A 57,671-nucleotide genomic window follows, 5' to 3' on the forward strand; every position below is an offset into this window, starting at 1 on the left:
ACGAGCCAGCGGATATGTGGTGCTCAAATCCGGGGTCGAGGTTGACGACGAGGTACTGAAGAAGGAAATTGTGGCGCTGGTGCGAAAGCATATTGGTGCCGTGGCGGACTTCCGCGAGGTCACCGTGGTGGCGGCGTTGCCAAAAACGCGTTCGGGCAAAATTCTGCGTAAGACCATGCGCCAGATCGCCGATGGCAAGGACTATACGGTGCCCTCCACCATTGAAGACCCCGCGGTACTCGATGAGCTAATGCCGTTGCTGCGTCCGGGGCACTAGGGGCTGATCCAGATTAGTTAGTGATGCCAGAGGCCGCACGGTATTCATATTCCGGGCGGCCTCTGGTGCCATGTCGAGGCTGTTTGATGACGGCTTTGGAATCGAAGAGGTGCTCCAAATAGCGTCGTGCGGTCACCCGGGAGATCCCCAACTCTTCGCCTAGCTCGGTGGCAGAAAGACAACGCTCAGGCTGTCGAGCAAGGTGATCGGTAATTTGCGCCAGAGTTTCGGGGATCAACCCTTTAGGTAGGGAAACTGAGGCCGTGGAGGTGCGCAGCGCCGAAAAAGCGTTATCTAGGGCGGCCTGGCTGGTATCCGGTCCGGTGGAGCGAATGGTGGCGATAAAACACCGATGGTTTTCTAACTTCTCGGTGAAGGCTGCAAAGGTGAAGGGCTTAATCAGATACTGGGTGATTCCGGTGGCTACCGCGGAACGGACCACCACAAGGTCGCGTACCGCGGTGATGGCAATGATGTCGGTGGTGAGCCCGCGCCCACGCATTCTTTTGGCGACGTCGATGCCGTGCAGATCGGGCAGGGTCATATCCAAAAGGACTAAGTCGAAGGGGGTACCTGAGCGTTGTGCACGGGTGAGTAGTGCCAGTGCTTCTTGGCCGTTGCCGGCGATAGCGCCGGTGGTGAAGCCGGGAACACGATTAACAAACTTTGCGTGTGAGGCGGCGGTTTCGGGTTCATCGTCCACCACGAGGACCACAATGTCTTGGCTGCCCACCGAGGTGCGAGGTGCAATGATGCGCGGATCTGGCATAAAAAACTCCTGAGCTAGTTGCTGTGGGCCAGCGGTAGGGTCACGGTGAAGATCGCCCCGGCATCATTATCAACATTCATTGTGCCACCTAGTCGCAGTACCGCTTGCTGGACGAGGGCTAGACCCAATCCGCGTGGCTGCGATCCTATTTTGGTGCTGACACCAAAACGAAGTAGCTGATCCAAGAATTCTGGTTCAATACCCGGCCCGGAGTCGGCCACGGAAATGATCAGCTCATCGTCGTCCGCAGTAACTTCCACCCACACGGTGGCTTCGGCGGTGCCCACCGAAACATCCAGAGCGTTATCTAGCAGGTTGCCCACGATCGTGACCATGTCACTGGCCGCAAACGCGTCGGGCGGGATGACCCCCTGGGCAGTGATATCCAATTTGAGACCACGTTCGTGCGCTTGGGCGGCCTTGGCTACCAGCAAGCTGGAGAGGTACGCATCGTCGATGGAGTTCACGATCGCGTCGGTCAGTTTTTGTGAGTGCTGTCGATCATCCACCGCAAAAGCCAGTGCTCGGTCGCTTTGACCGTTTTCGATCAGCGTCGCGATAGTATGCAGGCGGTTGGCGTGTTCATGGGTTTGCGCTCGCAGGGCGGTAGAGAAGGTTTTCAGCGACTGCACTTCGCCGGCGAGTTCCTGCACCTCGGTTAAGTCGCGCAAGGTCAGCACTTGTCCGGTCAGTGGCTGCATGCCAAACCAGCGCAGCGGTGCGCGTCCCCGGCCAGGAAGGCGCGTATTGGCCAGGCGTGCTGGTCCTTGAGATATGGACAGGACCGTCCGGGTGCCCATATGGATTTCGTCTTTACAACTACGTCCGGTGGACATTAAGGTGCGCAGAGTTTCGGGCATGCGCACCTGGCTTGGATCCAGTCCTGAGCTAGGGACTTGTTCGGGAAGGTCAAGTAGTCGCGCTGCCTCCTCGTTGTACAAGACGATTCGGTGGCGTCGGTCAAGTAGCACAAGTCCTTCTCGCACGGAGTGCAGTGCGGAGAAGTAGAAGGCGTAGAGTCGGCGCAGCCCGTTGGGGCCGAAGCCTAGGGTCGCTTGGTTGACATAGCGTGAGAAGGACCAGGAAGTGAAACCGGCGAGCAGTAAGGCCAGTGCGGAAACCATCAGGATTTGTGGCAGCTCGCCGCGGTAGATGCTCTGCAGGTTCTCAAGGGTGATGCCGGTAGCTACGAGACCAACAAGTTTCCCATCGTGGTACACCGGAGCGATGGTTCGCACCGACTGTCCCAGAGTACCCAGCGCAATCTCGTTATAGGTCTCACCATCCAGCGCCTGTTGGGTGGAGCCAGCGTATTTTTGGCCGATGCGGTTTGGGTCTGGGTGGGTGACACGTACGGTGTCTGGGGTCATGATCGAAATGAAGTCCACACCCTGGCCACGATCCAAAATTTTGTTGGTGTAGGGCTGTAGTTCTTCTGCCGGGTTTTTACCGGCCAGCGCGTTAATGACAAAGGGGTCGTTGGCTAGGGTGATGGATATTGTGGCCACGGTCGCCTGTTTGTCATCGAGGATGACCCGGGCCTGTTGCTGGTAGGTGGAGATGGCCATACCAATAACAACGAGGAAGACCACAAGCATTTGGGCAGCAAAAATAAGGATCGCAAAAGACCACCCACTGCGCCGTAGCGGAGCGGGGACGGCATCGTTATGCGCCTGTTGGGGCAACGACAGGTCGGTGAAATGATCTGTCATGTCGCTCTCCTTATTCTTGCGGTGAACTGCTTTAGAGTGCTAGTGCGTGACCAATATGAACGCAATAGAGATGCAGATCACCTAGTCGCGCAACATGGAACAGAACGATTCTACGTAATACCGGCTTGGCAACGACGCCAGGGGCCGTTACATGCGCATATTGAGGGTAGGACGAACCACATGACTGTCACTGATGACATGACGCCGGGTAGCAATGGCGCCCAGGCCGGACCGAAGAAAAAAGACAAAACTCACTGGCTCTACATTATGGTCATTGTCGCCGTTGTGCTCGGCGCAGCAGTAGGCCTGATCGCCCCTGAACTTGGCAAGTCGTTGAAGCCAATTGGCACCGCGTTTGTTGCCTTGATCAAGATGATCATCGCACCGGTGATTTTCTGCACCATTGTTTTGGGAATTGGCTCGGTAGCTAAGGCCGCTACTGTCGGCAAGGTTGGTGGCCTCGCGCTACTTTACTTCGTAGTGATGTCCACCTTCGCGCTGGCGGTTGGCCTGTTTGTTGGTAACCTCGTTCACCCGGGTGAAGGCCTGAAGCTTAGGCCATATGAGGAAGCTGCTGCGACCCAGTCGAATTCCACCGTTGACTTCCTGATGTCGCTGATTCCAGGGGACCTTCCGGTTCTGCCTACCTTGGTTGTTGCTTTGCTGGTTGGCTTTGCCCTGCAGGGTCTGGGCAAGAGCGGCGAGCCAGTACTGGTCGCTATCCAGCACATCCAGAAGGTCGTCTTCCGCATCATGATGATGATCATGTGGGTCGCTCCGATTGGTGCATTCGGCGCCATCGCCGCCGTGGTTGGTGCTACCGGCTGGGCCGCGATCGGTTCCATGGCAATCCTCATGGGTGCTTTCTACGTCACCTGTGCACTGTTCATCATCGTCATTCTTGGTGGCATTCTGCGTGCCTTCACCGGTTTGAACATCTTCCAGCTGCTGAAGTACCTGGCTCGTGAATACCTGCTGATCTTCTCCACCTCGTCGTCCGAGTCGGCATTGCCACGACTGATCGCCAAGATGGAGCACGCCGGTGTTTCGAAGCCTGTTGTTGGTATCACCGTTCCAACCGGTTACTCCTTCAACCTCGACGGCACCGCCATCTACCTGACCATGTCGGCATTGTTTGTTTCCACCGCGATGGGCATGCCAATGAACATTGGTGAGCAGATCGGCCTGTTGGTCTTCATGATCATTGCTTCTAAGGGTGCCGCCGGTGTGACCGGTGCAGGTCTGGCCACCTTGGCTGCAGGTCTGCAGGCACACCGCCCTGAGTTGCTTGATGGCATGGGCGTGATCGTGGGTATTGATAAGTTCATGTCCGAGGCTCGTGCACTGACCAACTTCACCGGCAACGCTGTTGCTACCTTGTTGATCGGTAAGTGGACCAAAGAGCTGGACCTGGAGCAGGCTAAGGCCGTGCTAGCCGGTTCACGTCCATTCGACGAAAACAGCGTCGAAGGTCACTAAGGCAAGTGCGCTAGTAAAACTAACCGCCACCGCTAAGGATTTTTCTTAGCGGTGGCGGTTTTTTTATCGCCCCCAGATTGGCATAGAGCTACCGTGGCTGCAATATCGAATAGCCTGAGAGCATGAGCGCAGATCAGCACATTGCGGGGCAACCCCTGAGCATTATCTAGCAAGAACTAGTAGCGTTCGCCGCCCATATCATCAATGCGGCCACCGATGCCCACGTTGGTGGCGACGGTGTGCACACCATGGGAGCGGCGGTGCTGGACGCTAGCGGTGCCATGTACCCGGGTGTGAACTTCTATCACTTCACCGGTGGTCCCTGTGCTGAGCTAGTGGCTCTTGGCTCAGCGCGTGCCAACGGAGCATACGATCCGCAAGTGATCGTCGCGGTGGGTAACGAGGGCCGGGGGATCAAAAACCCCTGTGGTCGCTGCCGACAGATTATGGCCGATAACTATCCATGGATCCGAGTGATCGTTGTACAGCCTGAGGGACGGCGCACTGTAAGCATTAACGCGTTACTGCCACTAAATTTTGACTGGAACGCTGAGCAGGCCTAGTGCGCCGTATTCGACCGGAGCCGGCGTACAGCTGGCTTACAACATTTGAGTTAAGGTTCAAGGTAAAGGCTCGCCGTAAAGGAACCCAAAACGCCAAGTTCTTTTGCTTAGACCGATAACCTTGAATTGAGCTTACAGCTCGAAGAATTAGGTAGATCGAACGGGAAGTGTGGTTAACCCATCGTGAGCGAGGAACAGGGAAGCAAGCACCGTGGCGCAGGGATGCTCAAGGAGCCCCGCCCGGTGGGCCCAACCGGTAAGCCGTTGACAGATTTCCCGGTGCCAGCACCGTTGCCATCGCACGGGCCAGCCCGTGTTATTGCCATGGTCAACCAGAAGGGTGGCGTGGGTAAAACCACCTCCACTATCAACTTGGCTGCGGCGCTCGCCGAATACGGCCGTAAGGTACTTTTGGTGGACTTTGATCCACAGGGCGCCTTGTCTGCTGGCTTTGGTACCAACCCGCACGAAATGGACATCACCGTCTACAACGTGCTGATGGACCGTAAGGTGAAGATCACCGATGCCATCTTGAAGACCGATGTGGAAAACATCGACCTGTTGCCAGCGAACATTGACCTGTCCGCTGCAGAAGTGCAGTTGGTCAACGAGGTCGCCCGTGAGCAGGTGCTTGAACGCGCTCTGCGCAACGTCATCGACGACTACGACGTAGTGCTAATTGACTGCCAGCCGTCCTTGGGTCTGCTCACCGTCAACGCACTGACCGCTGCCCACGGTGTGATCATCCCATTGACCGCAGAGTTCTTCGCACTGCGTGCCGTGGCCCTGCTGATGGAAACCATCGACAAGGTCAAGGATCGTCTGAACCAGGTCTTGGAGCTGGACGGCGTTGTTGCAACTATGTACGACGCGCGAACCCTGCACAGCCGTGAGGTCATCACCCGCTTGGATGAAGCCTTTGGCGACAAACTCTTCGAAACGGTCATCAAGCGAACCATCAAGTTTGCCGATGCCAACGTGGCCGCTGAACCAATCACTAGTTACGCTGCGAACCACCCCGGCGCCGAGGCCTACCGTAACCTGGCTCGCGAGCTGATTTGGCGTGGTGGCGCCCCGTAATGAGCAGCACGCTCACCGAGCAAACCGCCAACGATTCCACCGAGCCAGCACAGACTGAGCTGGAATCGTCTGGCGGTTTTCGCCTTGCCCTGCAAAATTTTAACGGTCCCTTTGACGTCCTACTTCACCTGATAACCCAGCGCGAGCTGGATATCACCGAGGTGGCTCTGGCGCAGGTGACCGACGAATTTATCGCCTACCTTCGAGAACTGCAAGCCAGTGTCACCGAGGGTAGTGACGGGATGAAGGTGCTCGATGAGACTACCGAATTTTTGGTAGTAGCCTCCACGCTTCTATATTTGAAAGCCGCCCGGCTGCTGCCGCGTGGCGAGATGGCTGACGAAGAAGACTTTGAACTGCTTGAAGCCAGAGACCTCTTGTTTGCCCGACTTTTGCAGTACAAGGCCTTTAAGCAAGCAGCCGAGTTTTTGGGGGAGCAATACCAGAGTGAAGGCTCACGGTATCCACGCGAAGTTTCTTTGGAACCAGAATTTGCTTCCCTGCTTCCTGAATTAATTTTCACCATTGGCCCCGACGCCCTAGCTGCGCTGGCCGCCTCAGCACTAGCCCCTAAGCCTGCGCCAACCACCGAAGTTGGCATCGGACACTTGCATGGGGCCAACGTGACAATCGCTGAGGAAGCTGAGTCGATGACCGCGCTGCTTGAAGCACGCGGCCCACTGGATTTCCGCGAATTGGTGGCTGATGCCTCAGCGCATCTGGTGGTGGTAGTACGTTTTCTGGCATTGTTGGAGATGTTTAGGCAACGCGCGATCAGCTTTGAACAAGTTGATCCGCTGGGACCACTGCGCATTAGCTTGCTTTTAGAGTCCAGCTTTGATGCCCAGTCGGTTCAAGATGAGTATGAGGGGAGCGCGGGTGAGGTGAATCATGAGTGAGATTGCACCCATTGACCAGCTGCCAGGAGGCCTAGAATCGGGCCTCGAAGCGGTACTAATGGTCGCCGATATCCCCGTAAGTTCGGCACATTTGGCACAAATCTTCCAGGTACCAATTGAGCGGATCGCCCAGACTTTGGAGAAGTTGGCTACCGAGTATGATGGAAAGGATCGCCCGCGCGGATTTGAACTGCGTCGTGTCGCCTCCGGGTGGCGTTTCTATACGCGTAGCGATTACGCCGATTTCGTCTCCAGCTTTGTGCTCGATGGGCAGAGCGCGCGCTTGTCGCAGGCCGCCTTGGAAACACTGGCTGTCATCGCATACCGACAGCCGGTCTCGCGTGGACGTATTTCGGCGATTCGAGGTGTGAACGTCGATTCTGTAGTGCGCACATTGCTCACTCGCGGATTGATCACGGAGTATGAGGAAACTGGAGATGGTGGAGCAACGCTCTACCAGACCACCGAATACTTCCTGGAACGACTGGGATTGGGCTCGCTAGATGAGTTGCCTGCGCTATCCCCGTATCTTCCTGGGGTGGCCGATCTTGAATCGCTCGATTCGGCAACCTACGACGATTAAGAAACTGCCAGCAGGCAGCTACACCGGACCAACCACGCGTGATGCCCCTAATCGACGGGACCGCGCAGCGAAACGTAACAGCAAGGGACACAGGCAAGCATGAGCAGGGGATCTTCCTCCGGCCGCACACCACGCGGCAACAATTCAAACTTCGGCGGCAAGCCAGCAGGCGGCCGCGGCAAACAGGGCGGCAAGTCCTTCGGCGACAAGCCGTACGACAAGTCCGCCTCCGGCAAGCCAGGTGCTCGCAGCAACTCGGCCAAGTCAGATTCGGCACGGTCGGATTCGACCAAGTCGGGCTCGGCAAAGCGCAATACTGCTGCACCACGCAAAAACTCCGAGCGCGCCTTTGGTAAGGAACGCTTCGGCAATTCCGTACCAAACACCTACGCTCGTCCGACCCAGCGCGCTCGCGCTCAGGCCCGTGCTGAAAGCCAGGCTAACCGTCAGGAGCACGGCGAGTCACAAGACGGCATCCGCTTGCAGAAGGCCATGGCCAATGCAGGTGTTGCATCACGTCGTGTCTGCGAAGAGATGATCACCGAGGGCCGCGTTGAAGTTAACGGTCAACTGATTGTTGAACTTGGCGCCCGCGTTGATCCAGCCAAGGATTCCATCCACGTTGATGGCATGCGTATCCAGGTCAACCAGACCAACCGCTACTACGTGTTTAACAAGCCAAAGCACGTAATGAGCACGATGGATGACCCAGAGGGTCGTCGCACCATCGCTGACTACTTCAAAAATGAGCACCACGCTCAGCGCTTGTTCCACGTCGGCCGCCTTGATTACAAGACCGAAGGCGTGCTGATCCTGACCAACGACGGCGAGCTAGCTAACCGCCTGCAGCACCCAAAGTACGAGGTGCCAAAGACCTACCTGGTGCAGATCCCGGGCCCACTGCCACGTGCAGTGAGCAACGTGCTGCGTGAAGGTATTAAGCTGGAAGACGGCTGGATCAAGGTTGATGACCTGAAGATCATCGCCACCACCCCTAAAAACGTGATGGTTGAAGTGACCTTGCACTCTGGTCGCAACCGTATCGTGCGACGCATGTTTGACGCTGTGGGCCACCCGGTTCAGCGTTTGGTACGCGTAGCTGTTGGTCCCGTACTACTCGGAGATCAGAAGCAGGGCACCATCCGCTCCCTGGGCAACCAGGAAATCGGTCACCTGATGGCCATGGTGGGGATGTAGCTAATGCCCTCTTCTCACCTTGCCGGCCCAGTTCTGGTCATCGGCACCGGGCTGCTGGGCACCTCGGTGGGATTAGGACTGCGCGCCAAAGGCCTGCACGTATACCTCTCGGATATTTCGCCAACCGCCGCTGGGGTAGCCCAGGATATCGGGGCTGGTGTGCTCCTTGAAGCGCGCACCATCGCTCCGGAACTTGTGGTGGTGGGCGCTCCGCCGGATGTCACCGCAGCCTTGGTTGCTCAAGCACTCTTGGATTACCCCAACGCCACGGTGGTTGATATCGCCAGCGTTAAGGGATCTATCCTTGCCGCTGTGTTGGCTGATGGGCGACTGGGAGAGCGCGAAACTTCGCGCTACGTGGGTACACATCCCATGGCAGGGCGAGAGAAGTCCGGCCCGGCAGCAGCTCGTGGTGAACTCTTCACCTCAATGCCGTGGGTTATCTGCGCGCATGAAGGTGCAGATGCCTCGCGGGTGAAGGTGGCAGAGTCTTTGGCTATCGATCTGGGTGCGACCATGCACCGGATGAGCGTGACCGAGCACGATGAGTCTGTGGCTTTGATCAGTCACTTCCCGCAGGCTGCCAGCTCGATGATTGCTTCGCGATTGCTCGACGCGCAACCACACCAATTGGCTTTAGCCGGCAACGGATTGCGTGACACGACGCGAATCGCCGCTAGCGATGAGAAGCTGTGGATTCAGATCTTTGCGCACAACGCCGCCGCATTGGTGCCCATCCTTACCGGGATGAAAGAAGATTTGGATCGACTGATCAACACGCTGCAAGAACCGAAGGCCCCTGGAGCTTTGCTGGATTTGTCGCAGTTGATGAGTGAAGGTAACGCCGGTAAGGCCCGCATACCGGGCAAGCACGGCGCACCACCTCAAGCTTTTGCACTAGTGACTGTGGTGATCGATGACCGTCCAGGTCAGATCGCTCAGTTGCTAACTGAGATTGGCCAAGCGCAGATCAACATCGAAGATTTGCGTATGGAACACTCTGCCGGACATCAGGTTGGTCTGGTGGACGTTTCGGTGATTCCAGGCCGCCGCGACGAACTAATTGACGTATTGACCACTAACGGATGGAAAGTAGCCCAGTGAGCACCTTGAACAACGACACGCTTGTCATCGCCATCGACGGCCCTAGCGGCTCTGGCAAGTCTTCGGTCTCCAAGGCCGTCGCCCGCGAACTGGGTGCCGTCTACTTGGATACCGGTGCCATGTACCGTGCGATCACTTACTCGGTGCTCGATGCTGGAACCGACCTCACCGACGCTCACGCTATCGCCCAGGCGGTGCGCGACGCGCAGTTGCAAATTTCCGTTGACCCGGATGCTGAGCTGGTAAAGATTGGCGGGGTCGACGTGACGCAAGCCATTCGTGAACCACGCATCTCCGAGCAGGTTTCCGCCGTAGCAACCAATCTGGATGCCCGCGCGGAGCTGGTTCGCCGTCAGCAGGAAATCATCAAGGCAAACACTCGCATTGTGGCTGAAGGCCGCGACATCACTACCGTTGTTGCACCGGATGCTGATGCGCGTATTTTGCTCACCGCGTCAGAAGAAGCACGACTGCGTCGCCGCGGTCTGCAGCTCGGTGGTAGCCAGAACGACTCGCAGCTAGCCAACCAAGTGCTGGCCCGCGACGCCAAGGATTCCACCGTAGTGAACTTCACCCAGGCTGCCGATGGAGTCATGACCGTTGACTCCTCGGACCTAGATTTTGAACAAACCATCGCCGCAGTGCTTGACGCAATCAACACTGCAACGAAAAACTAGCCTCAAGCTGGTGCCCATCCTCGGCGAGAGCCGATGAAGATTACGATCGCTGTGAAGGGAAAATCATGAGCGAGAACAACTCCACCCACGACGAGGAATACATCCCCGTTGGAGACGACGATATCGCCGAGCGCCTGGCCGAACTGAGCGAGGAAGAAGCCGCCATTCGTGCGCAGGCTCTGCTCAGCGGACTGGAAGATTACGATCTCGACGAAGAAGACTCTGCCTTACTGGCAGGCCTCGACGCATTTGACGACGAGGATAAAGACGTAGTTATCCCGCCGGTTCTGGCGGTTATTGGACGTCCAAACGTCGGTAAGTCCACTTTGGTCAACCGTATTTTGGGTCGCCGCGAAGCCGTGGTTGAAGACACCCCAGGTGTTACCCGTGACCGTGTGTCCTACTCTGCTGAGTGGATGGGCCGTCCCTTCACCGTTGTTGATACCGGTGGCTGGGAGCACGATGCCAAGGGCATCCACGCTTCGGTAGCCGATCAGGCCGAAATCGCTGCAGACGTAGCCGACGCAATTCTATTTGTTGTTGACTCCCACGTTGGAGCCACCGCAACTGACGAAGCTGTGGTGAAGATGCTGCGCAAGAAGGGCAAGCCTGTCTTCTTGGTCGCCAATAAGGTTGATGACTTCAACCAAGAAGCCGAAGCAGCTGTGCTGTGGGGCTTGGGCTTCGGTCAGCCATGGCCAGTTTCGGCCCTGCACGGTCGCGGTACCGCTGACCTGTTGGACGCCGTCATGGAGAAGCTACCTGAGCACTCGGCTTTTGGTGGTTTGATTCCTTCCGGCGGCCCACGCCGTATTGCCTTGATCGGACGCCCAAACGTGGGTAAGTCCTCGTTGCTGAACAAGCTTGCTGGTTCCGAGCGTGTGGTTGTTGACGAGTACGCCGGTACCACCCGCGACCCAGTGGATGAATTGATCGAACTGGGCGGGAACATCTGGCGCTTCGTGGATACCGCTGGTATTCGCCGTCGTCAGCACATGGCTGTTGGCTCCGACTACTACGCTTCATTGCGTACCCAGACCGCTCTGGAAAAGGCCGAAGTTGCCGTGATCCTGTTGGCTGCCAACGAGATCGTTTCCGAGCAGGACGTGCGCATCATCCAGCTGGCCATCGAAGCTGGCCGTGCCATGGTCATCGTTTACAACAAGTGGGACGAGGTGGATGAGGACCGTCGTTACTACCTGGATCAGGAAATCGATCGCGACCTCGCGCACATCGAATGGGCCCCACGGGTCAACATTTCTGCCAAGACCGGCTGGCACAAGGACAGGCTTGTTCCTGCACTGAACACGGCTCTGGATTCTTGGGATAAGCGCGTTCCAACGGGCAAACTGAACGCTTTCTTGGGTGAACTCGTAGCTGCGCACCCGCACCCAGTACGTGGCGGTAAGCAGCCACGCATCCTCTTTGGCACTCAGGCTTCGGCCCGTCCGCCACGTTTTGTGCTGTTCACCACCGGGTTCCTGGACCCAGGTTACCGCCGGTTCATCACCCGTCGTTTGCGTGAAACTTTCGGTTTTGAGGGCAGCCCAATCGAGGTTTCGATGCGTATCCGTGAGCGTCGCTCACGCAACCGCTAAAGTTCGAAATTAGCCCTTCACTTGGTGTAGGGTAAATATGGAGCTTTTGCAGACGGCACCCTTGGATCTCACGACTTGGGGGATAACGGCTGCGGAAGCATCGGGCTATGGCGCAGCTTGGTAGCGCGCCTCACTGGGGGTGAGGAGGCCGTGGGTTCAAATCCCGCTAGCCCGACCATCTTGTAAAACCCCGTCGAGAATTTTTCTCGGCGGGGTTTTGCTCTGCCAAAATAATTACGGGAGCAACCAGATGCAACGCAGGTTCCAACAGGTAGACGTCTTCAGTAGTACTGCTTATAAAGGCAATCCGCTGGGGGTAGTTTTAGACGCCCCGGGGCTCTCTAGCCAAGAGATGATCAACTATTCGCGGTGGTCCAATCTTTCTGAGGTCACCTTTGTATTGCCGTCTGAAAATCCAGACGCGGACTATCGCTTCCGTATCTTCGCTAGGGAACGTGAGTATCCATTTGCTGGTCATCCTGCTTTGGGCACGGCGCGTGCATGGCTTGCCGAAGGGGGAGTGCCGAAGAATTCAGGGTTGATTCTGGCTGAATGCGAAGCCGGGGTTGTGCCAATCAAAATTCAAGGCGACGTATTGTCATTCGTCTCGCCGCCAACGATACGCAGCGGGACAATTGAAGCCAGCGAACTAGCCGAGGTTCTGCACATTCTTGGTGTGGACCGGGCACAAGTGCTCGATTCTCAGTGGGTGGATAACGGGCCCGGGTGGATGGCCATCTTGCTGGATGACCATGACCTTTTGCTTGGGCTTGATCCGAAGATTCCAACCCGTCCCGGTCGATGGAAAATCGGCGTCATCGCGCCTTTGGCTCATGCGCAAGGTGAAGAAAAATTTGAGGTCCGGGCACTGACCATCGAGAACGGAACCCTGCGAGAAGATCCTGTGACAGGGAGCCTGAACGGTGCAGCAGCGCAGTGGCTCATCAACACGCAAAAGGTCCACCCTCCACTGATTAACCGGCAAGGCTCGGTAATCGGGTACGAGGGACGCGTGTACCTAGACGTCAGTGACGAACATTTGTGGGTTGGTGGGCATACCCAGGTCTTGATCCGCGGAACTATTGAGCTCTAGGGCCCGATGCCTTGTCAGGGTCTTTGAGCCGAACTAGTCTTGAGAAATGGGAACGATAATTTCTGGGATGTTCTTCCACACAACGCCATAGCGTTGATTTATCCGATGTTGAGCCTAGCTCCATTGCCCACCCACGGCATCATGTTTCGGTGCCCGACAAATAACTGTGCTGCTTGATGGACTTTAGAAGTCTTTGCGCGCAAGGCAGGAAAATCCCATGACTCAGGCCAAATCTACAGACCTTGATGGTGAGGCTAACGGTGAAGACCGTAGCAATGCACTGTGCATTTTGGAGAACGTTAGTGTCAGTTTTGCAGACCTAGACGTACTGACCGATGTCGACGTTGTTCTTTCCTTCAACGAACGACTTGCCGTATTGGGCGATAACGGTTCAGGTAAGTCAACTCTCATGCGAGTGCTATCTGGAACGCTGGAGCCAGATCAAGGGCACCGAGTGATCAACGCGCCCGGGGGAGTTGCCTACGCTGCACAGAACCCTAAATTCTCCGCAGACATGAGCGTACAAGAGGTCATAAACTCCTACCACCGACGATTCCGCGAACTGGAAACTCTGATCGCTGCCATCTCGCAACGACTGCAGAGCGCTACAGGCCAGACGGCTGAGCGCCTCATGACTCAATTGCAGCAGGTTACCGACCTTTATGAGGCAGCAGATGGTTATAGCTTGGAACAGCGAGTGGACAGCGCCCTCGAGCAGCTGAGCTTGGGGGAGATTGATCGGCAACGGCCCGTCTCCCAGCTCTCCGGCGGGCAACGTTCACGACTGGGGTTAGCCTGTGTACTGTGTTCGGGAGCCCAACTACTGTTACTGGACGAACCGACCAACGACTTAGACGATTCTGCGATGTCGTGGCTGGAGCGGAACCTTGAAAAGCACCATGGAGCGTTGGTGGTCATCAGCCACGACCGCATGTTCCTACAGCGGTTTGCGCGTTCCATCGTTGAAGTTCATGACGGTTCTTTGGCGCACTATGGGAACGGATACGAAGGTTATCTGCATGCCAAGGAGCAGGAACGAATTGCGATTCGGGCGGACTACGAACAGTGGCTGGAGGAGTTGGAGCATTCTCAGCGTTTGGTGGAAAAGAATGCGGCTCGCGTTGCAGCTGTACCCCGGAAACAAGAAAAGGCCGGGTTTGGGCACGGTAATTTCCGCATGCGCAGTCGCAGCCATGGATCGACTTCAAAGATTCGTCAGGCCAAATCTCGCATTGAGGATCTGGAATCAAACCCGGCACCGAAGCCCGCGGCCGAATTGGAATTTGCCATGCCAACCGAAAGTGGCACTGGCGATGGCAACACTTGTTTGGTCAGAGCAACTAAGGCACGACGCGAGGAAGCGCCGCTGTTGGCAACGAGTAATTTTGAAATTAACCTAGGCCAGCGTTGGTTAGTTACTGGTCCCAATGGTGCAGGCAAAACTTCGCTGTTAAAGCTGCTGGCTGGCGAATTAGATCATTCTCAAGGCCAAATCTGGCGAGCAGAAAATCTGAGCTATGCGTGGTTACGACAAGAGCTCGGACAGACCCCCGGAGAAAGCTTGCTCGAATCATTCGCTCTGGCGACGGACAGTTTTGTTGAAGAAGCTGCGCCGGTGCTGGCTAAGTTGGGGCTGTTTAGGGCCAATGATTTTCCGCGGCATCCGCTTTCGCTCTCGGTGGGCCAACGCCGCAGGTTTGAGCTTGCTGTGGCGGTCAGCACTCGGGCGCAATTACTACTATTAGACGAGCCGACAAACCATCTCTCGCCGGCGCTGGTTGAACAGCTTGAAGAAGCGTTAGAGCAATACCCTGGAACGGTTATTACCGTGACTCATGATCGCAGGTGGCAGCAGAAACTCAGGGCGCAATCGAACCTTCAGAGATTGCATGTACGAGATGGTCAGGTGCAAGTCGTGAAATAGGCGAGTGGACGCCACGAACAACATCATGCATGGATACTGCCAGTTCCTAAGGTGCAAAACTTATGACGGAAGTCTGAATCTGCGCGCAGGTTCCAATGGCTACCAACCAGCACACGTATGTGCTGGTTGGTAGCCATTTTTTCTTTGGAGAGTGCGCGGTCTTGGTGCGATCAGAAGTGAGAAATCCACGAATTCGGACAAAGGTTGTGAGGCCGCTCACGGATTGCATATGATTAATGTGCGATAAAAGAGCATCGAGTTCTATTATCGAACAAATGATATTCGAGTAAGTCATCACAGAGAAGCGGGGGATGGGACAGTGCAGTTTCATCACAACGGATATGTCTCGGCGGATCCACGAGTTCAACCGGCAGCGGGAACGGGGATCAACCGTCCCGAAGAACTACCGGAATTCATGGACGTGCTAATTGTTGGCACCGGGCCGGCCGGAACTATTACCGCGGCACAGCTCTCACAATTTCCAGATGTGCATACCCGAATCATCGACCGTCGCCCACATCGACTTGAGATTGGCCAGGCGGATGGAATTCAGTCACGCACTGTTGAGACATTCCAAGCATTCAACTTCGCAGAGCGGATCACCGCAGAAGCCTATGTCATCAAAGAGACCACATTTTGGAATCCGGATCCTGCCAAACCTGAACAGATCATTCGCACCGACAGGACGGCAGATGATCCGACGGGTGTCAGTGAATTTCCGCATCTTGTGGTGAACCAGGCGAGGGTCATCGACTACTTTGCCGAATACGCCCTCAACTCACCTGCTCGAATTACTCCAGATTATGGCTGGGAATTCAAAGAGCTCAGCGCTGAACCTGCTCACGAATATCCTGCGAAAGTCACGCTGATTAACTGCGCTGACGGTGCGGATTCATTGGAACGCGTAGTTCGTGCCAAATACGTTGTGGGAGCAGACGGTGCACGCAGTCAGGTTCGCCGTTCCATTGGAGCCAAGCTGTCAGGCGACAAAGCCAACCATGCGTGGGGCGTCATGGATACCTTGGCCCTCACCGACTTTCCGGATGTGCGAACTAAATGCGCAATCCATTCAACCGCCGGCTCAATCCTGCTCATTCCTCGTGAAGGCGGACAACTCTTCCGACTTTATGTTGACCTAGGCGAGGTTCCGGAAAACGACGAGGGTAAGGTCCGCTAAACACCGTTGGAAGAAATCATTGAACGGGCCAAAGCGATCTTGAATCCCTACTCGCTAGAAGTGAAAGATGTTGTCTGGCATAGCGTCTACGAAGTCGGCCATCGACTAGCCGATCGCTTCGACGACGTCCCTCTGGAAAAAATTGATTCGCAAAATCCTCGAGTCTTCATCGTCGGGGACGCCTGCCACACACACACTGCAAAAGCAGGGCAAGGGATGAATGTGTCCATGCAGGATGGATTCAACCTGGCATGGAAAATTGGTCATGTGCTTTCTGGGCAAGCACCAGCGCAATTGCTGCGGACTTACAGCGCCGAACGTAAGGTCATCGCCAAAGATCTGATCGACTTTGATAAGCAATGGTCCTCCATCATGGCCGCAACGCCAGAAGACTTGGCAGGCAAGGAAGGCGTTGCCGAATTTTATGTTCGTACCGCTGAATTCCCGGCAGGATTCATGACTGAGTATTCACCGTCCGAACTTACGGGCAACAAAACGTACCAGCATCGAGCAGCCGGATTCCCCATTGGTAAGCGTTTCAGATCCGCAGAAGTTATGCGTGTGGCCGACGCCAACCCAAAACACTTGGGGCATCATCACAAGGTCGATGGGCGCTATCGAATTTATGTTTTTGCCGACCAGCAGCCAGCAGGTGCCTCGGGTGAAGTTGCACAGCTGGCATCGTGGTTGACGGATTCACAAGATTCTCCGGTCCGGCGATTCACGCCAACGGGCTCGGATCTTGATGCGCTCTTTGATATCAAGGTGATCTACCAGCAAGATTACTCAACGCTGAACATCAACGACGCACCTGAGATATTCCGCCCCCATGTTGGACAGTTCGGACTCATGAACTATGAAAAGGTCTACACCGCTCTGCCCGCGGAAAATATCTTTGAACAACGACAAATTTCCCGTGAGGGAGCGATCGTAATCGTTCGGCTGGATATGTATGTGGCCAACGTTTTGCCGTTGAGTGCCACCGATCAACTATCCGAGTTTTTTGATTCAGTGTTACTCGATCAGAACTAATCAAGATATTTCCCCTACCAGTGTGAGGCCAGCTCAATGAGCTGTTCTCACGCTGGCTCTCAGTGTTGTCGCTGCGGAATATTTAATGCACTGTGTGAGTTGTTAAAGGTGCAAGGGATAAGTTCGCGGCGGAAGGAATGCGTTATGGATCAGGGGTTCAGTTTCGATCTACAACAGGTCGTTGAATCTGACATGGTGTGCGCCGACGGCGTCTGTTTTATTCCGCCTTCTAACGAGTCCACTGCTCAAGCAAATACTCTCGCAGAACCACTGCGTGATTAGCTTGCTCGTTTTTTGAACTATAAACAAAAGTGACGATCGGATGTTGCTCTAGGATTTGCAGCAAGTCGTCTACAGCGGGGTTTTGATCCAACTCGGATTTGTAGACCTGAGCGTATTGTTCGAAGTGCTCGGTGTCGTGGATCCATACTTTGCGAAGTTCGTTGCTTGGAGCAACGGTCTTAGCCCACTGGTCTAAATGGAGTTTCTCTTTACTCTGACCACGCGGCCATAGACGGTCAACCAGTATGCGGTAGCCGTCTTCGGCAATAGCGTCGCTGTACACCCGCTTGAGTCGAATTTCAGACATGATTCACCTGTTAATTCCTGATCTGCGCTGGTTCTGATCCAAAATACCGAGAATGATCGGTGCCATGGAGACGATCGTGGTTTCGCTCAATTTACCTCAGATGTCACGCCTAGAATTCCATACGTCGGAAATTATGCGCTCATCTGTTATCACTTGGCTGGTGAGTAGGCTAATCTGTAGATAGTTTGGTATCGCAATATTGCCAAATTCGAACTCAAGGTCGTCGCGCACGAACTGTAAGCAAGATTTTCTGGAGGATCCCAAATGTCGGAACATGGGCCGGTTGACCCGCACAAAGAGTCTGCCTCCGAGACGACCAATATTTCTCTCCCATCAGCTGGCAAGCCAACTGAGCCCGCAGTCATCTACACTCTGAGTGAAGATGAGAAGAGCGCAGTACGCGCACTGCCTGCCGGTTCGGCATTGTTGATTGCTCACTCCGGGCCGAACAAGGGCGCACGCTTCTTGTTGGACACCGACGAGAGCATCGCTGGCCGGCACCCGAACGCTGATATTTTCCTAGACGACGTCACCGTTTCGCGCAGGCATGCAAAGTTCACCCGTAGTGGTCAGAGCTTCCGCCTCAGCGATATTGGTTCGCTCAACGGCACTTACATTAACGGTGACCGGATTGACGCTATCCAGCTCAACAGCGGAGTCCAGGTTCAAATTGGCAAGTTCCGTTTGAATTTTTACCAGAGCGTGCCGAACCTTTAAGCTAGTAGAGTTCTAGGTTTTCCGCCGACGGTTAGTCCGTCGTCTTCTCCATAATTCCGAGGTGTAGACCCTTTGTCGATTTTTGACGCAGCCCGAAGCCCACGACTCGAGGCGCAACGCCACGAGACTGTCCGGCAGGCAGCGCTAAACATCGGTGAAGTGCTCTCGGAACTCAAGGATGAATTTCCACGCGTCACAGCCTCGAAGATTCGCTTCTTAGAGGACAAGGGATTGATCATCCCGCAGCGCACCTCAGCTGGGTACCGGAAGTACAGTTCCTCGGACGTTAGCCGTCTGCGTTTCATCCTTTCGGTGCAGCGCGACCAGTACCTGCCGCTGAAGGTCATCAAAGATCACCTCGACGCGGTTGATCGTGGCGAGGCTCCTGAAGCATTGCCTGGGGGAGCACCAGCCGCACCACAGCTCGTCAATAGCGACATGGCTGAAGCCGTGGAGCGCAAGACCCGACTGGTTTCTCTCTCTGAGCTACAGGGCCTAAGCGGCGCTAGTGATGAGCTGGTTGATGAACTGCTTAAGTTTGGACTGGTTGAAGCCCAGGGCGGCCTCTTCGATTCGAACTGCATCAAGGTCACCAAGTCTGCAGTGCTTTTAGCTAGCCATGGCGTTGAACCCCGCCACCTGCGTCAATTCCGCACTGCCGCTGATCGCGAGTTCTCGCTTATCGAAACAATCGTCGGTAACGAGATGAGGAAGCCCGAGGTTTCCGCCCGTGCCCGCGCAGCGGAAGAAGCTCAGGAAATCTCTCGGCAGTGCTTGGAGATTCACGAAGCCCTCGTACAGCGTGCTATTTCGCAGCTAGATCGCTAGGCTAAACACACCAGGCATTCACGACTCTAGGGGGCAGACATGCTGGAACTGGAGTTTTCCGGGATACGTATTCAACTGCCGGCAAATCAGCCACTGTTGCTACTGAAATACTCGGAGCGAAATCTTTTCCTTCCATTGTGGATTGGTGCTCCAGAAGCATCGGCTATTGCCATGTCCGAGCAGGGGCTAACGCCGCCACGTCCGATGACACACGATTTGATGCTCAGCATTTTTGAGGCCACCGGGGTGAGCTTGGAGCGTGTAGAAATCATCTCCGTGCACAACGCCGTTTTTGTGGCCGAACTTGTTTTGTCTAATGGCAAACGTGTGGATTCACGTTCCTCTGACGCAGTGGCCCTAGCCGTACGCACACAATGCCCAATTTATTGTGCCGAGGACGTCCTCGAAGATGCCGGAGTGTCTATCGAGCTGGAAGCCGAGGGCGAGGAAGCTCCAGAAGAGCAGTTGCGTGAGTTCCGGGAATTTTTGGACACTATTGACCCCGAGGACTTTTCTTCATAGGCATTTCTTTGTTGAATTCAGCGAATTATTGTCGCTGAATTGGGATATTCGATGTACGTGTGCGACACGGCTTAAAGTTAAGCTTGAAGGTCTTTGACCATTAGCGCCGATAGCCGTACCGTCGATGCATAGGGACATAGAACAAGAACTGTTTTTGATGATCATCGCTCGCATCTGTGCGGTTCTGAGTTAGTCGCTACCTTACTCATTTAGGAACGTGCTGATACACAAGGAGCAATTGGATGGAGTCTAGCCAGACAGGACCTCGTCGCGGGGTCGACGGCGGCAACAAGCATTCCAATACGCAAGGGCTGCTCTTCACCGACGACCTGCCTGAGCTCGATGAGCACGCCGGATACCGCGGTCCAGTTGTTTGCAAAGCCGCAGGCATTACCTACCGTCAGCTCGATTACTGGGCACGTACCGGCCTAGTTGAGCCAGCCGTTCGTGGTGCCAAAGGTTCGGGTAGTCACCGACTGTACTCCTTCCGCGACATCCTCGTTCTAAAGATCGTTAAGCGCCTTCTTGATACTGGCGTTTCCCTTCAGCAGATCCGTACAGCCGTCCTGCACCTACGCGAACGCGGTGTGGAAGACCTCGCTCAAATCACTTTGATGAGTGACGGCGCTTCGGTCTACGAATGCACCAGCGCGGATGAAGTTATTGACCTAGTACAGAAGGGCCAGGGCGTCTTCGGAATCGCCGTTGGACGTGTCTGGCGAGAAGTTGAAGGTTCACTTGCTCAGCTCCCATCAGAGAGCTCCACTGATCAGGATATGCCCGAAGATGAGCTGGCAGCGCGACGCGCAGCCAAGGCAGCTCGCAACGTAGGCTAGTCAAGCAAAATAAAAGCTTATAGATATGAGGCCAGGCCACCAATCGGTGGCCTGGCCTCATATCTATTTTGTCTTGAGTACTGCTTGATGCTTAGCTGTTCGATTTGCCTGCGGTCGACATGACTTCCTTGAGCAATGCATCAAACTGCGAGAGCATCGGTGCAGTTGCCTTGGAAGGCCACTGGTGTACCGAGTATGCCGCCCCCTGAATTTGCTGCCATTCGGAGTGCTCTGGGATCTCAGGCTTGACCATGGATTCACCAAACATCTGACGCATCTCGCCCAGACGGAAAGTGTGCTCTGCAGAGTCCTTGCGAACGCGGTTCGCAACAACCTTTACCGGGCCGAGTGACGGAGCGAATTCGCGACGGAAAAGATCCAGTGCGCGCTGCGTGCGTTCGGTACCTGCGACCGAGAAAAGGCTCGGTTCCGCCACTAGCAACAGTTGGTCTGAGGCGCTCCATGCCATGCGGGTCAACCCGTTCAGCGATGGAGGGCAGTCGATCAGCACTAGCTGGTAGCCGCTGGTTCGGCTGAGGATTTGGGTCAGGCGACGCAAGTCCCTGGTGCGCAAATCCGGGCGGTCATAAATGCCGGTGTAGGCATCGCCTACGGCAACATCAAGTACCGGAATGCGGGTACGCGACTTCTTCTCTGCTGCTTTTGATTGCCAAGCGCTGGCTACTACCTGCTCCTGCAAACGGACCCTACGAGCGTTCTTGAGCATTTGCCCAATTGGCTGTTTGCCGTTGGCTCGAACTCCGAGGCCAGTGCTGGCATCCGCGTGGGGATCCAAGTCAATGACGAGAGTCGGAATGCCGGCGGCAAGTGCTGCTGAAGCCAGTCCGAGCGTTACGGAGGTTTTTCCTACGCCACCCTTGAGGCTGCTGATGCTCACTACGTGCACGGACCAGACCACGCCTTTCACTGTTCGCTATTTAACGTCCCACCGAATTTTTAGTCTCTCATCATCATAGTGTGCCGAAGGTCGTTTCCCCGACTTTGCAACGTTAGTTTTTGCTCTTGTATCCAACTTAGTGATTAAAAGAGCATTCAAGGCCAATATTTCTTATGGTCAGACCACAGGGTGAAATGTTTGTGCGTAATCCGCATCACCCGTGTAGTGTGTCTCACAGAAGTGGCGAAAACTTGCTACTTTTCGAGACCCGAAAGGCTGTTGATGTCTTCTCATTGGCCACTGGAACAGCTTCCTGGCCAGAGACACCAACCCCGTAATGATTCGATGTAGGGACACTATGTTTGAAAAAATCTTGGTCGCCAACCGCGGTGAGATTGCAATTCGTGCTTTCCGCGCAAGCTACGAGCTCGGTGCAAAAACCGTAGCGGTTTACCCCCATGAAGACCGCAACTCGATTCACCGCCAGAAAGCCGCAGAGGCCTACCAGATTGGTGAAGAGGGCCATCCTGTCCGTGCGTACCTGGACATCGAGGAAATCATCCGCGTTGCCAAAGAGTCCGGCGCCGATGCAATCTACCCAGGCTACGGATTTATGTCCGAGAACCCGGACCTGGCTCGTGCGGCAGCAGCGGAAGGCATCAAGTTCATCGGTCCCAAGGCGGACGTGCTTGAACTGGCCGGAAACAAAGTTGCTGCACTGAAAGCAGCCCGTCAAGCCGGTATCCCAGTACTAGAGTCATCTGAACCAAGCGACGACGTCGACTTCTTGGTCGCTGAAGCGGACCGCATTGGGTTCCCAATCTTCGTCAAGGCTGTAGCTGGTGGCGGCGGTCGTGGTATGCGTCGCGTGGACAAGCGCGAAGATTTGCAGGAACTGATGGGCGCGGCCATGCGCGAAGCTGGCACCGCCTTTGGTGACCCCACCGTGTTCCTCGAGCAAGCGGTACTGCGCCCTCGTCACATCGAAGTGCAGATCCTGGCCGACGAGCATGGAAACATCGTTCACCTGCACGAGCGTGACTGCTCCTTGCAGCGCCGCCACCAGAAGGTTGTTGAGATCGCTCCAGCGCCGAATCTGGATGATTCCATCCGTCAGGCACTGTTCCGCGATGCGGTGAAGTTTGCCAAAGCCTTGGGCTACCAGAACGCCGGAACCGTTGAGTTCTTGGTAGATACCGTCGGCGATCGAGCCGGCCAGCACGTATTCATCGAAATGAACCCTCGTATTCAGGTTGAGCACACAGTGACCGAAGAAGTCACTGACATCGACCTAGTACAGGCGCAGATGCGCATTGCCGCCGGAGAATCGCTGAGCGATCTTGGCATTAGCCAGGACAGCATTCAGGTCCGCGGCTGGGCACTGCAGTCCCGCATCACTACCGAAGATCCATCCAACGGCTTCCGCCCAGACGTAGGCACAATCACCGTTTACCGCTCGGCCGGTGGCTCGGGTGTGCGACTTGACGGCGGCACCATCTACGCTGGTGCTGAAGTCTCCCCACACTTTGACTCCATGCTGGTCAAGCTCACCTGTCGTGGACGCGACTACCAAACCGCCGTGGCTCGTGCCCGTCGTGCGTTGGCCGAGTTCCGCGTACGTGGTGTGGCAACCAATATTCCGTTCATCCAGAACGTACTGGCCGACCCGCAGTTCCTGGCCGGCGATGTAGCTACTGACTTCATCGACTCCCGCCCAGATTTGCTCACCGGTAACAAGTCTCAGGACCGCGGTACCAAGGCCTTGAACTACCTGGCGCACGTGACCGTGAACCATCCACACGGTGAGCGCATCGAAGGTATTGACCCACGCAAGAAGCTGCCAGCTTTCCCGGGCGATAAGTCCGATGAGCCAGAACGTTCTCCATTTGATGGCCCATCCAAGTCTGCTGCACCAGTTGACGGATGGCGCCAGAAGTTACTGGATCTGGGCCCGGAAGGGTTTGCCAAGGCACTGCGCGAATCCCAGGCCGTAGGCATTACCGATACCACCTTCCGCGATGCGCACCAGTCCTTGCTGGCTACCCGTGTGCGCACCCGTGACCTGCTTGCTGCAGCCCCGGCCTACGCACATACCACCCCACAGTTGTTCTCCATGGAAGTTTGGGGCGGAGCCACCTACGACGTGTCCCTGCGCTTCTTGGGTGAAGACCCATGGAAGCGTTTGGAACTGCTGCGTGCCGAGCTGCCAAACATCCCACTGCAGATGTTGCTGCGTGGGCGCAACACCGTCGGATACACCCCGTACCCGACCGAAGTCACCGATGCGTTTGTTAAGCAGGCTGCGGCCTCAGGCATCGACATCTTCCGTATTTTTGATGCGCTCAACGACGTTTCGCAGATGGCTCCGGCCATCAAGGCAGTGCGCGAAACCGGAACTGCGGTTGCCGAAGTAGCCCTGTGCTACACCGGTAACCTGCTGGATTCCAACGAGAAGCTGTACACCCTGGATTACTACCTCCAGTTGGCACAGCAGATCGTCGACGCCGGTGCACACATTATCGCCATCAAGGACATGGCCGGGTTGCTCCGTCCGGCAGCTGCCACCAAGTTGGTTACTGCGCTGCGTGAGCGCTTTGATCTGCCGGTGCACCTGCACACCCACGACACCGCAGGTGGCCAGCTGGCTACCCTGATGGCAGCCATCGATGCCGGCGTGGACGCGGTTGACGTGGCCAGCGCCGCCATGGCCGGAACCACGTCGCAGCCATCGGCCTCAGCACTGGTCGCAGCGCTGGAATTCACCGATCGTGATCCAGGGCTGTCCTTGGATGCGGTAGCCTCGCTGGAACCATACTGGGAAGCAGTACGTGCACTGTATAAGCCGTTCGAATCAGGCCTGCCAGCACCAACCGGCCGCGTATACCAGCACGAGATTCCAGGCGGACAGCTTTCGAACCTGCGCCAGCAGGCCATCTCGTTGGGACTGGGCGAGCGTTTTGAGGCCATCGAGTCCATGTACGCTTCGGTGAACGACATGCTCGGCAACGTGGTCAAGGTGACTCCGTCCTCCAAGGTGGTTGGCGACCTAGCACTTCAGCTTGTCGGCTCCTCGGTGGCTGCTGCGGACTTCGAAGCCAACCCGCAGAACTACGATGTCCCAGATTCGGTCATCCAGTTCCTCTCCGGTGAGTTGGGCAATCCTCCGGGCGGATGGCCAGAACCATTCCGCACCAAGGCGCTGCAGGGACGTAATATCAAGAACCGCATTGAGGATCTCTCAGCCGAGGATGCTCAGGGCCTGCAGGGGGATGACGAGACCGTTCGTTCCACGTTGAACCGCTTGCTCTTCGCCGGACCAACCCGTGACTTTGAGAAGTCCGTGGAGAACTACGGAGATTTGTCCGTGCTTCACACCCGTGACTACCTCTACGGCTTCACTCCAGGCTTTGAGCACGTCATCTCGCTGGGCACCGGCGTTCGTCTGCTGGTCAAGTTGGTTTCCGTTTCGGATGCCGATGAGAAGGGCCTGCGCACCGTGGTGGTCACCCTGAACGGTCAGTCACGTCAGATCAAGGTCCGTGACGAGTCGGTGGAATCCACCGTCAAGTCCGCACCAAAGGCTGACCCGAACAATGCCGGACATGTGGCAGCACCATTTGCTGGGGCTGTGACGGTGAACGTGAAGACCGGAGATTTGATCGAAGCCGGTCAGTCGGTAGCCACCATCGAAGCGATGAAGATGGAAGCTGGCATTACCGCAAACGCCTCGGGCGTTGTCACGCAGATCACCCTGGATGGCACCAGCCAAGTGCAGGGTGGCGATCTACTCTTGGTGATTGAACCGAAGTAGTACGTAGCAAGTCTTTTGCATCGGGCACAGGGGCCCGCAACATAAGTTGCGGGCCCCTGTGTTCACTTCACAATTTTTAGAAACACCTTAGACGTACAAGGAGCTGCGATGCGCGCCAGCAAGACTCCAGCAGGGGTAACGCCCCAGGAAATCAGCACCCAAGCCAGCGAATTCTCCGCACTGCGAAGCCGGCTGGGGGTTCTGGTATTTACCTTGGATACCCACCTGCCGTTTTTTGAAATCGCTGAGCATTTAGCCGAGCAATTTGGCGAGGTCAACGTCAAGGCCGAGGTCTCAACCTCTGGCCCGCAACGCGTGCAGACAGCCCTGGAAGGCAAATTCAGCGCCGCAGATGTACTGGTCGTTGTTGGTGAACCAGGTCCGGATAGCGAAGACCAGCTCATGGAACTGGTCGAGTGGCTGTTGGCTAATGGGCGCAAAGCTCTGGCCGAGAACCTCATCTTCGCGGTGCTCGGCGAAGTGCGTGCCGATCATCCGGTACCGGCCTTCAATCGGGTTGTACTTCCACGTAGCTACTTTGCCCGGACACAACACAGCGGCCTCAGGTTGCCCTGGGCCGCTTCAGCTCGCGAATCGTGGGAGCTAGTTGGTGCTGTTATGAATTACGCTGTTGGTTTAGGCGCCGAGTAGATCTCTTCGATGAGCTCGTTGTAGTCCTTGAGAACCGCAGCGCGCTTGATCTTCAGCGATGGCGTCAGGTGCCCGGTTTCCTCGGTGAAGTCCGAGGCTACAATCCGGAAAGACTTGATCGCTTCGGCACGGGATACCGAAGTATTGGCCTTGGCTATCACCTTTTCGATGGTTTCGCGCACGGTCGGGTTTTGCGCCAGTTCTTCGAGCGAACTGTTCTTATCCAGGTGGTGACGATCAAGCCAGCCTGGCAACGCTTCGTCATCTAGGGTCACCAGCGCGGCGATAAATGGTCGGCCTTCGCCGACGACCACACACTGTGAGACCAATGCGTCAGCACGGATCTGGTCTTCGAGCAGCGCAGGAATCACGTTCTTGCCGCTGGAAGTGACGATGATTTCCTTCTTGCGTCCGGTGATGCTCAAGTAGCCGTCATCGTCCAACTCGCCGATATCTCCGGTATGGAACCAGCCATCGGTGAAAGCTTCGTCTTGAAGTTCTGGCCGGTCATGGTATCCGCTCATCACGCAAATACCCTTGGCCAGGATCTCTCCATCGCTGGCAATACGAACTGCATTGCCAGGAAGTGGCTTGCCCACGGTACCGATCTTGATGCGGTCCAAGGTATTAACCGTGATCGGAGCGGTAGTTTCCGTCAGACCGTAGCCTTCAAGAATGGTCACACCAATGCCGTTAAAGAAGTGGCCTAAGCGTTCGCCCAGTGGGCCGCCGCCGGATACTGCATGGCGGATATTTCCGCCCATGGCATCACGCAGCTTCTTGTAAAGAAGTGCGTCAAAGAGCTTATGCTTCAGCGACAAAACTAGCGGAATTTTGCCCGACTGCTGCGCCTTGGAATAGGCCACAGCAACGTCGACGCCGGCATGGAAAATCTTGCCCTTGCCACCGTCTTCGGCCTTGAGCATCGCTGAGTTGTAGACCTTCTCAAATACGCGAGGCACCGCGAGGATGAAGTTCGGTTTGAAGGACTGAAGGTCACCAAGCAGGTTTTTCACATCTGGGGTGTGGCCGGTACGGCAACCAGCTGCCACGTTGATGACCGAAATGAATCGGGCAAAAACGTGTGCCAGTGGCAAGAACATGATGGTGGAGGCACCAGGGTACACAGCATCGGGTAGGGAAGCTGCAGCGTTTTCGGCCAGCTCGACAAAATTGCCGTGCGTCAGTTCGCAGCCCTTAGGCCGCCCGGTGGTGCCAGAGGTATAGATGATTGTGGCGATGTGGCTCAGCGAAACTGCAGCGCGACGGGATTCAAGTAGATCGTCGTTGATCGCTCGTCCATCTTCAACCAGCTGTTCCAATCCACCGTCAAACTGCCAGACGTGATCGAGAAGTTCGAGCTGCTCTTCGTGAGCTGCCCGGCGTACGACGTTTTCATGTGCTGCAGATTCAAGGACGACCGCTTTGGCGTCGGAATCCGAGATAATCCATGCAACCTGGCTAGGGGAGGAAGTCTCATAAATGGGAACGGTGACACATCCGGCAAACCAGATGGCGAAGTCCACGAGGGTCCACTCGTAGCGGGTTTTGGCCATCAGCGCGATGCGTTCGCCGGCGTCGATGCCGTTGGCGATAAATCCTTTGGCGATGGCTTTGGCATCGGCAGCAAACTGCGATGCGGTGACGTCTTGCCACGATGAGTCAGGTCCAGGCTTTGAGAACAAAGCCGGGTTTGCTGCCGAATTTGCGTGGCGTAACAGTAAGTCGGTGATATTTGACTGTTGCGGTGTGTGGATGCGAATTGGCGAGCTATATTCGCGCATCTGGTACTCAACTCCTGAACTTTGTGTGACCCCAAAAGCAATGGCGGGTAACCCGCATCACATTTTATTACTTTACAGTAACCTACCGTGCTTAACGCTCCAAGTTCGGTTCAGACTTGAGCCCCATCATCTCCCGGATCGCGCTTCGTTGGAAGACGTAGAAGTAAGTAAGCGATTCCGGCCACTGCCAACAGCGCCAAGCCGATAAATACAAACGTCGGAGCTGAGCGGAAAAACAGCACACACAGCAATAGCCCGATCGGGCCGCCAGCTGCAGTAACCCACGCCATATTCAACATTGGATCCCCGGAACCCAACGCGGCAGGTTCATCGGGAACAAATTTCTCATCGGATTCTTCAAGCTCCGCCGGCGCCGAATCGCGTGGGCCAGCCACCGCGCCGGGACCGGTATTAAAGAGCTTCTTGAGCTGATTTGCACGTTCGGCAGCACTGGGCTCACGCGGAGCCGTCGCATCGATCTCTTGGAAGTTCGTCACCAAATCGTCCCACCGCGGATCGTCTTGATGCGGGGGACGAGCGTCAGGAAAACTCATACGTGCCTCCCTGCTTGGCGGTGAGTTTGGCGCTGCTCGCCGGTCGAGTGCTGTGAGAAGAAGCGTCCGGATTCTTGGAAGATCTGCGCTGCGTCGTAATCCAAGGTGGCCACGTGTTTGGAATGAAGCAACTGGTGGTGTTCGGCCAAAGTTCCCGGGGTGAGCCCACCGACCAATTCCCGCACCGAAGCATCCGAAACGACGTTGTCCACCGTGGAGCGGAAGAGCTGGACTGGGGCGGTGACAAGTTCCAACCGTGCACGAGTTTGGGCGAAGAGTGCATGCAGCTGCGCGACGGCGGCGATGGGGGTGCGTGGGTAGGCTCCTTCATCCACGCCACGCTTGGCGATGTCGTTGCTAATCGGGGCAACACTGCGAACCACATGTTTGAGCCATGGGGTGTACGGGGCCAGCGGCGAATCAACGATAAGGCCGGGATTGACCAGTGAAACTGCGGCAACATTGCGGCGAGTGGCCAAGTGCAGAGCTAGCGCGCCACCCATGGACAGGCCAGCAACAAAAACGGTTTTGTGCGTGCGTGCCAGTTCGTCAAAGGCCTGTTCTGTGGCATCGATCCACTGGCTATAAGTGTTGGTAATCATGTCCTGCCACTTGGTGCCGTGTCCTGGAAGCAGTGGCACCGCGGTATCAAAGCCTTGACGGGACAGGGCTTGCGCCCAAGGCTCCATAGCGGTGGGAGAGCCGGTGAAGCCGTGGATCAGCAGCACTGCGCAATCCTTCGATACCCGAGGCTCAGTGGTGTTTTGTGCATCATTTTTCATCGTGACCACTCCAATTTTCTGCTTACACTATCGAGCGTAGTGCACAATTGAAGGGTGCGGACAGTGCCATGACCACCACGGCTTAAGAATGTTCCGCCATAAGCTGATCCTCGAGAAGAAGGAATTTTTCTGCCGTGCTGTACGACTTCCTTAAGCGTTTTGCTGTTCGGCCCCTGATTCGTGTCTTCTTCCGTGTTGATCTGCGAGGCCTAGAGAACGTTCCGGACACCGGGGCAGTTATCTTGGCCTCGAATCATCTCTCGGTCAGCGACTCCGTTTTTCTACCTGCAATGCTCGAACGCCCCGTGATTTTCTTGGCCAAAGATGAGTACTTTAACGGCCGTGGGCTCAAGGGACGAGTGACCGCATGGTTCTTCCGCAACATCAACCAGTTGCCGATGGATCGCTCGGGGGGACGTAAATCAGCGGCATCGCTGGCCAGCGCAAACCGCGCCTTGGGCGAGGGTAAAGTCTTGGGCATTTACCCCGAAGGAACACGCTCGCCCGATGGTCGGCTCTACCGGGCAAAGCTCGGGGTCGCCAAGCTCGCTTTAGAATCCGGCGCCCCGGTCGTTCCTGTGGCCATGATCGGAACCGACAAAGCGCAGCCCATTGGGCGCACGATACCGCGCCCGGGCAAGATCGGCATCAAGATTGGCAAGCCTCTGAACTTTGATCGTCTGGCAGGGAAGCACGATGATCCACAGGCTCTACGCCAGTGTGCAGACGAAATTCGTCAGGCCATCAACGTACTCTCCGGACAGAGCTACGTGGATGTCTATGCACCGAGCAAAGCCAAGAAATAGCGTCCTCTTCACACTGTTACGCAACCCTGTTACATTCGTCGCGGTGCTTTGCTGCTGCGCCACGTAGAATCAATAGGGTGAGCGTAGAAAATCGAACCCCATTGCCAGGCTCCTCCGTAGGCGGCCCCGCCACCGATCCACAACTAGACCTGTGGCGTGAACTGCCTATCGCGCAGCAGCCAACTTGGCGTGAGCACAAGGACTATCAGGCCTCCATCGACGAATTGGGTTCGCGTCCTCCACTGGTATTTGCCGGCGAAGTTGACGTATTGCGCGAACGCCTAGCCGAAGCCGCACAGGGACGTGCCTTCCTGCTTCAGGGTGGTGACTGCGCCGAGACTTTTGCCGACGCTACTGCCGACAAGATCTCCTCGCGTGTACGCACGATTTTGCAGATGGCCGTTGTCCTGACCTATGGTGCCTCGTTACCTGTTATCAAGATGGGTCGCATGGCTGGACAGTTCGCCAAGCCACGTTCCTCGAATGATGAAACCCGAGACGGTGTTACTCTGCCAGCATTCCGCGGCGACATCGTTAATGGCTTCGACTTCACTCCTGAGTCCCGTGCCCATGATCCAAAGCGTTTGGTGCAGGCCTACAACACCTCCTCGGCCACGCTGAACCTGATTCGTGCATTCACCCAGGGCGGCTTTGCTGACCTGCGCAGCGTGCACTCGTGGAACAGCGGCTTCATGGCTAACCCGGCGCACTCCGCCTACGAGCAGCTGGCCGGCGAAATCGACTCGGCCATCCGCTTCATGGATGCTTGTGGCGCCGATTTCGAGGCACTCAAGCGCACCGAGTTCTTCGCCTCCCACGAGGCACTGTTGCTGGACTACGAGCGAGCATTGACCCGCACCGACTCCCGCACCGGCCTGCCATACGACACCAGCGGCCACTTCCTGTGGATCGGTGAACGCACCCGCCAACTGGATCACGCACATATCGATTTCCTGTCGCGTGTACGTAACCCAATTGGCGTGAAGCTTGGCCCAACCACCGATCCAGACGATGCGTTGCGACTGGTCGAGAAGCTCGATCCAAATCGTGAGCCAGGACGTTTGACCTTCATTACCCGCATGGGTGCGAAGAACATTCGTGAAAAGCTGCCAAATTTGGTCGAGAAGGTTACCGCCTCCGGTGCCCAGGTGCTGTGGGTTACCGACCCAATGCACGGCAACACCGTCACCAGCCAGAACGGTTACAAGACTCGCAACTTCGACGATGTCATGGACGAAGTCCGCGGCTTCTTCGAGGTACACGACTCGCTGGGAACCTTCCCAGGTGGCCTGCACGTGGAGATGACCGGCGACGACGTGGCTGAGTGCCTCGGCGGCGCTGATCCGATCCGTGAGGAAGACTTCGACTCGCTGTACGAGTCAGTTTGCGATCCGCGACTGAACCACCGTCAGTCGCTAGAGATGGCTTTCTTGGTCTCCTCGGCGTTGCAAAGCCGTAGCCGTAACCGCTAACTATTAGCCACAAACAAAAAATGGGTTCAGTTCCACACCGTGGAACTGAACCCATTTTTTTGTTGCCGCTAGAAAGCGTAAATGCTGATCTCGCTGCCTCGTACGGCTCGCTGACCCAGCGGTGTCTGCATCCGTACAGTCTGCTGTGCGCCACCAAATACTTCATGGGTTTTCACCGTGAAGCCGGCAGCTTGAAGCTGCGCAGTGGCCTCTTGGACGGTGAGCCCTACAACCGACGGGATCTGAAGATATTCAGGACCCGAGGAGATGCTCACCTCTACGGAACTGCCGAATTCGGCTGCACCCTGGGCCGGTGACTGCGCCGCGATCTGGCCCTTGCTGACCTGTTCTGAACTGACTTCTTCACCAGGAGTGAGACTCAGACCGACGTCCTTGAGCTTCTGCGTAGCCTCATCCTTGCTCAACCCAATGAGAGAGGGAACCTGAACCGGAGCCGGGCCCTTGGACACCGTCAGCGTGATGAGGCTCTTCTTCGGCAACCGCTCGCCGTTGCTAGGGTTCGAAGTGATGACCGAACCGTCGGCCACTGACGAAGAGTAGGCTTCAACAGTTTTCAGGTTTTCAAAGCCCACCTTGGCTAGCGACTTCTTTGCTTGGCCTAGTGTGGAACCAGCGACCTGAGGGATTTGGAAAAGCTCTGGCCCCTCAGAAACCGTGAGCTCTACACCTTGAAATTTCATGATGTTCTTGCCGGTGGCTGGATGAGACTCAACCACCCGACCAATGGAAACTTCATCATCGTAAGCAGTGCTGACGCGCACGGGAACACCGGCGTCGTCCATTTGGGCGATCGCCTGCTCTTGGATCATCCCGGTCAGCGATGGGATACGAACGATCGTTCCCGGACCGCGGCCAAAGAACCAGCCAGCACCGGCCACTACGGCGACAACCAAAATCCACACGAAAATCATGACGGTCTTCTGAGTCCCGCTGCGTGGGCGCCTCAGCTGGTGTGTAGGAATCTGGGCTTCCTTGCGCCAGCGTTTTTCGGCTTGCTTCTGTGCACGCTTGGCTTCGCGAGCTGGGACCTGAGCATCGCTCGCAACCGGTTCAATGGCAGCCGACTCATTGCGTGCGTACACCGAGGTCGCAGCTATGGCCGAGTCAGAATCATTATCTTCGAACCGGTTCATAGCCAGAGTTTGTTGAGCGTCCCGCAAATCTAGAACTTCGGTGGCATCCGAGACTGCAATGACGCTGGTAGGCGATTCACTGCCTAAGTCCTCGTCGAGTTCATAGTCGCCGTCGGCAGCCACGGTATTTAGCTCTTGCCATTGCTTCTCACGATCAAGTTCGCGATCTCGCTGCATGGCGTCAAGGCGTTGTTGCAGCGTGGTCGGCATATGCGCAAAACGTTCGGGAATCAGGTCTTCCACGTTCCCCAGCGAATAGGCACCCAGATCAAGCTGCTCGTCAGTGAGCGTTGCATGGATTTGACGCACTTCTTCTAGAAGCAGCGAGGCATCTTGTGGGCGCTTTTCGGGGTCCTTCTCGGTGCACCAACGCACTAGCTCATCGAGGTCATCAGCCAATTCGGTAATGGTCTGTGATGGCAATGGCATGGGGGAGTCCAGATGATGTTTCATCATGGCTGCGGGGTTGGTTTCCGAATATGGAAGACGTCCGGTGAGCATCTGATAGATCATGATGCCTATCGCATAGATGTCACTGCGCGAATCAGCTGGCGCACCGGAAACCAGTTCAGGGGACACATGGGAAAGGGTGGCCAGCAGGGTCGCGGACTGCGTATGAGCGCTAGCTGCGCGGGCTAACCCAAAGTCGGTCAGTTTGATTTCGCCGATGTCGGAAAGCAAGACGTTGGCGGGTTTCATGTCACGGTGAATGATGCCTTCACTGTGCGCTGCGCTTAATCCGCTACAGATCTGTTCAAGAATGCTGAGCATCTGGCGTGGAGTGAAACAGCCGCGCTCGGCGATAACCTGGTCGAGGTTTCTTCCGCGCACGTATTCCATGACGAGGTAGACAAGGTTGTCGCTGACGTTATGGTCGCGGATCGATACAACATTGGGGTGCGTGATATTTGCGGCGATTACCGCTTCAGATTCGAAGCGTTCTCTTACCGTAGGTTCACTGGCGAAGTTATCGTTCAGTATCTTCACCACTACTGCTCGATGCAGTCGCTTGTCCATGCTGCGGTAGATTCTGGACATGCCGCCTAAAGCCAAGAGGTGGTCCAGGCGATAACGACCATCGAGTGTTTTTCCCAAGTGTGGGTCAGTCAGGGCCGAGCTCATCGTTCGTCGGCACCCACTTGAAGAGTGCGCGCGAAGCAGACCAAAGTCACTAACGGATCCTTTCGAACATGAATACTACTTTTAATCTACCTAGCCGAGCTGGAAAAATGCCGGTTAAACTCAAAATCCGCCAGTGGTGTTGACCGCTGGCGGATTCTGATTGGCGTCTCGGGTTGCGAGATTTACCTCGAGCGCATAATTATGAGGCGCGACGAGCTCGTGCAGCGCGGCGCTTCAAAGCGCGACGCTCATCTTCACTCATACCGCCCCATACGCCTGCATCCTGACCGGACTCAATGGCCCACTGCAAGCAAGTTTCGGTTACTTCACATCGACGGCAGACGCTCTTGGCCTCTTCGATCTGCAATAGGGCCGGACCGGTGTTTCCCACAGGGAAAAACAGTTCCGGGTCCTTTTCCAGACACGCCGCGCGGCTACGCCAATCCATGCTTATTGATGCTCCTTGAAATCTGAGGGGGTCTGAAGAGCTAACGGCAATCAAAGTTGGGGTAAAGACTAGCTAGGAATGAAATTAATTCCTGATTACCTTACGGTTACTGATCGGCTCTTCTGATCGTTGGTGAGGACCGATTGGGTGCCTCGTTTAACCAACCACATAAGGTTTTCATGTTACGAGGAAGTAAACAAGAGTCACGATAGCGAAATGTTGCTGAATGCCTGAGTGCTTTCTCACATGGCATTTGGCCATGAAGTCCGCTAGGTCTATCTGGCGTGACGTCGACAACATCGTGGCAAATAAACACAGTTTGAGTTCCAGTCAAAGGTCAACGAAGATTATTGACGTGAGCCTCGAAGAACGTAACATACCCCGCCCTGTTAGCGCTATTGTCGTCGCGACGATGGTGATGATAGAAGCCCTCGCAGTACTGGTCTATGCCGTCAGCTATCTGGCTAATCTTTCAGCCGGCGGGACTGTGAACATCGGCGGGCAGATCTTCATGTTGATCTTGTGCCTGTTGGTGGCGATCTGGCAAGGGTCGGTGGCGATCAATTTTTACAAGGGCAAAGCGTTTACTCGTGCACCGATTATCGTGTGGCAGTTGTTCCAGTTGATCCTTTCGATCTCATTCCTCAGCACAGACATTCTTTTGGTGAAGCTCGCTGCTGTGCTGTCTATGGTGATCGCCGGAGTCTGCATCGTTATGCTCTTTGCTCCAAAGACGACTGTGTTTCTGGGCGACCGGCCTACGCGCTAAGTACTTGGTCTAACCGGCACGAGGTATGTGGATCAATCTAGGTTGGCCATTGCGAGAGATGATCGCGCGCCAATAGTCGCCAGCAGTTGGGTCCTTGCGGTGATGAAGCGGTGGCCACGTTGAGGGCTGCATATCTTGTGAATGTTCGGACTCGACGACGATAAGTTCTCGATCGTCAATGCTGAGCGACGAAATACCTAGGTCGTAGGTCAGACGAGTACTGGGCGGGACGAACAGCACCGTTCTGACCCCGATCCGTCGTAATTTTTCTAGGGTCGGAGCAAGACGAGGATCAGCACTCGTTGCCAGACACGCACAAAGTAAATCTTGCCCAGTCTCGATTGAAGCTTCGCGCTCGTCTGCGAAAGCAACGATGTCGTCCAGACCAGAAGCATGGACCGCTCCCCAACGGTGGGCAAGAACCTGAGACATCGTTAGGCGTTCGTCGTCATTGGGACAAATCATGATCAATCTCTGCTGTACAGGCAGCAGTGCGGATTCTCCACCAAACGGTAGATAGCCAAGCAGGTTCGAATGATCAACATGTGCTGGTTCATGATCTTCTTGGCGAGGCCCTGGGGTGTCCCAGCGCTGGTGTCCAACGTCGTCCGTAGCGAAGTCGGTGATTTGAAAAACCTGAGGTGGATGCCCCGACGTAATCTCGACCCCACGACCCGGTAAGCCCGAACAAGCAGGGAGCTTGGGCCACATCATCTTTAGTGAGTCCGTTGCGTTCAAAGGAAAATACCATTGCGTCGTGAATAGTCCGGTGGACTTCAACGAATTCTGGTCTCGATCTACAGAGCAAACAATCAGAGGTGAGTCCTCACTGCTGTGACGAAGTAACGCACCGAGCGCATCATCAAGTCGCTGAAAATGTTGAGGATGCAGCTCAGACTGAAGCTGCGCGACGGAATGAATAATGATTGTCAGTCCTGGATCTTTTGGCGATGATTCCAGAAAATCTAAGGCATCAAAGAAGAGATAGGGATCCTGCCCCGTAACTACTCTGAGGCTACTGGTCTGATCGCTGCCTTCAATCGGTGAGGGTCCAAAACACAGGACCTTGCGATGCAATGACGACAAGGAACTAAGGACTTGTTTCGCCCCGGACTCAGGAAGTCCACACATCAGAAGCGATCTTTTCTGCTCACTGCCCAGAGCCAACGGGTCTAGGGTGCCACCGTGCAAGTTGTCCCTGATGCCACAGTACAAGCTACCTTCTAGAGCGCCCGGCCAAGTCGAAGGCATCGACAGGTGTTCCAGCGGCATTGGAAGAGCTGGGGCAAAACCAGACGGGGGCTTAGGACTGTCAGTCCAGCGGTCCATCAAAGCTGATACATGGGTTCGTAAAGGATCAGCATCCTCAGGACCTTTTGTTCTATTGAACGTGCAGACCGGAGCGAGGCGCATAGTGTGGCGGTCACGTTCAAAAAGTTCACCCTCTAGTGCTGGTTCAACAGCCAAATGAAATTGAAATGACTGAGTCGCGCGCGAGGAGCTTTTGATTATCGCCAGGCCCGGACGGTCCAATTTTGTTGCTGCAGTGGTACCGATAAGCTCAACGGATTCACTCGGATCGTTCACTCGCAAGGCGACGACGGTGTTTATGTTCGCTCGGGTCTGTCCGGTCAATGTACCCGCGGGTCGTTGCGTACTGAGCAATAGGTGAATGCCCAGAGCCCTTCCGACTGCGGCCAGCCTGTCGATTTTTGGACCAGCCAGTGGCAAGGTTTCTACGAACACTCGAAATTCGTCGATAACTATCAATAGCTTTGGTAGTGCCTGTGGCATCGAATCGAGGCTCTGAAATTCTGCGAGATCGCTGCATCCGCTATCGGCCAAGATCTTTTCGCGTCGCTGCACTTCATGTTCGAGCTGTTCCACAGTTCGCTGAGCCCCGGCTTCATCCAAGTCGCTGGCAAAGAGCTGCACATGAGGTAAGTGCTCATAGACGCCAAGTCCTGCGCCACCCTTAAAGTCAATCAGTACGAGGCCTAAGCGCTCAGGGGAGTACTGATGTGCAAGGTCGGAGATAACTCGACGCAAAGCTTCTGATTTACCCGAACCTGTCGTGCCGCAAATCAACATGTGTGGTCCATCAGCATCCAAATCAAGGTTTACTTCTTGTTCCGCCTCGCTGAGTCCGATGCTGGCTCCAAAACCAGTGGCCGAGGACTGAATGGGAGATAGGACTGACGGATTTGTAGAAGAGCGCAGACCAACAAACTGTTGTACCAGGCGATCTAATCTCGACAAGCTCAGACGGTGCAATCGTTGCAACACAAAACGTGAATCAGGCAAGCAGGACGTCAAAGGATCAGGCGCGATCCAATGATTGGCTTGCTCAGAGAGCACTGGGCCCAGACTAATAACCAAGGTATCGGGAAGCGCGACGGGCGGTTTGGCAGTCAAATATAGAGTTGTTAGTTCAGAGGATTCGTGCACAGATGACAGGCGGTCAACCGGCTCTGCGAGTGTTGAAATGCGGACATTTGTAATGAGCAACAATGACGCGGGCAAACAACAGATGCTGGGATCGATGACCAGCCTCAACAAACCTGCATAGATCATCGGCAGAAATCGCGAAACTATGTTGGCTAGGACCTCAGCTGAAGCAGCATCCTGTTTAGCGACTATTTGCCATACCCCCGGTAGCGGGGCAGCAAACACGGGGCCATGACAAGGCGCATCTGTTTTTGGCCTCGTCAGTTTCAACCTGAATTTTCGATGTTTTCTGGGGGTCGATTTTTCGGTGCTTTGTGGGTACCAGAGACCTTCACCCCAGACGATGGGCGGTAGCTGCGTCGGTGCGATCCCCAAAGCTGCCCCGTCAAGGCCTGCCAGAAGGCTCTGTCCAAGCGCAGCCGCGTACTGAGAACGCGCCTGCACCGCGAGCGCTCGTTGAACGCGCATTGTCTGTTTCCAACGACGTCGTTCGGAAATAACCTGACTAGCAGGAGCCACCGCCATCAAGGCTGAGACACCGCTGATGATCAGAAACAGCATTGAATGCATCAAGACTGCCAACAGGACACCGGTCAAAAGCGGAACGAAGGCCGCAAGGACTACGGTGACGAGCCGCGAAGCTTCAGGCTTTGCCGGAACCTTGACCTCAAGTTCGCTGGACGAAACAGGTTTCTTAGATTCAGCGCTCACGGGGTCACCTATGGCGAAGAACGTATTTCCTAAACGAAACGTCGAACCTATGCCCAGGTCCAAGGATTCGCAGCTGCTTCCGTCCGCACAAAAAATCTTCTGCCCAGCGGAGGCAACGAGTCGCAACCGTCGTGCCGACACAGTGAGCACTGCGTGGGAGCGAGAAAGCAAAGGGTCTTCTAACCACAAGGGAGCAGAGCGTCCCAGAATATGGTCACCGTGAGTCAGCGGGACCCACGCGCCGGCATCACGCCCATGCACTACGTACAACTTGGTTGATGCGCCATTTCCAACATGCTCGGGGAGAGCATGTGGCAAGTCGCTGAGAACGAGACGTTGATTCGACTGACAAACCCCTACGGATTCAAGCGGACGGGTGTCGCAGTACCAGCGCTGTCCGGGGAATGCGGACAGTAGCAATGAAGCAAGTTGCTCTCCTGATAACCGTCCAGACATGTTCAGCTCAAACTGCCGAGGACGTTGGAAATTCCGAGATATCAGCAGAAGTTCGTACCTGGCCATGAGGTCTCCAGATCAGATTCAGTCGGACTCTTGGAACCATAAGAACCTGCTATTCAACCTGCTCGGATAAATAAATTACTGCCTGTGGACATTGGATTTCGGCGGGGTTCAAGGTTATCCACATTCAAAAAAACTCTTGAAAGCAGGCGAATGTGCCTATAGCATCCCTTTTCATACGTAGATGATTGCTGCACCGACGAGGCGCTCGCCGGTGGTCCCCGACTTCGGGATCCTATGACAGGAAAAACAGCAGGAGTAAGTCGTGGAAGCATTGTCGATCGTTGAGGACGAAGTCCGAGAGCTGGTTCGGCGGCGGGGATTGGACCCGGCGAAACAGCCGACGGTGATCAAGTCATTGATCGAGGAAGTAATTCGCGATTACGACGAGCGGGCTCTCCTAGGTGCAGTTCCGTCGTTGAATTCACTCGACTCGGCTCGACAAGCGGTCTTTGACAACGTTGCTGGCTTTGGTGCTTTGCAACCACTTTTGGATGATCCGACGGTTGAAGAAATCTGGATCAATGCTCCTCACCAAGTATTTTGCGCTCGTGGTGGCCAAAGCCAACTAACTCACATACGAATGGAGTCCGCTGAAATTGCGGCCTTGGTTGAACGCATGCTTAAGTCATCCGGTCGCCGGCTGGACTTGTCGCAACCATTTGTCGATTGTCAGTTGCCCGACGGGTCACGCCTCCACGTAGTTATCCCAGACATTACTCACGAACACTGGGCAGTGAATATACGAAAATTCATTGCCCGCGCCGGGAAGCTTGAAGATCTTGTTGAATTGGATTCCATGAGTTCACAGGCGGCGCTGTTCCTATCAACCGCCATAGGCGCCGGACTCAACGTGATCGTCACCGGGCCAACCCAAGCAGGCAAGACCACCATGCTTAACTGTCTGGCTTCTTCGATTGGTCCGCGAGAACGGATCATCACGATTGAGGAAATTTTTGAATTAAATCTTTCCCTGCGCGATGTGGTTGCCATGCAAACGAGGCTTGCCAACCTCGAGGGAACAGGCGAGATCACCATGCGCCGGCTGGTCAAGGAAGCTCTTCGAATGAGGCCGGACCGAATCATCGTTGGTGAGGTCCGTGAAGCTGAATCACTCGACATGCTTATCGCACTGAACTCTGGCATCTCCGGTCTGTGCACCCTGCACGCCAACTCGGCACGCGATGCGATCACCAAGATTTGTACGTTGCCATTACTCGCAGGTCCCAATATAACGAGCGACTTCACAATCAAGACCGTTGCTGCGTGTATCGATTTGGTAGTTCATTGTGTTCGAAGCCCAAGCGGACACCGATACGTCAACGAGATCCTCAGCATTCGCAATCGAGTTGAAGACGGACAGATCGAATCATCGACGCTGTTTGAACGTCACGGAGAAGCCCTCTGTACCTCACGCGGGGCTGACTGGGAACACGAAAAGTTTGATCTCGCCGGTATCAACGTTGCCGAATTGATGGCAGTCCAATGATGGTTCTTTTCTTCGCTCTCTTAGGAGGCCTCGGTATAGCTATCCTGGTGGATTGGCTGTTTTTTGCTCCGTGGGTTCGTGCACCAAAACGAAAGTCGGTCATCAAGGCAGCTCTGCTCCAGGCCGGAATGACAAACGTTGCACCCTCCAGATTTGTACTTATCTGCTTGGGGTGCGGTCTCGGCTTCGGCGTACTGACTTTGGGACTAACTGGAACACTTCTTTTTGCCGTGGTGTTCTTTGGATTTGGTCTCTTTGCACCGTGGGTTTATCTACGCCACCAAGCCGCAAAACGCCAAGCAGCGCTACAGGAACAGTGGCCTGAAGTGGTTGACCACCTAAGGAGCGCGATTCGTGCTGGCTTGTCTTTGCCTGAAGCTCTGAGCCAGCTGGCTACAGTTGGTCCGCAAATCTTGAGACCACTATTCGGAGACTTTGCTTTGGACTACAGGGCGACGGCTAATTTCGCAGTTGCCTTGGAACAGCTGGGGGAGCGACTGGCCGATCCCGTTGCAGACAAGATTCTTACGACGCTACGGATCACCCGCGAAGTTGGCGGCACTGATCTTGGACATACGCTCTCAACGCTGTCGGCGTTCCTGAGAGACGATGTGCGAACCCGAGGCGAATTGGCTGCTCGCCAGTCTTGGATTGTCTCAGCAGCAAGATTAGCAGTGGCCGCTCCATGGATTCTCTTGTTGGTGCTTGGTACCCAAGAGGCAGCTAAAGAAGCCTATATGACTGCTGGCGGAGTAATCGTCTTGAGCATGGGCGTGGGAATTTCAGTGGTTTGCTACCGGGTCATGCTTCGACTTGGCGCATTGCCCACTGAAGAACGAGTGCTGTCATGAACACCTATGTATCGTGGGCTGCGCTATGCGGCCTTGGACTGGGCTTAGGAATTTGGATCATCATATTGAATCTGCCTGGCTGGAGAAAAATGGCCTTTGCTGAACGCATTGCCCCGCACGTGCGGGTGGGAGTCAGAAGCGCACGAATGCTTGAAGATTCATGGCACTCTGACTCGGGCCATTCGACCTTGGGGCAGCTCGCGTCGCCCTTGCTCGTTCAAATCAAGAAGTTTGCCAGTCGGCACAGTCCTTCAAGTGACATTCTGAGGAAAAGATTGGATGCAGCCGGACTCGAAATCAGCGTCGTGGACTATCGATCCCAAGAAATTGTTTGTGCTTTGTCCGGACTGGCGGTGGGGTCTGTGCTCACTGGTCTTGCTTCAATGCAGTACCACTTGTCTTTGATATTCGCAGTCTTGGTTGTCATCGGTTGTGGCCTTTTGGGTTACGGGCTACGGGGATGGTGGCTCGGTGAACAGATTCACCGCCGTGCCCGCAAGATACTCACCCAATTTCCGACGGTCGCCGAAGTACTCGCGCTGACCGTAGGCGCAGGAGAATCAACGACCGGAGCTATCGAGCGAATCTCGCGAATTTGTCACGGCGTCATCGGCGACGAATTTGTTAAGACCCTCAACGACATTCACGCCGGAACGCCCATGATTCAAGCGATGCAAAAGATGTCAGATCGAATGCAGGTAGGAACCATCGCCAGGTTTGTCGATGCCATTGTTGTTGCAACTGAACGAGGCACACCTATCGCGCAGGTCCTGCGAGACCAAGCACAAGATGTTCGCGATGCTTCGAAGCGAGAACTGATGGAAGTCGCGGGTAAACGAGAAATCCTTATGCTCGCGCCCGTGGTCTTCGGAATACTGCCGCTGACCATAGTCTTCGCCGTTTTCCCGGGGCTAGCGCTATTGGAGATGAGCTATTGAGCCAATCGAAAAAGACAGAAAAGTAAGACAGCAAAGTTTCAGAATCAGTCGAAAGGTACGTCATGTTCACTATTCAAGAATTGATGGTTCGTTTGGTCCTTGGGGCAACCGCCCGGGCACAATCGGTGTGGGACAAGCTCATGCCCAAGTTGAAAGACAGCAGGGGAGATGTGCCTGGATGGGTAATGATCACCTTGATGTCCGCCGTCCTGGTTGCCGCTTTGCTGGCGATAGCCGGACCTCGATTACAAGATCTCTTCAATCAGGCCATAGACCGGGTATCTGGTTTGGGATAGTCGAACTAGATGCGACAGCCAGGAAGATGTAGCAAGCGACCAACTATGCAATTGCTACGCGAGGAAACTCGCGGGTCGGCAGTCGCAGAATTTGTCATGATTACTACTCTGCTTGTGCTGATCGCGATGACCTTGATTCAACTCGCTCTGGTCCTGCACGTGCGCAATACCTTGATTGATGCTGCGGCCAATGGCGCTCACTATGGGGCTCTCGCAAACCGATCTGAAGCGGATGCACGAGGCCGTGCCCAACTCCTGATCACTGAAAGCCTGCATGGCGGGTTTGCAGACAATGTGGGCGTCAGCTCGGCCAATGTTGGGAAAAATCAGGTGATTACCGTGTCAGTAGATACGCGCGTGCCACTGATTGGTCTTCTTCCGAATGGTTGGGACCTACATGTTCAGGGTGAGGCCGTGCGATATGGCTAAAAATCTGAGATCCTCAATCGCTGCCTTGCGCCAAATGGCTCGTGATGAGGGCGGAAGTGCAATTGTCGAGTTCATTTTCGCAGCGACCGTGCTGCTGATTCCGATGATCTATCTCATTCTTGCGGCGAGCCAGCTGCAGGCTGGAAGCTACGCCGTGGTTGGCGCAGCAGATCAAGCGGCCAAGGTTTTTGCCGTTGCCGAGACTCCGGTGCAGGCACGTGCCCAAGCGCACGAAGCAGTAAATCGGGCCATGAACAATTTCGGATATTCATCGGCAAAGACATCCATATCGTGCGATTCCACCTGTCTGAGTCCTGGAAGCGTCGTTACGGTGACCGTAGAGCTGGATGTACCTTTGCCCTTCGTCTCGGAGATATTTGATGCTTCGGCGTTCTCCGTTGATTCCTCAGCGTCCCAGCGAGTTGATCGATTTGGGTAACATCAGACGGTTCCGAGCCTATTTCACGAGGGAAGATGGGCAGTCGCTAGTCCTTGCTATTGGTCTATGTGCCATCACGCTGCTGACGATTTCGGTGGTTTTGGCGGTTAGCGCTGTACAACTGAAAGCTCGACAACTCCTGTCGATTGCTGATGGTGCCGTCGTTGCTTCGGTCGACGAATTTGAGTTTGTGGCTGATGGACCGAACCCGCGGATACAGCTCAGCCAGCAACGCGTACAGCAAGCTGTGGCTCAGTATCTTAGCGATGTAGGTGCCAGCGGTCGCGTTGACAATCTTCAGATCAGATCCGTCCAAATCCGTCCCGATGGGCAAGGCGCCACACTAGAACTTTCAGGTTCAGTTCAACCACCGATGGTGGGGTGGATCGTGCCCGAGGGTGTGCCGATTTCAGTGAATTCAACGGCTCAGACCGTACTTAGCAGATGACCGTGGGCTCAGGAATCGGAAGCGAAATGACGTAGTCTTAGATGACCATGGCAAAAACTGACTTCTCTGCAGAAATCCGCACACTGCGCTCAACTTTCTCGTCGATTGAAGACGTGAGCGATGTTGATCAGATTAAAGCTGACATCGTGACGCTCTCCGAGGAAGCCGGAGCTCCCGATCTTTGGGATGACCCCGCTGCCGCGCAAATCGTTACCAGTAAACTTTCATATCGCCAGTCTGAACTTGAACGATTGACCAAGATCAGGACTCGTATTGATGATCTAGAAGTTTTGGTAGAACTGGCGGAGCTCGAAGCCGACGAAGAGACCATTCAAGAGGCGGACAGAGAACTTGTCAGCATCCATAAGGCTCTCGATGAGTTAGAAATCGTGACTTTGCTCAGCGGAGAATTTGATTCTCGCGGGGCAGTGGTGACGATTCGCTCCGGCGCTGGCGGCGTGGACGCAGCCGATTTTGCCGAGATGCTGATGCGCATGTACCTGCGTTGGGCTGAGAAACGTGGCTTCAAGGCAACAGTCATGGATACTTCCTACGCCGAAGAAGCTGGACTTAAATCTGCGACTTTCGAAATCGACGAGCCATACGCTTTTGGAACGTTGTCAGTAGAAGCCGGCACTCACAGGCTTGTCAGAATCTCACCGTTCGATAACCAAGGCCGCCGCCAAACGTCGTTTGCGGCCGTGGAAGTTGTGCCGTTGATTGAGCAGACTGACACGATTGAAATTCCAGAGTCGGAAATTCGAGTCGACGTCTTCCGTTCGTCGGGCCCTGGTGGACAGAGCGTGAATACCACCGACTCTGCCGTGCGAATGACTCACATTCCAACGGGTGTCGTAGTTTCGATGCAGAACGAAAAGTCGCAGATTCAGAACCGAGCCGCTGCGCTACGCGTCCTGCAGTCCCGACTTCTGCTATTGAAAAAAGAGCAAGAAAATGCACAGAAGAAGGAATTCGCCGGAGATGTGAAGGCATCGTGGGGTGACCAGATGCGTTCCTACGTACTCAATCCTTACCAGATGGTTAAGGATCTGCGTACAGAGCACGAAGTTGGAAATACTCAAGCTGTGTTTGACGGCGAAATCGATGACTTTATTGACGCAGGAATTCGATGGCGCGCAGGCCAGCGCCGTCCGAGGAAGTAGCAGATCATGCGAATACCAATCGAGCTGGGCAAACTTGTCACAAACTGTGTAAGTATCATCACCAAGGCAACTGACTACAAGTAAAACCGTTCAAGTCACGTTGGTCTTCAGCCATTTCTGGAGGCTGTGCTTATTGGATGAATCTGGCAACACGCCTAGGATTTAGGCGTGTTCTAGCGCCTGCACCGATAGTGTTTGGAATACTGGCGCATCTATTGACGTTTGATCTCGAGATTGGTATTCGTGGGTCGCGCCCCGACGAAAACTAGCGATTGAAGACATGATTAAATTCGAAAATGTCTCGATGGTTTACGAGCCAAAGCAGCAGAACGTTGCTTTGGATGACATAAACATCGAGATTGACCGTGGCGAATTCGCCTTCCTTGTTGGTGAATCCGGTTCCGGAAAGTCGACGTTCCTCAGCTTGGTGCTACGCGAAAAGCGTTCCACTGATGGTGCTGTGTACGTGGCCGGACAGAACCTGAACCGTATCCCGAGTCATCGCGTGCCAAAGCTGCGTCGCGATATCGGCTTCGTGTTCCAGGACTTCCGACTCTTGCGCGAGCGTACGGTTTTTGACAACGTCGCATTCGCCATGGAGGTCATTGGTGCCTCGCGTGCTCAGATTCGAGAGCGCGTGCCAGACGCGCTGAAGCTTGTCGGCCTTGAAGACAAGGCTCGTCGTAAGCCAACTGAACTTTCCGGCGGTGAGCAGCAACGCGTGGGCATAGCGCGTGCCATCGTCAATAGGCCATCAATTCTTTTGGCGGATGAGCCTACCGGTAACCTCGATCGCAAAAATAGCGTTGAGGTTATGAACGTGCTCAACCGCATCAATCAAAACGGTACAACCGTTTTGATGGCGACCCACGCACACGAACTTGTTAGTGAATACCGTCATCGTGTGATCGAACTCCAGCGCGGTCAAGTTATCCGTGATGAGATTGACGGCCAGTACATGCCAATGACCACAGTGGTGAACCAAGACGGCTCGCGTGAGCTGCTCGTGGGCGATTCCGCTGTTGAGCATGATGAAGATTCGCAGTTTACTGAGGACCAGAAGGACGAGGACCAGTGAAACTAGGATTTATTCTTCGCGAAGCGGCCAAGGGCCTTCGCCAGAACGTTGTCATGGTCGTTTCCGTAGTGCTGGTGACTTTTGTGTCGTTGACCTTCGTCGGCGCCTCAGCTCTTTTGCAGCTCCAGATCAACCAGATGAAGGGCTACTGGTACGACCGCATGGAGGTAGCTGTTTACCTCTGTGACGACTCCAGCTCTTCAACAAACTGTGCTGGCAAAGAAGTCACCGACGCCCAGCGTCAGAACATTGAAAAAGTTCTCAAGTCTGAGCAGCTAGCGCCGTACATCAAGGAATATGCCTACGAGTCGAAAGACCAGGCATACAAGAACTTCTTGGATCAGTACAAGAACTCCTCGCTCGTCGACCAGATCACTCCAGAGCAGTTGCCTGAGTCGTACCGAGTCGCACTGGTTGATCCGGAGAAGTACCCAGTTATCAACGAAGCATTGTCGACCGTTGATGGCGTTGACTCTGTAGTGGATCAGCGTGAACTTTTGGAAAAGGTATTCCAACTGGTCCGCGTGGCTTCTGCTGCTGCAGCAGTCGTTGCAATCGTGATGATTGTTTGTGCCGTGTTGTTGACCGGTACCACCATCCAACTCTCTGCAATGCACAGGCGGCTGGAAACCACGATCATGCGTTTGGTCGGTGCCTCGAAAGCAACCATTCAGTTACCGTTCATTATCGAAGGTGTTATCGCATCACTGATTGGTGGTGTGCTGGCATCAGGCACGCTATGGCTCCTACTCAAGTTCCTTGTCGAAGACAAACTTGCCAGTGAAAACGTCGGCGTTGCATTCATCTCTACCAATGAAGTTTGGCTAGTTGCGCCTGGCCTCTTGATTATTGGTATCGTTTTGGCCACAATTTCATCAGTGGTAACGTTGAAGCGTTACCTGAAGGTTTAATCGACCCCTCATCGTCGGTAGACCCGTAGCACGACATCTTTCTCGAAGGAGCCACATGCTGTCCAACGCAGTGCGAAGTAAGTTCTTGCGCGCCACCCTCGGTGGGGCAATGGCTCTCGCTTTAACGTTGCCAGCAGGCCTAGTTGTCGCTGATGATCTTGATGATAAGAAGACCCAGGTTGAAGGAAATATCAACAACCTGGAAGAGGACATGGAATTCTTGGATTCCGATATCCAGGCAACCGACAAGAAGCTACGTGATCAGCAGGCTCAAGTACCTGCCGCTGAACAGGCATTGGCCGACGCGCAAAGCCGTGTCGCTAATGCCCAATCCGCTGTCGCTGATCTGAATGATCGATTGATCGCTGCTCAGTCGACTCGTGATCAGGTAACTGCCGAGATCGAGAAGAACGCCAAAAAGATCTCCGAAGCGAAAGCCGCCATGGCTTCCATCGCTTCCGAAGCTTATAAGCGCGGTGGCGTTTCCAGCGGACTGGACATGATCCTCAACATGGATTCGACCCAGCAGATGGCCGACGGCCTAGACTTGGCGAACCGTGCCATGGAATCGCAGAGCAACACTTATAACGATCTTGCGCAAGAGCAGGCCAATAACGAAAACAACAAGCTTCGCTTGAGCGCTGTCGAGAAGGAAATCTCCTCGCTCAAATCGCAGGCGGAAGAAGCCTTGGCGCAAGAGCAGACCGCTCGAAACCAGGCCCAAAACGCGAAGAATGAGCTTGATGCTTTGGTCGCCAGCACCGAGAAGTTGGGCGCTGAGCTCGAAGCGAAGAAACCACAGATTCAGGCCAAGCTAGCGGCACAGCAAAAAGAGTACGCTCAGGTTAAGTCCGATATCAAGGAACGCCAGGAGCGTTTGTTGCGTGAGGAAGCCGAACGTAAGCGTAAAGCTGCTGAAGCTGAAGCAAAGCGCAAGGCTGCCTACGAAGCAGAGCAAAAGCGTCTAGCTGAGGAAGCGGCAGCAAAGAAGAAAGCTTACAAAAAGAAAGCTTTCGTTCCTGCGCCAGTTTCCGAACCTACGGTTAGCAAGTCAGCGGGTTCAAGTGCTTGGGGATTGGTTAAGCCGACACCAAGTAATAACCTGACCTCAACCTTCGGATGGCGTCCGACTCCTGCCGGAACGATTGATTACGGTGGACAGGGTGGATACGTTCACGCCGGAATTGACTGGGGCTTTGGCGGACAATGCGGTGCACCGATTACCGCTGCGGCTGACGGCGAAGTTTGGACCGCTGGTTGGGGCGGAACTGCTGGCAACAAGGTCATCATTTCCCACGGCGTCGTCAAGGGCAAGGCCCTTGCTACCGGTTACCACCACATGTCGCGCGTTGCTGTAAGCGTCGGGCAACACGTGAAGCAGGGCGACGTAATCGGTTATGTCGGCACTACTGGCAACTCGACTGGCTGCCATCTGCACTTTGAAACAATCGTAAACGGCAATGCCGTGAACCCATTGGGACTTCTCTAGCGCTAGACTTGTAATCTGTGCGCGGGAGTCCGCCCACGACATGCAAGGAGTAACGTGGCTAAGAAGAATCAAGAAGATCGGGTGATTGCGAGTAATCGCAAGGCACGCCACGATTATGAAATCCTCGACACTTTTGAAGCTGGCATGGTGCTCAGTGGCACCGAAGTAAAGTCACTACGCGAAGGTAAAGCCTCGCTAATTGACGGCTTCGGACAGTTCTACCGTGATGAGCTTTATATCGAGAACGTCTACATCCCTGAGTACCTCAACGGATCGTGGACCAATCATGCTGCACGCCGACGTCGTAAGCTCTTGTTGCACCGTCAAGAATTAGTGAAAATTGAGCGAAAGGTTGGCGAAGCTGGTCTCACCATCGTTCCATTGAGTCTCTACTTCAAGTCGGGCCGAGCGAAAATCGAAATCGGTGTTGCACGCGGTAAGCGCGAGTACGACAAGCGCCAGACCTTGCGTGAGCAGCAAGACAATCGCGAGGCACTACGCGCCATGCGTGAGCGTAATCGCGGCTAGCTTAAAGACTAGATTGTGGCGTATCTTGCGTTGGGTTAGCTCAAGGCAATGCGCTATGATTGAAAAATACGCTCTTGGGCGTGGTTGTACCTGGGAAACTGGGACTGACAACAAAATACGGGGATGATCGGTTTCGACGGTGTGAGTCGCGACAGATGAAGCGGGCCGAGGATGCAAAGTTATCTCGTAAACGCTCTTTGCAAAACAATAAGTGCCGAATCAAAGCGCACTGACTTCGCTCTCGCTGCCTAAGCAGCCAGACAGTCCGTTAGCCAGAGGTTTGCTATCGCCTCTGATCCTAACGTCATTTAGATAGCCACTGTATCCAGCGGCCGTTACCGCTGTTGGGTACATATTTAGGTAACTGTGCCTGGATCAACCACATGTTTGCGTGATGGTTGGGGCAGAGAAAATCCGCAGCAAACTGCGCCCGGAGAAGACCTGGCAACACCACATCGGACGGGAGTTCAATTCTCCCCATCTCCACGTATCTAAGCTCCGGAATCAGGCTAACCGCTTGGTTCCGGAGCTTTTTCGTTTGTGCTGAACCTGTCGCGCATTGGGGGAGTCCGCTCGGATAACACTCGCGAGCCTTGACTAAACACTGTGCAAAAATTGCGAGTCCATTCGCGGCTTGGAGGTTTTACACATAGACTTGAGATGAAAGCCGAAGAATTTCATGCGGTGGACTTTGCAGAATTGGAGTGAGAGAAGAATCGATGGGTAAAAACAGTTCCCAACGGGTGTCGCCTGTCCTTTCAGCAATCTATGCAGTCGTCGCTTTTCTGCTCGAAGTCGGTTTGCTTTTCGCAGCAGCATTGGCCGCCATCGCCTTCATCCCATGGCCCACCATTCCGGCGATCTTGGTAGTGGTTATCCCGCTTCTGATCCTCTGGGGAATCTTCTTTTCCCCGAAAGCCGTGGTCAAGTTCAGGCTACGAACGCGCATGCTTTTGATTCACCTGATCTACATCGGTGGAGCTTATACGTTGTGGCTCAGCGTTGATCACTCGTTCTATGAACAGTCACAAATCTGGGCCATTGCCATGCTCGCCTTGACCGGCATCAGCGCGATTCTTGTCGTTGCCACCGGCGGTTACGCCGTGCCGCACGACCGAACGCCAAAGCAGCCCCAACCACTTCCTCAAGCCGAAAGCTCAGGCGCTCCCAAAGGCCGGCGAGCTGCACGATAAAAGTTTTTCCTACAAGAAAACCCCAGCCAACGGCTGGGGTTTTCTTGTCTCTTAGAACAAAGTAGCTAGCAGGAAGCCCAGATAAGCAGCGAGGATTGCGCCGAAAAGCGTACCGAAGGCATTGGCCAAACTGGCGACCGTCCGGCCCTCTCGAAGCAATCTCAGGGTGTCAAAACTTGCTGTGGAGAAAGTCGTATAGCCGCCAAGCAATCCAGTTCCCACGGCGAGAAGCCAGGGCTCAGGCAACAAGGAATGCGTCAGTAGGCCTGTGAGAAAACCCAGTACGAAGGAGCCGGAGAGGTTGATAACGATGGTTCCCCAAGGCATTCGTGAGCCGAAGCGTGCGGTGAGTAAGGTATCAACAGTAAAGCGAAGTACCGCGCCCAAACCACCGCACAGAGCGATGGTGAGAAATAGGGTAGGGGTTATGGCCATCTCAGTTCCCCTTCGCCGAGGTGCGACGTTTGGTTCCCACCAGCATGCCGCACCATGTGGCCAGCGCTCCGACGAGAACTGTCCCCAGCCCGTAACCTAGGCCTAGTAGCACCGATCCGTCGTTGGTGAGCAGCATGGAGTCGGTTGCCAAGGCACTGTAGGTGGTGAAGCCTCCCATGAAGCCGGCGCCAACAAGCAAACGAATTCTGCGGCGTGCTGACGTTTCTGGTCCGCGAGCCGAGAGGGAAGTGAGTAACCAACCCAAGGCGAACGCGCCAACGACGTTGACCAGCAGTACCATCACAGGAAGGTTGAGTCCTTGGGGCTGAAGCAGGCTCAGGGCCAGTCGGCTGGCTGTGCCCAGCGTTCCGCCAACAAAGACCAAGGCTAAGTCGACCCTGCGAAATTTTGGGATGTGTGCCCCGGAGTTAGTACTCATCTTGGTTCACACCCCTGCGCCAGCATGGACCCAAATAAGTGAGGCCTCGATGTAGTCCAACTGGTGTGGGAGTTTGATTCTGGCCCCGGGTACCAGCCCCTGGGCGGCTGCGCGTCGCAAAAACTCGGGATCTTCGTCGCTGATCCGATCGATGATGGCTTCTTTGCCGGCAAAACGGTCAAGCCTGATCGCTTTAGAGACGGGCAGGGTGCCATCGGCAGCAGGGATCGCGTCCCCGTGTGGGTCACGGCGAGGGTGGCCAAGGCGCGCGTCCAGGGCGGTAATAAATCGGTCGCTGACCGTATGCTCCAACGCCTCGGCCTCGTCGTGGACCTCGTCCCAGCCATAACCTAATTCATCACGCAAAAAGGTTTCCAATAGCCGATGACGTCTGACCATCCGCAGTGCTTCGCGCCTGCCACTATCACTGAGCGAAACAGATTTGCGTGGGACGTGATGGACCAGACTTTTACCCGCAAGCTTTTGGATCATTGACGTCACCGATGCAGGGGACAGGCCCAGCTGATCGGCCAGGACCCCGGTGCTTACTTCGGAGTCGTCCCACTCGGTCAGGGTGTAGAGCGCTTTGAGATAGTCCTCTTCGCTGGTGGTCAGCGACCCGGTGGGGTGTGGGGTGCTCATTAGCGGTTTAGATATGGCAGGATCGCCTCGTGCAGCTTGCCGTTGCTGGCCAGCGCGTTGCCTCCATGGCAACCTTCTTCTCCAGCTACCGAGGTGAAGCGACCACCGGCTTCACGAACCACGGGGACCAGTGCGGCCATATCGTAGAGTTCAAGCTCGGGCTCAAAAGCCGCGTCCACGGCGCCTTCGGCCAGTAACGCGTAGGAGTAAAAATCTCCGTAACCGCGGGTACGCCAAGCGGTGTCCAACAGGTCGAGGAAACCATCAAGCTTTCCGGCTTCCTTCCAACCACTCAGCGAGGCGTAGGCCAGCGATGAATCGGTCAAATCGGTCACCGAGGAGACCGAAATGGCCCGGGTGGCGGTGGAGCCCACGCTGGTGCCCGGTTCAGTGACGTAGGCGCCCAAACCGGTGGCGGCGTGCCAGCGACGGCTCAACGCTGGGGCAGAAATGACACCAAGCACTGGCTCGTCATCGATCAACAGAGCGATCAACGTAGCCCAGACAGGCACGCGACGCACAAAGTTCTTGGTGCCGTCGATCGGGTCGATCACCCAGCGTCGTGAACCGGTACCGTGCACACCAAATTCTTCGCCCAGTACCGAATCATCCGGGCGGTGGGCAGCAAGTTCGTTCAAGATCAACTGCTCTGCGCCACGGTCTGCATCAGAGACCGGGGTCATATCCGGCTTGGATTCGACCACCAAGTCATTGGATCCATAGCGGGCCAGGGTGAGCGCATCAACCTTATCGGCCAAAGCCAGCGCAAATTCAAGATCTTCTTGCAAGGTAAATTCTGCCATGGTGTTCCGGCGCCTACTGAGCGCCGAGCTCCTTTTCGTGCGTGGTTTCCTTGGTGGTCACTAACCGCCGGTACGAGGCCAGACGATCTGCAGGTTGAGCAGTATCTGCGCTCAGCGCCCAGGCTTCTAAAGCACAGCCAGCTTCACCGGCGGCGTGGGTGCAACCTCTCGGGCAGTCGGTCGCGATCTGGGCCAGGTCTTCAAAGGCGGCCAGAATATTATCCGGATCCACCAAGCCCAAACCGAAGGAACGAATACCAGGGGTATCAATGAGCCACGAGCCCGGAACCTGTCCCAGGCGTAGCGCGAGCGCATTTGAGGAGGTGTGGCGTCCGCGCCCGGTCACTGCGTTGACGTGCCCGGTTGCTCGGGTTGAACCAGTCAACGCGTTAACTAGGGTGGACTTGCCAACACCAGAGTGTCCTAAAACGACCGAAACGCAGCCGCCAAGCAGCTCATCAAGTTCTGCCAGTGCACGCACATCCAGCCTTGCACTGGACCCGTCGGCGCCTCGGGCATCAACGCCGGAGGCCTCTTCGGTGGTGGTGCGGGAAATGACCACGGGGAAATCCAGACCCTCATAGTGCTTGAGGAATTCGGCCGGGTCCTTCACATCGGCTTTGGTCACGCACAAGACCGGTTGAATGCCGGCATCGTAGGCGGCCACCAGTGCGCGGTCAACAAAGCCGGTGCGTGGCTCAGGGTTGGCTGCGGCCACCACAATCACTAGCTTGTCCACGTTGGCCACCACAACACGCTCGGTAGCGTCGGTATCATCGGCACTGCGGCGCAGCAGGGTTCGGCGTTCTTCGATGCGCACCAAGCGTGCCAGGGTGTCAGGCTTGCCGGTGGTGTCACCGACCAGTGCTACTAGATCGCCCGGGACGATCGCCTGGCGACGAAGTTCGCGGGCGCGAGCTGCGATGACGATGCGCTCATTGGCGGTGTCTTCATCCAAGATGGCCGTGTAGCGGCCGCGGTCCACGGTGATGATGCGGCCAATGACGGCCTTTTCGTAGGCGGGACGGTCCTTGGTGCGCGGGCGGGAGCCACGCTTGTTCGGACGGACACGCACTGAGGATTCGTCATAGTCTGAGTAGTGCATTAGCCGCGATCCTTAGCGGTTTTGGCCATTTGTGTCCACAGTTCGGGGAACTGCGGCATGGTCTTGGCGGTGGTGGCAATATTTTCTACGCGGATGCCTTTGATGGCCAGACCCAACAGCGCACCGGCGGTCGCCATGCGGTGATCCTCGTAGCTGTTCAGATCTGCGCTGGTACGCACCCCGGGAATGATTTCCAGCGCGTCGTCGGTCGCGGTGACGCTGGCACCGATTTTGGCTAGTTCAATTTCCAGCGCTGCGAGCCGGTCGGTTTCATGTCCGCGGAGGTGTCCGATGCCGGTGAGCTTGCTCGGGGAATCGGCCAGTGCGCAGAGAGCAGCCAGAGTTGGCGCGAGCTCGGAGGCATCGGCGTAGTTGATGCCGGTGATCTTTCCGGTGCCGCGCACGGTGAGCACCCCGTCGGTGCCATGGCTGACCTCGGCCCCCATTTGGCTCAAGATCTGCACCCACTTACCGCCGACCTGGGTGGTCTTTTCGGGCCAGAAACGGATGCCCACCGAGCCGTTGGTCGCCAGAGCTGCAGCCAAAAAAGGCCCAGCGTTGGACAGGTCAGGTTCAACGGTCACGGTGAAGCCGGCAATGGGTGCTTCGGCGATCTGCCAACCGCGGCCATCGTCATCCACGGTGATCGCTACGCCTAATTCGCGCAAGGTTTCCACGGTCATGGCGATGTGATCCGGGGAGGCCACCGGGCCGGGTGCAGCGCGCAGTCGCAGTCCGCCGGGCAGTGCGTGTCCGGCAAGCAGCAGTGCGGAGATGAATTGCGAGCTACCCGAAGCGTCAACCACTACTTCTCCGGTGCTTTGTACTTCGCTGGCATCCATGGTGAACGGCAGCATGCCAGGTGTTTGTCCGTAGCTCAGGCGTGCGCCCAGAGCCTGAAGTCCATTAAGTACCGGGGCCATGGGACGCACTCGAGCGGCCGGGTCGCCATCAAAGTGGACCCGTGCTTTAGCGACAGCAGCCAATGGCGGAACAAAACGCATCACGGTTCCGGCCAGGCCGCACTCAATGGTCAGCTCGGTGCCATCGGACTCAGCGCGCTTTAGTTCGCTGGCAGGAGTGAGCACTACCGTGGTGGAGCCATCGGGCTGCTCGGTGCGATCGATTCCCACCCCGAACTTTTCCAGCGCCCCGAGCATCAGCTCGGTATCGCGGCTGATCAAGGTGTTGTGGATGGTGGATGGCGAAGAAGCCAAGGCCGCAAGGATCAGATAGCGGTTGGTTAACGACTTGGAAGCTGGCACGGTGACGGTGGCGTGAACCCCGGTGCCGGTGTAGGGCGCGGGCCACCAGTTCTCTGCGTTGTGCTGCGGTGGGTGGTGCTGGCTTCCAGAGGCGCTTGCGGTGTTGATTGCTGATCCTTAGGCTTGTGCGATTTTAGTTAAATCTTAGCGGAGATCTATGGGGGAATAAGGTTTTGGATCCCGTGGTTGTACCCAGTGTGACGATCAGAGAGCAGACTTCAACAGCCAGCGGCACCACTTGTGTGGTGGACGAGGAACCTCGCGGGGCCCGTACCGTTACCCGGTCGCGTTCGAATTCGCGCAATAGCGCTAGTAACCGCGTAGACTCAGGCGTGATGAACAACAAGAGTGTGGACGAGAATTTGCCCGATGCGGCCACTGAGTCCGAGGCACAGCGTCGCGAGCGTTTTGAACGTGACGCCATGCAGTATGTGGATCAGTTGTATTCAGCTGCCCTGCGGATGGCTCGAAACCCTACGGATGCTGAGGATCTGGTGCAGGAGGCCTACACCAAGGCGTACTCGGCCTTCCACCAGTACAAGCCAGGTACCAATCTGAAGGCCTGGCTGTACCGCATTCTGACCAACACCTATATCAACTTGTACCGCAAGCGTCAGCGCGAGCCTTTGCGCACCAGCACCGACACCGTCGAGGACTGGCAGATGGCTTCAGCGATGGAGCATTCGCCTACGGGTTTGCGTTCGGCTGAGGTTGAGGCGCTGGATCACCTTCCGGATTCGGATGTGAAGGCGGCTTTGCAGTCCATCGGTGAAGATTTCAGGATGGCCGTGTACTTCGTTGATGTTGAGGGTTTCAGTTACAAGGAAGCCAGCGACATCTTGGGTGTGCCGATCGGCACCGTGATGTCCCGGTTGCACCGTGGACGTAAGAATTTGAGGGAACTGTTGGCAGATTATGCAGCAGACCGTGGGATAGCCACCGGAGCTCGTGCCAAGAGCGCCGCGAAGGCTGATGGAGGAGCGAAATAAGATGGATTGCAATTCATTGGGTGATTGCGCCGATGACCGCATGGTACGCATCTATGAATACCTCGATGGTGCATTGACGCTGAATGACATCAAAGAGGTCAAAGCGCACCTTGATGGCTGCCCGGAGTGCACCGAGGAATATGACCTTGAGTGCATTATCCGTTCGGTGGTGCGACGTAGCTGCCAAGAGCAGGCGCCGCATAATTTGAAAGCCAGTATCTTTGCCAAGATTTCGCAGGTTCGCCTCGAATCAGGTCACTAACAGGCAAAGAGAAACCCCGTAGCTTTCGAGTAAAAACTCGAATGGTACGGGGTTCTTTTTATGTTCGCTTCGCTTAGCTGTTTGGGCGCTTGCCGTGGTTGGCACCGCCACGCTTGCGATCGCGACGCTTACGAGCGCGCTTCGACATGGTGACTCCTTTAAGGGATCAATGGTTTTCCCCGATAGCTCGGGCCGACTAATAGTCTTTCATACTTTGCGTCCATTTTCCTAACGCGCAAAGGTGGTTTAGCCCTCGCCTGGCTCCGGCAAGTCTAGCCATGAGTACCAGCCTCGGTGTAGTACCAACCAGGCCATCAGTCCGTAACCGGCTTGCCCAGGTACACCGCCCGAGGCGTTCAGGTCGCTACGCCATTGAGCGTGACCGCGCAGGGGAGTGAACGTATCCACGTAGTGGTGGTTGCGGCGCAGTGCCACATCCGAGTACACGCGGTTTAATTCTGCCACGCGCTGGTTGCGAGCGTCGTCCAAGCCGGGGGCTGGGCCAACAAGCAAAGCTTTGATGCTCATTTGTGAGGCTGAATCAAGGATGTTGGCCAGGTTCAAACGGCTGCGTGCGGTGGAGACATCGAGGTCAACATCGCGATCTGAGAGTGCAATAACCAGGCGGTTTTCATACTGGTCGCTGAATCGTCGAGATGCTTCGCCCATCCAGCGCTCGGCTAGGGCTTCGGATCCTTCAGCGGGGGCAGCCAGAACGAAGGACTGAAGTCGCAAGGCAGGGTCCTGGGTTCGGGCCATAACACGGCCGAACCAGCCCAGTCCGCGCGGGTCCCCATGTCCGGCCAGTAGCTCATCTCCGATTGCGGTAATTCGGATTGTGCGTAACTCCAACTGGGCGACCTTTCGTTGGCTTCAAGAATATGAATCGATCCCAACCTTAGCAGTCCTATGGGTTGCTTTCCGGGAGATTCATGCTGGAAAAGGCAACAAGTTACTGTGCAGTGTGAGTTTGTGGTTAAAGAGCTGTTGCCGGCGGGTATTGACCATAAAATCTTGGAAAATACTCGCCGGCAACTAAGCCTTAGCGATCAAAGCGGCGAAAGATTAGCGGGCGAAAGCCTGCTGCATCAGCACTGCGTTTTCTGCGTCGTGGCGCTTTGCGGTACCTGCAGAGGTAGCGGCCAAAGCTGGGCGGGAGACCAATTCAATCTTCTGCTCAAGCTGCGGTGCCACATACAGACCGAAGAACGGCCATGGACCCTGGTTGGCTGGTTCGTCCTGAACCCAAGTTGCCTTGGCGTTCGGGTACTTGGCCAGCTCGGCAGCGATCTGCTCCAGTGGTGCAGGGTAGAGCTGCTCAACGCGGATGATCGCGGTCTTGGTGTCCTGAGCCTTGGCGCGGGTAGCGATCAAGTCGTAGTAAACACGACCCGAGCACAGCAGTACCTTCTCTACGGCGTTGGCATCGGTGATCGATGCGTCGCCGATGACTTCCTGGAAACCACCGGTGGTTAATTCTTCCACGGTGCTTGCTGCGGCCTTCAGGCGCAACAGCTGCTTCGGGGTGAAGACAATCAGTGGCTTGCGTGGACGGGCGTAAGCCTGACGACGCAACAGGTGGAAGTGGTTGGCACCGGTCGATGGCTGAGCCACAACCATGTTGTTCTCTGCACAAAGTTGCAAGAAGCGCTCGATGCGAGCCGAGGAGTGGTCTGGGCCCTGGCCCTCGTAGCCATGCGGAAGAAGCATAACCAGCGAGGAGGACTGTGACCACTTCTGCTCTGCCGAGGAGATGAACTCATCGATGACGGTCTGTGCGCCGTTGACGAAGTCGCCGAATTGGGCTTCCCAAATCACCAGTGCATTTGGACGCTCCACCGAGTAGCCGTACTCGAAGCCGAGTGCTGCGTATTCGGAGAGTAGCGAGTCGTAG

The 57,671-nt window shown here is 55.6% G+C and carries 54 protein-coding genes, 1 tRNA gene, 1 other RNA gene and 1 pseudogene (2 of these 57 cut by a window edge); 38 read left to right on the forward strand and 19 right to left on the reverse strand.

Annotation, left to right across the window (positions count from 1 at the left end; all coding sequences use genetic code 11):
• Positions 1-277, forward strand: the 3' end of a protein-coding gene (locus tag AC1Z3F_RS02915; RefSeq protein ID WP_444613104.1) for an AMP-binding protein. 1,640 nt of this gene lie to the left of the window's left edge; the window shows 277 of its 1,917 coding nt (coding positions 1,641-1,917); the start codon falls outside the window, past its left edge; its stop codon occupies positions 275-277.
• 13 nt (positions 278-290) lie between these two features.
• Here AC1Z3F_RS02915 and AC1Z3F_RS02920 read toward each other — a convergent pair whose 3' ends face one another.
• A complete protein-coding gene (locus tag AC1Z3F_RS02920) occupies positions 291-1,046 on the reverse strand; it encodes a response regulator (protein ID WP_483566529.1) in 756 nt (251 codons plus the stop codon).
• 14 nt (positions 1,047-1,060) lie between these two features.
• Positions 1,061-2,758, reverse strand: a complete 1,698-nt coding sequence (locus AC1Z3F_RS02925; RefSeq protein ID WP_483566530.1) for a sensor histidine kinase — start codon at positions 2,756-2,758, stop codon at positions 1,061-1,063.
• A 180-nt stretch (positions 2,759-2,938) separates the two neighbouring features.
• On the opposite strand from AC1Z3F_RS02925, the gene AC1Z3F_RS02930 reads away from it, so the two are divergent.
• The 13 genes and pseudogenes from AC1Z3F_RS02930 to AC1Z3F_RS02990 all read left to right on the forward strand — a co-directional run bounded on the left by AC1Z3F_RS02930 (position 2,939) and on the right by AC1Z3F_RS02990 (position 17,164).
• Complete coding sequence (locus AC1Z3F_RS02930) at positions 2,939-4,237, forward strand: cation:dicarboxylate symporter family transporter (RefSeq protein ID WP_483566531.1); 1,299 nt, start codon at positions 2,939-2,941, stop codon at positions 4,235-4,237.
• 239 nt (positions 4,238-4,476) lie between these two features.
• On the forward strand, positions 4,477-4,800 hold the full coding sequence (locus AC1Z3F_RS02935; RefSeq protein WP_483566532.1) for a cytidine deaminase family protein: 324 nt from the start codon (positions 4,477-4,479) through the stop codon (positions 4,798-4,800).
• Positions 4,801-4,983: 183 nt separating this feature from the next.
• Positions 4,984-5,880 carry a ParA family protein gene (locus tag AC1Z3F_RS02940; protein WP_483566533.1) on the forward strand — a complete coding sequence of 299 codons (897 nt, stop codon included), beginning with the start codon at positions 4,984-4,986 and terminating at the stop codon, positions 5,878-5,880.
• Positions 5,880-6,779: a segregation and condensation protein A gene (locus AC1Z3F_RS02945; RefSeq protein WP_483566534.1), complete on the forward strand. Its 900-nt coding sequence runs from the start codon at positions 5,880-5,882 to the stop codon at positions 6,777-6,779. Before AC1Z3F_RS02940 ends, AC1Z3F_RS02945 begins: the two co-directional genes overlap by 1 nt.
• Entirely contained in the window at positions 6,772-7,362 is a 591-nt protein-coding gene (gene scpB / locus AC1Z3F_RS02950; RefSeq protein WP_131087726.1) for an SMC-Scp complex subunit ScpB, read from the forward strand. The genes AC1Z3F_RS02945 and scpB overlap by 8 nt, the downstream gene beginning before the upstream one ends.
• 99 nt (positions 7,363-7,461) lie before the next feature.
• Positions 7,462-8,559, forward strand: a complete 1,098-nt coding sequence (locus AC1Z3F_RS02955) for a pseudouridine synthase (RefSeq protein ID WP_483566535.1) — start codon at positions 7,462-7,464, stop codon at positions 8,557-8,559.
• A 3-nt stretch (positions 8,560-8,562) separates the two neighbouring features.
• The gene (locus AC1Z3F_RS02960) at positions 8,563-9,663 is read left to right on the forward strand and encodes a prephenate dehydrogenase (protein ID WP_131087728.1); all 1,101 of its coding nucleotides are present in this window, start codon (positions 8,563-8,565) and stop codon (positions 9,661-9,663) included.
• Positions 9,645-10,340, forward strand: coding sequence for a (d)CMP kinase (cmk, locus tag AC1Z3F_RS02965; protein WP_483566536.1), 696 nt, complete (start codon positions 9,645-9,647; stop codon positions 10,338-10,340). Before AC1Z3F_RS02960 ends, cmk begins: the two co-directional genes overlap by 19 nt.
• Before the next feature lie 65 nt (positions 10,341-10,405).
• Positions 10,406-11,938: a ribosome biogenesis GTPase Der gene (der, locus tag AC1Z3F_RS02970; RefSeq protein ID WP_131087730.1), complete on the forward strand. Its 1,533-nt coding sequence runs from the start codon at positions 10,406-10,408 to the stop codon at positions 11,936-11,938.
• A gap of 101 nt (positions 11,939-12,039) precedes the next feature.
• A tRNA-Pro gene (locus AC1Z3F_RS02975) sits at positions 12,040-12,116 on the forward strand.
• Between the two features lie 72 nt (positions 12,117-12,188).
• Positions 12,189-13,031 carry a PhzF family phenazine biosynthesis protein gene (locus AC1Z3F_RS02980; RefSeq protein ID WP_483566537.1) on the forward strand — a complete coding sequence of 281 codons (843 nt, stop codon included), beginning with the start codon at positions 12,189-12,191 and terminating at the stop codon, positions 13,029-13,031.
• Positions 13,032-13,248: 217 nt separating this feature from the next.
• Entirely contained in the window at positions 13,249-14,955 is a 1,707-nt protein-coding gene (gene abc-f, locus AC1Z3F_RS02985; protein WP_483566538.1) for a ribosomal protection-like ABC-F family protein, read from the forward strand.
• 319 nt (positions 14,956-15,274) lie between these two features.
• Positions 15,275-17,164 (forward strand): annotated as a pseudogene (locus tag AC1Z3F_RS02990) (FAD-binding monooxygenase).
• Between the two features lie 229 nt (positions 17,165-17,393).
• Here the strand turns inward: AC1Z3F_RS02990 and AC1Z3F_RS02995 are convergent.
• The gene (locus AC1Z3F_RS02995; RefSeq protein WP_483566539.1) at positions 17,394-17,753 is read right to left on the reverse strand and encodes a DUF488 domain-containing protein; all 360 of its coding nucleotides are present in this window, start codon (positions 17,751-17,753) and stop codon (positions 17,394-17,396) included.
• Between the two features lie 264 nt (positions 17,754-18,017).
• Between AC1Z3F_RS02995 and AC1Z3F_RS03000 the strand changes: the two genes are divergently transcribed.
• The 4 genes from AC1Z3F_RS03000 to AC1Z3F_RS03015 all read left to right on the forward strand — a co-directional run bounded on the left by AC1Z3F_RS03000 (position 18,018) and on the right by AC1Z3F_RS03015 (position 20,656).
• Complete coding sequence (locus tag AC1Z3F_RS03000) at positions 18,018-18,470, forward strand: FHA domain-containing protein (protein ID WP_131087801.1); 453 nt, start codon at positions 18,018-18,020, stop codon at positions 18,468-18,470.
• 72 nt (positions 18,471-18,542) lie between these two features.
• Positions 18,543-19,298, forward strand: coding sequence for a transcriptional regulator FtsR (gene ftsR, locus AC1Z3F_RS03005; RefSeq protein ID WP_483566540.1), 756 nt, complete (start codon positions 18,543-18,545; stop codon positions 19,296-19,298).
• 39 nt (positions 19,299-19,337) lie between these two features.
• Positions 19,338-19,820: a bifunctional nuclease family protein gene (locus AC1Z3F_RS03010; RefSeq protein ID WP_262198049.1), complete on the forward strand. Its 483-nt coding sequence runs from the start codon at positions 19,338-19,340 to the stop codon at positions 19,818-19,820.
• 242 nt (positions 19,821-20,062) lie between these two features.
• A complete protein-coding gene (locus AC1Z3F_RS03015; protein WP_131087804.1) occupies positions 20,063-20,656 on the forward strand; it encodes a MerR family transcriptional regulator in 594 nt (197 codons plus the stop codon).
• Between the two features lie 91 nt (positions 20,657-20,747).
• Here the strand turns inward: AC1Z3F_RS03015 and AC1Z3F_RS03020 are convergent, their stop codons facing one another.
• Entirely contained in the window at positions 20,748-21,575 is an 828-nt protein-coding gene (locus AC1Z3F_RS03020) for a ParA family protein (protein WP_483566932.1), read from the reverse strand.
• 337 nt (positions 21,576-21,912) lie between these two features.
• Between AC1Z3F_RS03020 and AC1Z3F_RS03025 the strand changes: the two genes are divergently transcribed.
• Both AC1Z3F_RS03025 and AC1Z3F_RS03030 read left to right on the forward strand, forming a co-directional pair.
• A complete protein-coding gene (locus AC1Z3F_RS03025; protein WP_483566541.1) occupies positions 21,913-25,365 on the forward strand; it encodes a pyruvate carboxylase in 3,453 nt (1,150 codons plus the stop codon).
• Between the two features lie 108 nt (positions 25,366-25,473).
• Entirely contained in the window at positions 25,474-26,016 is a 543-nt protein-coding gene (locus AC1Z3F_RS03030; protein ID WP_483566542.1) for a hypothetical protein, read from the forward strand.
• On the opposite strand, the gene AC1Z3F_RS03035 is transcribed toward AC1Z3F_RS03030, so the two are convergent.
• The 3 genes from AC1Z3F_RS03035 to AC1Z3F_RS03045 form a co-directional block, all read right to left on the reverse strand.
• Complete coding sequence (locus tag AC1Z3F_RS03035) at positions 25,989-27,800, reverse strand: AMP-dependent synthetase/ligase (RefSeq protein ID WP_483566543.1); 1,812 nt, start codon at positions 27,798-27,800, stop codon at positions 25,989-25,991. The genes AC1Z3F_RS03030 and AC1Z3F_RS03035 overlap by 28 nt on opposite strands.
• A 110-nt stretch (positions 27,801-27,910) precedes the next feature.
• Positions 27,911-28,354: a hypothetical protein gene (locus AC1Z3F_RS03040; protein ID WP_262198044.1), complete on the reverse strand. Its 444-nt coding sequence runs from the start codon at positions 28,352-28,354 to the stop codon at positions 27,911-27,913.
• A complete protein-coding gene (locus AC1Z3F_RS03045) occupies positions 28,351-29,136 on the reverse strand; it encodes an alpha/beta hydrolase (protein ID WP_262198043.1) in 786 nt (261 codons plus the stop codon). Before AC1Z3F_RS03045 ends, AC1Z3F_RS03040 begins: the two co-directional genes overlap by 4 nt.
• A gap of 134 nt (positions 29,137-29,270) precedes the next feature.
• Between AC1Z3F_RS03045 and AC1Z3F_RS03050 the strand changes: the two genes are divergently transcribed.
• Together AC1Z3F_RS03050 and AC1Z3F_RS03055 are read left to right on the forward strand one after the other, a co-directional pair.
• Complete coding sequence (locus AC1Z3F_RS03050) at positions 29,271-29,942, forward strand: lysophospholipid acyltransferase family protein (RefSeq protein ID WP_483566544.1); 672 nt, start codon at positions 29,271-29,273, stop codon at positions 29,940-29,942.
• Positions 29,943-30,019: 77 nt separating this feature from the next.
• On the forward strand, positions 30,020-31,414 hold the full coding sequence (locus AC1Z3F_RS03055) for a class II 3-deoxy-7-phosphoheptulonate synthase (protein ID WP_483566545.1): 1,395 nt from the start codon (positions 30,020-30,022) through the stop codon (positions 31,412-31,414).
• A gap of 68 nt (positions 31,415-31,482) precedes the next feature.
• Here AC1Z3F_RS03055 and AC1Z3F_RS03060 read toward each other — a convergent pair whose 3' ends face one another.
• Positions 31,483-33,690 carry a Stk1 family PASTA domain-containing Ser/Thr kinase gene (locus AC1Z3F_RS03060; RefSeq protein WP_483566546.1) on the reverse strand — a complete coding sequence of 736 codons (2,208 nt, stop codon included), beginning with the start codon at positions 33,688-33,690 and terminating at the stop codon, positions 31,483-31,485.
• 199 nt (positions 33,691-33,889) lie between these two features.
• Positions 33,890-34,138: a WhiB family transcriptional regulator gene (locus tag AC1Z3F_RS03065; protein ID WP_013348560.1), complete on the reverse strand. Its 249-nt coding sequence runs from the start codon at positions 34,136-34,138 to the stop codon at positions 33,890-33,892.
• 355 nt (positions 34,139-34,493) lie between these two features.
• Between AC1Z3F_RS03065 and AC1Z3F_RS03070 the strand changes: the two genes are divergently transcribed.
• A complete protein-coding gene (locus AC1Z3F_RS03070) occupies positions 34,494-34,907 on the forward strand; it encodes a hypothetical protein (protein WP_131087814.1) in 414 nt (137 codons plus the stop codon).
• 9 nt (positions 34,908-34,916) lie between these two features.
• On the opposite strand, the gene AC1Z3F_RS03075 is transcribed toward AC1Z3F_RS03070, so the two are convergent.
• The gene (locus tag AC1Z3F_RS03075; RefSeq protein ID WP_483566547.1) at positions 34,917-38,066 is read right to left on the reverse strand and encodes an FtsK/SpoIIIE domain-containing protein; all 3,150 of its coding nucleotides are present in this window, start codon (positions 38,064-38,066) and stop codon (positions 34,917-34,919) included.
• Between the two features lie 784 nt (positions 38,067-38,850).
• Here AC1Z3F_RS03075 and AC1Z3F_RS03080 point away from each other — a divergent pair.
• From AC1Z3F_RS03080 to AC1Z3F_RS03140, 13 genes are all read left to right on the forward strand, one after another.
• The gene (locus AC1Z3F_RS03080) at positions 38,851-40,074 is read left to right on the forward strand and encodes a TadA family conjugal transfer-associated ATPase (protein WP_262198038.1); all 1,224 of its coding nucleotides are present in this window, start codon (positions 38,851-38,853) and stop codon (positions 40,072-40,074) included.
• On the forward strand, positions 40,074-40,925 hold the full coding sequence (locus AC1Z3F_RS03085) for a type II secretion system F family protein (RefSeq protein WP_262199750.1): 852 nt from the start codon (positions 40,074-40,076) through the stop codon (positions 40,923-40,925). The genes AC1Z3F_RS03080 and AC1Z3F_RS03085 overlap by 1 nt, the downstream gene beginning before the upstream one ends.
• Positions 40,922-41,863 (forward strand): type II secretion system F family protein, encoded by a 942-nt coding sequence (locus tag AC1Z3F_RS03090; protein WP_262198037.1) that lies wholly within the window; start codon positions 40,922-40,924, stop codon positions 41,861-41,863. Before AC1Z3F_RS03085 ends, AC1Z3F_RS03090 begins: the two co-directional genes overlap by 4 nt.
• Positions 41,864-41,925: 62 nt before the next feature.
• Positions 41,926-42,159: a hypothetical protein gene (locus AC1Z3F_RS03095; protein ID WP_262198036.1), complete on the forward strand. Its 234-nt coding sequence runs from the start codon at positions 41,926-41,928 to the stop codon at positions 42,157-42,159.
• 45 nt (positions 42,160-42,204) lie between these two features.
• Positions 42,205-42,588, forward strand: a complete 384-nt coding sequence (locus AC1Z3F_RS03100) for a TadE family protein (protein ID WP_262198035.1) — start codon at positions 42,205-42,207, stop codon at positions 42,586-42,588.
• Entirely contained in the window at positions 42,581-43,027 is a 447-nt protein-coding gene (locus tag AC1Z3F_RS03105; RefSeq protein WP_262198034.1) for a TadE/TadG family type IV pilus assembly protein, read from the forward strand. The genes AC1Z3F_RS03100 and AC1Z3F_RS03105 overlap by 8 nt, the downstream gene beginning before the upstream one ends.
• 495 nt (positions 43,028-43,522) lie before the next feature.
• Positions 43,523-44,638: a peptide chain release factor 2 gene (gene prfB, locus AC1Z3F_RS03110; protein ID WP_131087824.1), complete on the forward strand. Its 1,116-nt coding sequence runs from the start codon at positions 43,523-43,525 to the stop codon at positions 44,636-44,638.
• 280 nt (positions 44,639-44,918) lie between these two features.
• Positions 44,919-45,716: a cell division ATP-binding protein FtsE gene (ftsE, locus tag AC1Z3F_RS03115; RefSeq protein WP_131087825.1), complete on the forward strand. Its 798-nt coding sequence runs from the start codon at positions 44,919-44,921 to the stop codon at positions 45,714-45,716.
• A complete protein-coding gene (ftsX, locus tag AC1Z3F_RS03120) occupies positions 45,713-46,627 on the forward strand; it encodes a permease-like cell division protein FtsX (RefSeq protein ID WP_262198033.1) in 915 nt (304 codons plus the stop codon). Before ftsE ends, ftsX begins: the two co-directional genes overlap by 4 nt.
• 55 nt (positions 46,628-46,682) lie before the next feature.
• Positions 46,683-48,116, forward strand: coding sequence for a M23 family metallopeptidase (locus AC1Z3F_RS03125; protein ID WP_131087827.1), 1,434 nt, complete (start codon positions 46,683-46,685; stop codon positions 48,114-48,116).
• A gap of 54 nt (positions 48,117-48,170) precedes the next feature.
• On the forward strand, positions 48,171-48,644 hold the full coding sequence (smpB, locus tag AC1Z3F_RS03130; RefSeq protein WP_131087828.1) for an SsrA-binding protein SmpB: 474 nt from the start codon (positions 48,171-48,173) through the stop codon (positions 48,642-48,644).
• A gap of 119 nt (positions 48,645-48,763) precedes the next feature.
• Positions 48,764-49,133: a transfer-messenger RNA gene (ssrA, locus tag AC1Z3F_RS03135) on the forward strand.
• A 230-nt stretch (positions 49,134-49,363) separates the two neighbouring features.
• Complete coding sequence (locus AC1Z3F_RS03140) at positions 49,364-49,837, forward strand: DUF2568 domain-containing protein (RefSeq protein WP_483566548.1); 474 nt, start codon at positions 49,364-49,366, stop codon at positions 49,835-49,837.
• Between the two features lie 51 nt (positions 49,838-49,888).
• On the opposite strand, the gene crcB is transcribed toward AC1Z3F_RS03140, so the two are convergent.
• Genes crcB through aroA form a run of 6 tightly spaced genes read right to left on the reverse strand, consistent with a single transcriptional unit; the run spans position 49,889 to position 54,634 of the window.
• Entirely contained in the window at positions 49,889-50,272 is a 384-nt protein-coding gene (gene crcB, locus AC1Z3F_RS03145; RefSeq protein ID WP_315973696.1) for a fluoride efflux transporter CrcB, read from the reverse strand.
• Between the two features lies 1 nt (position 50,273).
• Positions 50,274-50,711 carry a fluoride efflux transporter FluC gene (locus AC1Z3F_RS03150; RefSeq protein ID WP_483566549.1) on the reverse strand — a complete coding sequence of 146 codons (438 nt, stop codon included), beginning with the start codon at positions 50,709-50,711 and terminating at the stop codon, positions 50,274-50,276.
• 6 nt (positions 50,712-50,717) lie between these two features.
• Positions 50,718-51,353 (reverse strand): metal-dependent transcriptional regulator, encoded by a 636-nt coding sequence (locus AC1Z3F_RS03155; protein ID WP_483566550.1) that lies wholly within the window; start codon positions 51,351-51,353, stop codon positions 50,718-50,720.
• Complete coding sequence (locus tag AC1Z3F_RS03160) at positions 51,353-52,156, reverse strand: inositol monophosphatase family protein (RefSeq protein WP_262198027.1); 804 nt, start codon at positions 52,154-52,156, stop codon at positions 51,353-51,355. The genes AC1Z3F_RS03155 and AC1Z3F_RS03160 overlap by 1 nt, the downstream gene beginning before the upstream one ends.
• Positions 52,157-52,169: 13 nt before the next feature.
• Positions 52,170-53,261: a ribosome small subunit-dependent GTPase A gene (rsgA, locus tag AC1Z3F_RS03165; protein ID WP_131087833.1), complete on the reverse strand. Its 1,092-nt coding sequence runs from the start codon at positions 53,259-53,261 to the stop codon at positions 52,170-52,172.
• Positions 53,261-54,634 (reverse strand): 3-phosphoshikimate 1-carboxyvinyltransferase, encoded by a 1,374-nt coding sequence (gene aroA, locus AC1Z3F_RS03170; protein ID WP_483566933.1) that lies wholly within the window; start codon positions 54,632-54,634, stop codon positions 53,261-53,263. The genes rsgA and aroA overlap by 1 nt, the downstream gene beginning before the upstream one ends.
• 227 nt (positions 54,635-54,861) lie before the next feature.
• On the opposite strand from aroA, the gene AC1Z3F_RS03175 reads away from it, so the two are divergent.
• Positions 54,862-55,515 (forward strand): sigma-70 family RNA polymerase sigma factor, encoded by a 654-nt coding sequence (locus AC1Z3F_RS03175; RefSeq protein WP_131087835.1) that lies wholly within the window; start codon positions 54,862-54,864, stop codon positions 55,513-55,515.
• A gap of 1 nt (position 55,516) precedes the next feature.
• The gene (rsrA, locus tag AC1Z3F_RS03180; protein WP_131087836.1) at positions 55,517-55,777 is read left to right on the forward strand and encodes a mycothiol system anti-sigma-R factor; all 261 of its coding nucleotides are present in this window, start codon (positions 55,517-55,519) and stop codon (positions 55,775-55,777) included.
• 73 nt (positions 55,778-55,850) lie between these two features.
• Here the strand turns inward: rsrA and AC1Z3F_RS03185 are convergent, their stop codons facing one another.
• The 3 genes from AC1Z3F_RS03185 to AC1Z3F_RS03195 form a co-directional block, all read right to left on the reverse strand.
• Positions 55,851-55,925, reverse strand: a complete 75-nt coding sequence (locus AC1Z3F_RS03185) for a 50S ribosomal protein bL37 (RefSeq protein ID WP_369299107.1) — start codon at positions 55,923-55,925, stop codon at positions 55,851-55,853.
• Positions 55,926-56,023: 98 nt separating this feature from the next.
• Positions 56,024-56,629, reverse strand: a complete 606-nt coding sequence (locus AC1Z3F_RS03190; protein WP_131087837.1) for a GDSL-type esterase/lipase family protein — start codon at positions 56,627-56,629, stop codon at positions 56,024-56,026.
• Between the two features lie 213 nt (positions 56,630-56,842).
• A protein-coding gene (locus AC1Z3F_RS03195) for a multifunctional oxoglutarate decarboxylase/oxoglutarate dehydrogenase thiamine pyrophosphate-binding subunit/dihydrolipoyllysine-residue succinyltransferase subunit (protein ID WP_131087838.1) crosses the window boundary here: on the reverse strand, positions 56,843-57,671 show its end. It continues 2,936 nt past the right edge of the window; only the last 829 of its 3,765 coding nucleotides appear in the window; its start codon lies off the right edge, out of view — the gene reads right to left on this strand; the stop codon is at positions 56,843-56,845.

It is taken from the genome of Glutamicibacter sp. MOO4 (assembly GCF_056934395.1).

Bases quoted from the DNA above. Each gene is read 5' to 3' on its own strand.
- AC1Z3F_RS03060 (WP_483566546.1), bottom strand. From the start codon at position 33,690: ATGAGCTCGGCCCTGACTGACCCACACTTGGGAAAAACACTCGATGGT.
- scpB (WP_131087726.1), top strand. From the start codon at position 6,772: ATGAGTGAGATTGCACCCATTGACCAGCTGCCAGGAGGCCTAGAATCG.
- AC1Z3F_RS03140 (WP_483566548.1), top strand. From the start codon at position 49,364: ATGGGTAAAAACAGTTCCCAACGGGTGTCGCCTGTCCTTTCAGCAATC.
- AC1Z3F_RS03015 (WP_131087804.1), top strand. From the start codon at position 20,063: ATGGAGTCTAGCCAGACAGGACCTCGTCGCGGGGTCGACGGCGGCAAC.
- AC1Z3F_RS03090 (WP_262198037.1), top strand. From the start codon at position 40,922: ATGAACACCTATGTATCGTGGGCTGCGCTATGCGGCCTTGGACTGGGC.
- AC1Z3F_RS03000 (WP_131087801.1), top strand. From the start codon at position 18,018: ATGTCGGAACATGGGCCGGTTGACCCGCACAAAGAGTCTGCCTCCGAG.
- AC1Z3F_RS03030 (WP_483566542.1), top strand. From the start codon at position 25,474: ATGCGCGCCAGCAAGACTCCAGCAGGGGTAACGCCCCAGGAAATCAGC.
- AC1Z3F_RS02955 (WP_483566535.1), top strand. From the start codon at position 7,462: ATGAGCAGGGGATCTTCCTCCGGCCGCACACCACGCGGCAACAATTCA.
- AC1Z3F_RS03035 (WP_483566543.1), bottom strand. From the start codon at position 27,800: ATGCGCGAATATAGCTCGCCAATTCGCATCCACACACCGCAACAGTCA.
- der (WP_131087730.1), top strand. From the start codon at position 10,406: ATGAGCGAGAACAACTCCACCCACGACGAGGAATACATCCCCGTTGGA.
- AC1Z3F_RS03150 (WP_483566549.1), bottom strand. From the start codon at position 50,711: ATGAGTACTAACTCCGGGGCACACATCCCAAAATTTCGCAGGGTCGAC.
- AC1Z3F_RS02945 (WP_483566534.1), top strand. From the start codon at position 5,880: ATGAGCAGCACGCTCACCGAGCAAACCGCCAACGATTCCACCGAGCCA.
- AC1Z3F_RS03095 (WP_262198036.1), top strand. From the start codon at position 41,926: ATGTTCACTATTCAAGAATTGATGGTTCGTTTGGTCCTTGGGGCAACC.
- AC1Z3F_RS03125 (WP_131087827.1), top strand. From the start codon at position 46,683: ATGCTGTCCAACGCAGTGCGAAGTAAGTTCTTGCGCGCCACCCTCGGT.
- AC1Z3F_RS03155 (WP_483566550.1), bottom strand. From the start codon at position 51,353: ATGAGCACCCCACACCCCACCGGGTCGCTGACCACCAGCGAAGAGGAC.
- AC1Z3F_RS02980 (WP_483566537.1), top strand. From the start codon at position 12,189: ATGCAACGCAGGTTCCAACAGGTAGACGTCTTCAGTAGTACTGCTTAT.
- rsgA (WP_131087833.1), bottom strand. From the start codon at position 53,261: ATGCACTACTCAGACTATGACGAATCCTCAGTGCGTGTCCGTCCGAAC.
- AC1Z3F_RS03085 (WP_262199750.1), top strand. From the start codon at position 40,074: ATGGTTCTTTTCTTCGCTCTCTTAGGAGGCCTCGGTATAGCTATCCTG.
- AC1Z3F_RS02995 (WP_483566539.1), bottom strand. From the start codon at position 17,753: ATGTCTGAAATTCGACTCAAGCGGGTGTACAGCGACGCTATTGCCGAA.
- abc-f (WP_483566538.1), top strand. From the start codon at position 13,249: ATGACTCAGGCCAAATCTACAGACCTTGATGGTGAGGCTAACGGTGAA.
- crcB (WP_315973696.1), bottom strand. From the start codon at position 50,272: ATGGCCATAACCCCTACCCTATTTCTCACCATCGCTCTGTGCGGTGGT.
- AC1Z3F_RS03100 (WP_262198035.1), top strand. From the start codon at position 42,205: ATGCAATTGCTACGCGAGGAAACTCGCGGGTCGGCAGTCGCAGAATTT.
- AC1Z3F_RS02920 (WP_483566529.1), bottom strand. From the start codon at position 1,046: ATGCCAGATCCGCGCATCATTGCACCTCGCACCTCGGTGGGCAGCCAA.
- AC1Z3F_RS03040 (WP_262198044.1), bottom strand. From the start codon at position 28,354: ATGAGTTTTCCTGACGCTCGTCCCCCGCATCAAGACGATCCGCGGTGG.
- ftsE (WP_131087825.1), top strand. From the start codon at position 44,919: ATGATTAAATTCGAAAATGTCTCGATGGTTTACGAGCCAAAGCAGCAG.
- AC1Z3F_RS03010 (WP_262198049.1), top strand. From the start codon at position 19,338: ATGCTGGAACTGGAGTTTTCCGGGATACGTATTCAACTGCCGGCAAAT.
- AC1Z3F_RS03105 (WP_262198034.1), top strand. From the start codon at position 42,581: ATGGCTAAAAATCTGAGATCCTCAATCGCTGCCTTGCGCCAAATGGCT.
- rsrA (WP_131087836.1), top strand. From the start codon at position 55,517: ATGGATTGCAATTCATTGGGTGATTGCGCCGATGACCGCATGGTACGC.
- cmk (WP_483566536.1), top strand. From the start codon at position 9,645: ATGGAAAGTAGCCCAGTGAGCACCTTGAACAACGACACGCTTGTCATC.
- AC1Z3F_RS03175 (WP_131087835.1), top strand. From the start codon at position 54,862: ATGAACAACAAGAGTGTGGACGAGAATTTGCCCGATGCGGCCACTGAG.
- AC1Z3F_RS02925 (WP_483566530.1), bottom strand. From the start codon at position 2,758: ATGACAGATCATTTCACCGACCTGTCGTTGCCCCAACAGGCGCATAAC.
- AC1Z3F_RS03065 (WP_013348560.1), bottom strand. From the start codon at position 34,138: ATGGATTGGCGTAGCCGCGCGGCGTGTCTGGAAAAGGACCCGGAACTG.
- AC1Z3F_RS02930 (WP_483566531.1), top strand. From the start codon at position 2,939: ATGACTGTCACTGATGACATGACGCCGGGTAGCAATGGCGCCCAGGCC.
- AC1Z3F_RS02960 (WP_131087728.1), top strand. From the start codon at position 8,563: ATGCCCTCTTCTCACCTTGCCGGCCCAGTTCTGGTCATCGGCACCGGG.
- prfB (WP_131087824.1), top strand. From the start codon at position 43,523: ATGGCAAAAACTGACTTCTCTGCAGAAATCCGCACACTGCGCTCAACT.
- AC1Z3F_RS03025 (WP_483566541.1), top strand. From the start codon at position 21,913: ATGTTTGAAAAAATCTTGGTCGCCAACCGCGGTGAGATTGCAATTCGT.
- AC1Z3F_RS03160 (WP_262198027.1), bottom strand. From the start codon at position 52,156: ATGGCAGAATTTACCTTGCAAGAAGATCTTGAATTTGCGCTGGCTTTG.
- AC1Z3F_RS03045 (WP_262198043.1), bottom strand. From the start codon at position 29,136: ATGAAAAATGATGCACAAAACACCACTGAGCCTCGGGTATCGAAGGAT.